The sequence below is a fragment of the Moorena sp. SIO3A2 genome (assembly GCF_010672265.1).
GTDB classification, from domain to species: Bacteria; Cyanobacteriota; Cyanobacteriia; order Cyanobacteriales; family Coleofasciculaceae; genus Moorena; species Moorena producens.
In genome coordinates, this window is sequence record NZ_JAAHHC010000040.1 from 1 (window position 1) to 56241 (window position 56241).

The following is a 56241-nucleotide window of genomic DNA, read 5'->3' on the forward strand; positions in this document are numbered from 1 at the left end:
ATCAGCTATCAGCTATCAGCTATCAGCTATCAGCTATCAGCTATCAGCTATCAGCTATCAGCTATCAGCTATCAGCTATCAGCTATCAGCTATCAGCTATCAGCTATCAGCTATCAGCTATCAGCTAATCGGCCTGTGGCCAAGGGCTGACGGCTGACGGCTGACGGCTGAATGCTTATCTAAATAGTCCTGAGCTTTACTAGCTTGGGTCATTAATACCTCAAAAGCTGGGATATCAGTATCCCATTCAATCAGAGTAGGCACCGGACCAAAGCGCTCTAATGTTGCTTGATACAATTGCCACACTGGAGGATGAACGGGATAACCGTGGGTATCATATAGATAATCTTCCCGTTCTTCATACCCTGCTAAATGAATTTGTTTGACCCTGGTTGCTGGTATTGTATTCAAATAATCAAGGGGGTCAAATCCCTGATTAGTAGCAGTGACATAAAGATTGTTGACATCTAGCAGCAAGTAACAATCTGCTTTTTCTAACAATTGTTGAATAAATACCCATTCTGGCATGGTTGAATCTGTGAAGCTCACATAAGCCGATGGGTTTTCGATCAAAATCCGACAACCTAGAAATTCCTGAGCTTGCAAGATCCGTTGGGCTACATGTTCCATCACTGCTTCGGTATAAGGAAGAGGAATTAAATCGTTAAGATAGTGACCAGAAACGGAAATCCAGGATAGGTGATCGGAAATGTATGCTGGTTCAATCTGCTGGGCTAACTCTTTTAAATTTGTCAAATACTCTAAATCTAAAGGGTCTGTTGACCCCAAAGACATACCAACGCCATGCAAAGTAACGGGATAGTTTTGGCGGACTTTTTCTAAATAGTGGAGTGGTAAACCCTGATAATTTAAATAATTATCTAATAATACCTCAAACCAAGGTATAGTATGTTTATGAGTAAGGATATCTTGATAATGGGCAGAGCGTAAACCGATGCCAGCACCCTTAATTGAAGCTGAAGGAACGTGAGTTGTCATAGCATTATTGTCATGGCATTATTTTCAGGATTTATCCATGGTAGTGGTGAGTTGACTCTAATTCCCCCCTTTCTTAAGGGGGGTTAGGGGGGTTCTGTATACATAACACTACTCAGCTGAATCTAATTCCCCCCTTTCTTAAGGGGGGTTAGGGGGGTTCTGTATACATAACACTACTTAGCTGAATCTAATTCCCCCCTTTCTTAAGGGGGGTTAGGGGGGTTCTGTATACATAACACTACTTAGCTGAATCTAATTCCCCCCTTTCTTAAGGGGGGTTAGGGGGGATCGGTATACATAACACTACTCAACTGAATCTAATTCCCCCCTTTCTTAAGGGGGGTTAGGGGGGATCGGTATACATAACACTACTCAGCTGAATCTAATTCCCCCCTTTATTAAGGGTTCTGTATACATAACACTACTCAGCTGAATCTAATTCCCCCCTTTATTAAGGGTTCTGTATACATAACACTACTCAGCTGAATCTAATTCCCCCCTTTATTAAGGGTTCTGTATACATAACACTACTCAGCTGAATCTAATTCCCCCCTTTATTAAGGGTTCTGTATACATAACACTACTCAGCTGAATCTAATTCCCCCCTTTCTTAAGGGTTCTGTATACATAACACTACTCAACTGAATCTAATTCCCCCCTTTCTTAAGGGGGGTTAGGGGGGATCGGTATACATAACACTACTCAGCTGAATCTAATTCCCCCCTTTCTTAAGGGGGGTTAGGGGGGATCGGTATACATAACACTACTCAGCTGAATCTAATTCCCCCCTTTCTTAAGGGGGGTTAGGGGGGATCGGTATACATAACACTACTTAGCTGAATCTAATTCCCCCCTTTCTTAAGGGGGGTTAGGGGGGATCGGTATACATAACACTACTCAACTGAATCTAATTCCCCCCTTTCTTAAGGGATCTATGTACATAACACTACTCAACTGAATCTAATTCCCCCCTTTATTAAGGGTTCTGTATACATAACACTACTCAGCTGAATCTAATTCCCCCCTTTCTTAAGGGATCGGTATACATAACACTACTCAACTGAATCTAATTCCCCCCTTTCTTAAGGGGGGTTAGGGGGGATCGGTGTACATAACACTACTCAGCCATGATTCATAAGCTGATAGCTGAGTGCGCAGCCTGCTGATAGCTTTGTTTAATTGGCTTGGGCACTCTCAGTTGGCTTTTCAGTTTCCTGGCTGGAGGTTTTTGGTGGTACAATAGTTCCACCAACAATCTTGTCGCAAGTGCCTTCAGGAACGTAGATCCACTCTTCGGGATCGCTATCTACCGTAGCCTGCGCGCTGCAATCATGCTTGCTGGTGCCACAATCGTTCCTACCCGCCTTAACGATACCAGCACATTTTTCCATTCCTTCCTTACCGGCCAAGGCGTTTTCAGATGCTACACCTAAACCTAGAGCCAAGACACTAGTCAAGGCAGCGCTCACCATTACGGTTTTTTTGATATCTTTCATCACAGAACTCTCCCGAATATCAGAACTGACTCGTAAGTCCGTAGACAGAATTAAACTAAAACAGTGTTGGTTTAATTCCACTCTATTTAATTATTATTTAAGGTATTTAATCTAACTTAACTGAGTCTTTGAAAAGGATGAGATAACCCTGAGAAAGTTGTTAAAATGGGATAGGACATTGTCAACATCAGCTATCAGCTATCAGCTATCAGTTTTTTGATGTAAATCTATCACTCCCGGAAGTGTGGGGAGGGTGAATCGACCCAAAGCTAAGACAGAGCTTTGTAGTTAGTCCAGTAAGGGTTCAACCGTAATAATAGTTTCCTAGTAAGCGTGAGGTACATCTGAAGTTTCTGCCCTGCTCCGAAGTCCCTGCTCCGAAGTCCCTGCTCCGAAGTCCCTGCTCCGAAGTCCCTAAAACCCAGAACGAAAGTACAGCAGTCGCCAGGGCAGTTAGGACATGACAAAAGTCTCACACCCTTTGTAAGCGATGCAGAGGTGCGACCCGTGGCGAATTTAATTCGCCAACGGAAAGCGCACCATTACGGTCTTGGGGAGGCAGCGCGGTCTTGGGGGTTCCCCCCATGAGCGACTGCCGTGGTTTCCCCCACTCGCTATTGCATCAAGAAGCGCAAGAGTTTGACTTCTGACTTCTGACTTCTGCTATACCTCACCTAATTTAAAACTGCTATATGTGGCAACCACTAAAACAACAACTATGGGAATGGCGCGGTGTTCTAATTACTACACCGGTGGTGGCTGGAATTGCGATCGCTTTCAGGCTACTCGGCTGGTTACAGCCTTACGAACTAGCTGCTCTCGACCAATACTTTTGTTGGCGTCCGAAGGAACCTACGGATGAACGGATTGTGATTGTGGCTATGACTGAGGCAGATTTAAAGCGTGCTGGACGGTGGCCAATCACTGATCGGATGCTTGCCCAAGTTTTAGAGAAAATCAACGCTCAAAACCCTGCAGCCATTGGTCTTGACCTGTATCGGGATTTTCCGGTTGAACCTGGTCATGCTGACTTACTCAGGGTGTTTGAAACCACACCTAACTTAGTTGCTATCGAATACATCGATCAACAAAACCCTAACAATGCGGTGCCTCCTCCACGGATTCTCAGTGAACGTGGTCTAGTGGGTGCCAATAATGTCGTAAACGATACGGATGGTATCCTGCGGCGCAGCTTACTTTCTCTGAAGGTAAATGATCGCCTACAGCCCTCCTTTAGTATGCTCCTAGCGGGGATTTATCTAGAGTCAAAAAACCTTTTTCCTGAACCATTACAGCAAGATCCCAGAATTTTCCAGTGGGGCAAGGCCATGTTTCGCCCTTTGGCCAGCAATGACGGTGGTTATGTGGGAATCGATCATGGCGGTTACCAGATTTTCTTGAACTATCGCGGACCAGCGGGAACCTTCCGCATGGTAACCATGACCGACGTTTTGGAAGATAACATTCCAGATCACTTGATCAATGATTCCATCGTTTTAATTGGTGCAACTGCGGTTAGTTTAAATGACTTTTTCTACACCCCCTACAGTAATGACACTACCATCCGGGAGTCAACGGCTGGGGTGGAAGTCCAAGCTAACATGGTCAGCCAAATTATTAGTGCTGTAGAAGATGGTCGTCCCTTGCTCAAAACCTGGTCTGAGCCTGTGGAAATCCTGTGGATTGTAGGCTGGTCTATAGTCGGTGCCACTCTAACTTGGAAATGGCGCTATCTTGGGGGTCTCGGAGGGCTGTCATTGAGGAGAATTGCGATTACCGTGGTCGCTACAGGGGCATTATTCGGAAGTACCTATGGAGCATTTTTGGGGGGTTGGTGGCTCCCGGTGATACCGCCATTGTTAGCCTTAAGTGGGTCTGCAGTTGCCATCACAGCTTCTTACGTTGCTAGCACTGCTAAAGAGATTCGTCAAACTTTTGGACGTTACCTAACTGACCAATTGGTGGCGGATTTGCTGGAGAACCCAGACAAACAAAAACTCGGGGGTGAAAGCCGGAAAATCACCATCTTGACCTCTGATTTAAGAGGCTTCACTGCAATTTCAGAACGGTTACATCCCCAAGAGGTAGTCAAAATCCTAAACATCTATTTGGGTCACATGGCGGATGTGATTACTGCTTATCAAGGAACTATCGACGAGTTGATCGGGGATGGGATTTTAGTGCTTTTTGGTGCTCCCACCCTCCAAGAGGATGATGCCCACAGAGCAGTGGCTTGTGCAGTAGCGATGCAGTTAGCCATGACCAGTGTCAATGAAGAAATCGAGCAGTTGGGCTATCCAAAACTGGAAATGGGCATCGGTATCAATACCGGTGTGGTTGTGCTTGGGAATATTGGTTCCGAAAAACGCACCAAATATAGTGTCATTGGCAGCGCTGTCAACCTGACTTACCGGATCGAATCTTATACAACTGGTGGTCAAGTTATGATTTCTCCTTCCACTTTGGAAGAAACTGGCGAATTTTTAAGAATTGACGGTCAAAAACAGGTAAAACCCAAGGGAATTAAACAGCCAATTACTATCTATGAAGTGGGTGGGATTGGGCATAATTATAACCTATTTTTACCCAAACAGCAAGAAACATTTTTCGACGTTAACCAAAAAATTGATCTACAATTTAATTATGCTTTTCTAGATGGAAAGCATATCAGTAATTCGGTCTACACTGGGCGTTTAGTAGAGATTTCAAGTAAGGGAGCTAAGCTTCGTGCTAACAGCAGCGAAATCTCTGCTATCCCTGAGCCACTAAGTAATATTAAGCTCAACTTACTCGATCCAGATAATGTGAACCAACCCAGTGAGGATATCTACGCCAAGGTTTTAGAAAAAACAGCAGAACCGGGAAGTTTTTACATCCGGTTAACTGCTGTCCCTCCGGAGATATCAGCAAAACTAAAATCTCTCTACGAGTCAGTAATCAGGAATTGATCCTAAGTTCTGTGAAGTCTAATTGAGTAACCCTTGAGTTCGGTCAAGGGTTACGGGTATAAAAAGTTACCTTGGTACAGGCAATTTGATCTGATTGAAACTCCGGTTAATCGCTGTTCGAAAGTAAGTATTCAGCTATCAGCTATCAGCTATCAGCTATCAGCTATCAGCTAATAGCTATCAGCTATCAGCTATCAGCTAATGCGCTACCTCTCAGCGTCGTTCGCACAGCGTGGCCATTCGCGTAGCGTGGCCAACGGCCAAGGCCAAAGCCTGTGCCACGCACGCTACTTGAGGTGCTTTTGAATAAAACAAGTAAGCATTGCTTTAATCTCTGTTACGTCAGCTGACGGCTGACGGCACCTCAAGTAGCGTGAGCTAAAAGCTCACGGCTGACGGCTGACGGCTGAATGCTTACGTTCGAAAAACCCTGTATCCATGGCTGCGTAAACCTTTGATTGCGTCCCTCCCACAGGCAAACTAGTCAGCGGGATTTGAGATTAGAAACCCATGGCACCAAAAAATTATAAAAATCCCCCAAAGCCGAAAACCCCCTGTCTAATCACCGGGGATGAAGGCTAACAGCGGCTTGACGCGCCGTAAGAAAAATATTTTTCTATTTCCGGAAATTTTACTTTGTGTAGTGTAGACTACTTTAGTAGTTAAAGGTCGATACTAATGATTGTTTTACAGTTCAAGGCAATTGGCAAACAAAAGCAATATTTAGCAATAGAAGAAGCGATGATAACAGCTAAAATTGTTCGCAATAGCTGTATTCGCTATTGGATGGACAATAAAGGTGTTGGGAAATTAGACCTCAACAAATATTGCACTGTCTTAGCTCATCAGTTCCCGTTTGCCAATGAATTGAACTCTATGGTCCCCCTCGCCAGTGCTGAACGAGCATGGTTAGAAGTTACCGTAAGAATAGTGGAGCCTTATTTCATGAGTTTTAACCATGCATCTGCATAGCCTATCGCCTATAAAGGCTCCACTATTCTAAGGTTTCATCTCCGGTCATCAATTGCCCGTTTATACGAAAACTGTAAGAAAAAAGTTTCCGGAAAGAAAGGTTTTCCTAGATTCAAAAAACATTGTCAATCAGTTGAATAAAAGACTTCTGGATGGAAATTATGTCCAGATAAAAAGTCAATCATTTTTAGTGACAAAAAAGGGATTGGAAAACTCAAACTCAAAGGAACATGGAATTTCTGGCGCTTTGACAAAAAGCTAATTAAGAGGGTTAGGATAGTCCGTCGAGCCGATGGTTACTATAGCGCTACGCGCAAGTCAGAAGTCACAAGTCAGAAGACAAAAGTTTACTACAACAGGTTTTCAGCTTTTAGCCATGTCCTAACTTTAATGGGTAGTGCTATATGTTCAGTTTTGCCTTCAGATCGATATCAATGAGTCTGTTCCAGCAACACCGAATAGCAATACTGTACCCTTACCTAGGTTTTATCGAAAAGGGGAAAAGCGTCTAAAGTTCTATCAACGTCGAGTTTCTCGAAAAAAGAAAGGCTCTGGGGAGCATGTCACCTTTGTAATTAGGTAAATAGATCCCCCCTAGCCCCCCTTAAAAAAGGGGGGAATTAGATTCAAAAGTCCCCCTTATTAAGGGAAACGGGGGATCTAAATCAGGGATTAACAAAACTGACATGCACCCAAGGCTCTGCACTAGTCGAAATTGTTCTAATTGTGGTGAAGTAGTTAAAAAATCTCTATCAACTAGAACCCATGTTTGTCAGTGTGCTTGTTCTCTCGACAGAGACCACAACGCTGCAATCAACATCCTAGAAAGAGCCTTAAGTACGGCAGGGCATGTCGGAACTCTGGTCTTAAACGACCCAAACGCTTGGGGAGATTTGGCCTCTACTGTGGCTGGTGCAAACAAGTCATGGGCAAGTCGAGTCGTTGAACCAATAATCCCCGCGTATGCGCGACCGGGGAGTGTCAAATCTCTGAAAAAATTCAGCTTAAACTCAGGCTTGACTAAGAGGTTGTCTGAGAAGTCTCATTTGCTACATCCAAGCCCCCGTTGGTCCCCCAATTCTGGGGGACTTTTAGAAGCAAATTGACTCTTGTTTCCCCCAAAGTTGGGGGGTCAGGGGGGCAAAATTCAGGATCAAAAAACTTTTCAGATATCCTCTAAGGGTTAAGGCTAATTCTTGTAAATGTCTATTATAGTTTAATAATTTAATAAACTTATGAAAACTACCGCTAACTTTATTAATTTATTGGCACGTACAACATCAATCTTGATTGTACTGCTGTTTTGCGCACTCACCCCTCAACCAAGCTATTCTCAAGGTTTACAATCTGTCAACGGTCACGTTGCCGATTCTAATAATAACTCATCTGAAACCCAAAATAGTTCCCAAAATAGTTCAGCCAACGGCTCACGCTTACGATTTATTCCACCAACCGATAGCGCTCCTCGAAAGAGTAATGGGTCTGGTTCACGAGGCTGGTATGAGCAGTTACCCCGTGAATTGGTGACGCTGTTAATTCCCTCACAGAAAGTAGCTGCACAGACGATATCTGGTCATCCTAGATTTTTATGGTATTTGTCCGAGCCTGTAGACGTACCAATAGTATTTACCTTGGTGGACACAGTAGAAAACCAGACAATATTTGAGAAAAGGATTGACTCAGGTCAGGTAGGGATGATCTCAGTAGAACTTCCGGAAAACAGTCCAGAACTGATTGCAAACCCACCAGGACTAGAGGAAGAAAACAGGAAGATATACATGTGGTCTGTTACCCTAGAATGCGATCGCGAAAACCCGCCTAAGACTTCCTATTATAGGAGCTGGATTGAGCGGGTATCACCACCCCCAGAATTAGAGCAAAAGCTAGCAGCAGTTGCTGCAAATACCAACAGCTCCACCTCTGAGTTACTGCATCAACAAGCAATCATCTATGCCGAAGCAGGGGCTTGGTTTGATGCCCTTGATGCCCTTTACCAGGCTCAAGCTGCTAATCCCAATGACTCCTCGATTCGAGCAGATTTTATCGCTCTGCTGGAGCAAGTGGGATTGGGTCGTGTGGTACAGTAGTGGGTCAGTGGGTCACAGAGTTAACACAGAGTATGGGATGTTGCTGGGTTTGTTGTTTTGCGATTCGGCCAAAGCCCGACGCTGCACGAACGCAATATATCTCTAGGAAATGCGATTGACCTACGGTCACGCTACGCGATCGCATTCCTCAAAGACTTGTGTAAAACTGGAACAAAGTAATCACAGACTAGTAGATCATGATCAATTTGGACACTGAGGATCGTAAGCAACTAATCACTCTACTCCGCTTACTTGATTCTTATCGATCGACCGTTTCTGATTATATTCCTCAATCAATTCGGAAAGATTAGCATTTTTTTCCTTCAGAAGCTGCAGGTACTCTTCTTCCATAGCATTGGTAAGTTCAAGATTTCTCATATCTATCGCTAAATTAATCTTAAACTCAGAAAATTTGTTATTAAACGCTGCTGCATTATCATAGCTTTCCGAAGGGTTAGTTGTGGCACTTATGGTACCGAACAATGTTCCTAATAGACTAATAACAAATATAAAAAAATTGACGATATTTTCGGCTTGTTCATCAGAAACAAATTCTTGAATAAACGAGACCAATAAGTCATTACCTGCCGTAATACCTCCGATAGCCGCTAAAAAAATAGGGATAGTATATTGCAGAACAAAGAAAACGTACAAAAGCAAGTTTGAAAAAGAAATTTGAAAGTCACATCGTCTTTGGATATCCAAGAAAATCTTGTAGTAGTTAGAGGAGAATCTATACTTTTTTTCTTTAGGTTTTTGTACCCACACGGTTTTCAATTTATCTTCTGCTAAGAAGGGTTTTGAAAAGTCCCTGGCTGGTAGAGTTCATGTCAGGTGGGCAGTGTCAGACAGATAAGATAAGCTGGGCTTTTCGCCTTTGTAGACACTGCCCACCCTACGATTAATGACTACAGATTAATCACGTTTTGTCTAAACCCGACCCTAAAAAAACCAAGCATAAAACTTTTCTGGCCATGATCTAATATCAAGTCCGGTTGACTAATCATGATATCCCTTCTGGCGTAACAGGTAATAGATAATTGGTAAGCTATCAGCTATCAGCTATCAGCTATCAGCTATCAGCTATCAGCTATCAGCTATCAGCTATCAGCTATCAGCTATCAGCTATCAGCTATCAGCTATCAGCTATCAGCTAATGCACTACAGATGGTGCTACTTGAGTGGCCATTGGCCAACGGCTGACCACTGACCACTTACCGCTGACCGCTGAAGGCTTACGATTACCGATTACTACCAATCCAGAGACTACTTGGGAGTTGATTAACCGGACTTGATATAACTACTTACATTTACTTGGACTTTAGACAGTAACCGGACACTTAGGGTGAAGATTGATCAAAGTGACAGAAGAGGGATATAACCTTTTGCCTACTTATGAGGTACACAGGATTTTTTCCCTGTTCACTGTTCCCGATTATCTCTTCACTGTTCCCTGTTCCCTGTTCCCTGTTCCCTGTTCCCTAAAATCCCAAAATTATGTACTTCACCCAATTGACACTAGATTCAAACCAATTCACCCATCACCGCTCTGCGCAAAATCTCTGTCACTTCTGTTGCTATTCTGGCATCAAGTTCCACCGCTTCACGATTGACATCTCTTGGTTCAAGCACCTTTGCTCCCCGTAGCGCCATACTGAAGGTAATCAATTTAGCTGGCTTGAGGGAATCGTCAAGACTAGGCTTAACTAATTTAACTAGCGCGACATAAACCGCTTCGGTTCTGTTCCTAATACTGGTAACTCCGTTGCCGAGTTTTGATATAATCACTGTTGAGTCAATCACATTCAACAAACCCAACTCTTTAATAGCTAAATCAACTAACCGAGCTGGATCGTTCCCCATTGCTCTGATGATACTTTCGAGACTATCCCACTTAACTCCCGGTAGCTGGCATGGTTCCGGTATGTAATTATGCCAACCCACCATTGAGATCATCCGATTTAAATCATAAGCCGATATAGTATTACTTTCCCATTGAGGGGGTTCAGGGTCAGCAGTTAGAATTATGCTTTTGGTTGTGCTACCAAACAACTGGGGGTACTCAATAAAGGGTTTTTCCCCATATCGGCCACGGAAAATCAGGCTATCATTGCCTGTAATCTGTTTCAGCCAATTTTCTAAGTCCATTTGGGGAGCAAAGCGCTTTAACATTGCCCCTAAGCAATTAGAACTTGCTGTATTGTAGTCATAACTAATCACATCTGTGATTAAATCACAGACCGGAATATCCCTTTGATTTCCAGCTTGGTCTGTGCCTCGAATTGTACACTTATCAAGATCGTCATTAGGAGATTTGCTATTAAGGCGAGACACTAGATTAATAATCGGTATAATCTTACTACCACTCCATAATTCGTCATTACTTAGGGCATTTCGTCCCAACCATTTTACCTTGAACTCTTCCTCTACAAAACTACCAACACAGATACAAGCTTCTTTGATGTCTTGATGGAGAAACTCTAACCCTTGCTGATCAATATCTGGAAGTTGCCCCAGATTTGGATAAGGACTGAAAGTATGATCCGCTTTAATTCCAGACACGAGATGTTTACCATCGGGTTTATGGTTCAGGTGGGAGGGATAATCTTTAATTTGCTGTTTGTATGGTGAAGTATCAATACCGAGATATAATAGTTTGGGATTATCTTCAACACCTTCGTCAGCAGCTTGGAGATATTTTTGGTAAACGTTATATTGGCTATAGTTATCTACAGTGATCAAGACTTCAGTCTCGTCAATGTCTAAATTCCACAGCACTGAATCTTCGGTGCTTTTGACCAGTTGCTGATCACAAAATACTTTGAAAAAAATGTCTGGTCGTTGGTCAGAGAACAGTTCTTGAAAATAGGATTCATCGAATTCCATCCCAAAGCTGCCATGGTCATCAGTGATGGCGCTACCCACCAAGTTGTTGAAAATAAGGTCTTTATCCCATGCTTCAACCCGTAATCCTGAAACGACGCCACTGGTTTTTGGATCGATTACCCGACCTAATATCCTAAATATTGCCATAGTAAATTCTACGATTAAAGTCAATAACTGTAGCTGATAGCTGATGAGTGAACCAAATAAACAGCTCCTATTTTTTTTATCTACGTATTGATGATATTCCTATATATGATAACACTTAATTTTATTATTTTAAGTTAACACTTAAAAATAATAATAGGTTAATAATATAACCCTTAAAATCGATAAATACCACGGTTACAGTGGTATTTGTGGGTAAATTTGCTATTACTGCTCTTTTGATTAAGGGTAATGATATCGACATGATATAATTTCCTTATAACCTGTGGTCTGGAAGCAGGTTAGCTCAAGCCTATTGACCAAAAAATTTGGGTTTCAAGCCCCGTCCTTCGCTGGATAGAAACCTGTTTATTGTGGAGCCTTATTCAATAAGTTTTAACCATGCATCCGCATAGCCTGCCGACCATAAAGGCTCCACTATCTTACGGTAACTTGGCCGTAGGCCACGCTGCGCGAACAATGGACGGCTTTTTTTTGTGCTACAATATTACGTAGAGTTGTCCAACGTCAAAATGAAAGTCTTAGAGTTCAAGGTCAAAGGGAATAAAACTCAATATGCCGCGATTGATGAGGCGATCCGTACTGGTCAATTTGTCCGCAATAAGTGCATCCGTTACTGGATCGACAATAATGGTATAGGACAAAAAGAACTGTATCGTCATAATACGTGGCTTAGAGCTGAATATCCTTTTGTAAAGGACTTGAACTCTCATGCATGTCAAGCTTCGGTTGAAAGAGCCTATAGCTCAATTGCTAGATTTTACGATAAATGTAAAAAGAAAGTTCCTGGCAAAAAGGGATATCCCAAATTCAAGAAATTTTCCAGATCGGTTGAATACAAAACATCGGGCTGGAAGTTGTCTCCTGATACTAAGTCAATAGATTTCTTAGACAAAAAAGGTATTGGAAAACTAAGACTTAAAGGAACTTGGGAATTATGGCGTTATGATTCGGCAAAGCCGACGCTACGCGAACAGAAGCTAATTAAGCGAGTTAGATTAGTGCGCCGCGCGGATGGTTACTATGTTCAGTTCTGTATAAAAGTTGATGAAAAGGAATCTTTAGAACCAAATCATACTAATATTGGGCTAGACGTAGGACTTAAGGAATTTTATACCGATTCCAAGGGAGGCGTAGAGCCAAATCCTAGGTTTTATCGTAAAGGCGAAAAAAGACTGAAGTTTTACCAGCGTCGGGTTTCTCGCAAAAATAAAGGCTCATCCAACCGTAAGAAAGCCGTTAATAAATTAGGCCGGACACATCTTAAAATAAGTAGGCAGCGTGAAGAGCACGCCAAGAGACTGGTTAGAAGTTACCGTAAGATAGTGGAGCCTTATTACAAAAGATTTAACCCTTTTATGCAAAGCCGAACACCCATAAAGGCTCCACTATCTAAGGTTTCGTCTCCGGCGCGCTGCGTAATCCACTCTAACGATGTGGTTGCTTACGAAGATTTAAGAGTAAGAAATTTAGTTAAAAATCATTGTCTTGCTAAATCTATTAATGATGCAGGTTGGTATCAGTTTAGGAAATGGCTGGAATATTTTGGACAAAAGTTTGGTAGACAAACGATAGCAGTTAATCCCGCTTATACTAGTCAAAATTGTTCCAGCTGTTGTGAAGTTGTCAAGAAATCGCTATCAACTAGGACTCACACCTGTAAGTGTGGATGTGTTTTAGATCGCGATCATAATGCAGCTATCAATATCCTAAAAAGAGCCTTGGGTACGGTGGGGCACACCGGAACCTGGATCATCGATCCCAACGCTTTAGGAGAGGACGCCTCTACTTCTTCTGATTCCGGTCTGGAGAAGCAAGTGACCTCGTTGATCAAAGAATCCCCGTTCTTCTAGGACGGGGAGTGTCAATCAATATCATACATATTAAGGAATCTATGCCCCCAGCTGTTTCCCTCCAGAACATCTACAAAATCTACGATAAGGTCCCTGTCGTGAATGACCTGTCCTTTACCATTGAATCAGGAGAGATATTTGGTTTGCTGGGTCCGAATGGTGCTGGTAAATCCACTACAATTCGGATGCTAACTACCTTAACTGAACCGACCAAGGGTCAAATTAAGGTAGCGGGTTACGACGTTGTAGAAGAAAAAGATCAGGTCAAGGAAAATATTGGTGTGGTCTTGCAGCAAACTAGCGTGGATATTGACCTGACTGTCTGGGAAAACATGGAACTCCACGCACGGCTGCATCACATTGCCAATCCTGGGCGTAAGCGGCTGATTAATCAGTGGTTAGAGTATGTAGAGCTAATAGACCGACGGGATAGTTTAGTGAAAACTCTGTCTGGGGGAATGAAGCGTCGGTTGCAAATTGCTAGAGCGCTGTTACATCAACCGAAGATTCTATTTTTGGATGAGCCTACAGTAGGATTAGACCCCCAAACCCGCCGTCGCCTGTGGGAAATTATTCGGGATTTGAATCGCCAAGGTATGACGATATTGCTAACTACCCACTATATGGAAGAAGTGGAGTTTTTGTGCGATCGCTATGGCGCTGGCAAGCCAGGACGGATCGGTATCATGGATTCTGGTAAACTAATCGAATTAGGTACATTTGAACAGTTGCGCCACCAACATGGGGAAGGATTACTGATCAAACAACTCTCAGAACGCTTTGAATACAAATTTTTTCCGACTCTGGAACTTGCGAGTGGCTATCTCGAAAGTTTACCCGATAAAACTGGTGTGATGGTTCGTCCCTCCAACCTGGAAGATATTTTTGTTGAATTGACAGGACGTCAATTGGATTAGAAGCTAATTAAAACAATGCCTCGTCTAGCTACCCAAATTGAAGCGATTCTATACTTGAAGGGACAGCCCGTCTCTATAGAGGAAATCTCAGAGTATGCCCAATGCGATCGCGAAAAAGTTGCGGATGGCCTGATTGAACTGATGGCAGACTATGCCCACCGGGACAGTGCTTTAGAAGTTGTGGAAACCCCTGCTGGGTATAGCTTACAGTTACGATCCACGTTTAGTGAATTACTGCAAAACTTAATTCCTGCTGAATTGGGCACAGGTGCTTTGAGGACTTTAGCTGCGATCGCTCTTAAAGGTCCGATTACTCAAGCTGACCTAGTCAACCTTCGTGGGAGTGGAGCGTATCAACATATCCAGGAACTGGTCGAGCTCGATTTTGTCCAGAAACGTAGACAAACTGAGGGGCGCTCGTACTGGTTACAAGTTACCGAAAAATTTCATCAACACTTTGAAGTTCAGCAGCTACTGCCACCCCAATAGAAGCTATGCCAAGGGTTACAAAAACTTCAAGATTTCTTTAAGTAAGCTTTTTTACTCAGAATTTATACCCAAAAAACTGAGATTTATCCCCGAAAGCTGATTCAGGTTATCTCACAATCGTTTAGAGTATAGAAAAGTCGAGATGAAGCAGGTCAAACCTAAAATTCCTAATGGTATTCAACCCCGATTTTCTAAGTTCCCCAGGACCAGAGCCTCAACCGAACCAACTGCTGCAATACCTCCAGAATCAACCTTCTGATGTTTTAGCAAGGATTGCTAAGTCTGCTAGCCCTGAAATCCAACAAATCATCTCTCAGAACGTTCAAGGGCTAGTAGGGATGCTGCCATCAGAAAACTTTAATGTTCAAATCACCACTGATCGGGAAAATTTAGCTGGATTGCTGGCTTCAGCCATGATGACTGGTTATTTTCTCCGTCAGATGGAACAGCGTATGGTTCTTGAAGACAACTTAACCAACTCCACTCCCTTAGGTCCTCAGAAGCAGCGCACTGAAAAGCGTAGGGATTCCCCAAACCCAACTGAGCCATAGATGTCCTCTGGTTTAATACCTAGTTTGATACCTACTAAGTTAGGTAGTTAGGTAGAATGGCACTATGTTAATAATTATTAACTTGGCAAAAAAACTAAATGGAATAGGAAAAAGGGATGATACTATTATATAATATTATCCCTTTTTACTTTTTAGACGCAGGTGCAACATTTTGTGCAGGTATAAGAGGTGTATTCCTCTGTTACTCTCACTAACTTGGAACCATAGCGATTACACAAGTGTTCTAGGATTTGAGAGAACTGATAAAAAGCCCAAGTCATCATAGCTCTTTTCGACCTAGGAGACGCTAAGGGAACGAGCACAATAATACATCTATTATAGCAAAAACTTTCAAGGAGACGCAACATTTTCAGTCCCCAATTCCCAAGGGGCTGTGTGGGTCACCTGCGGGAGCACTTTATACCCCCCGTATCCCGCGCTTGTCTTTGGGCTATAACGGGAGTCCCCTTCGAGTTTAGATGGTAATTGTGATTAGCCATTACCGATTACTTATTACCGATTACTTATTACCGATTATCGATTAGACCTAGCAGCCTTAGTAGTTTTATTATACTGTTTGGGTCAATTATTTTGGCCTGAGCCGAAGTTCCCTTGTCCGAAGTTACCGACAACTGCAGCGAAGTTTGTTACCAATTAGTGATTACTATAACCCAAACAAAATCTTCGACGCGGACTGGATGCACATCAGTTTAACGACCCAACCAAATCTTAATCTGGTCAACTAGACTTGTGCCACCAAACCATAGGGCAAACATAATTGAGATGGAGAGGCTTGCTCCGATCAGGCACAGGACTAAACCCGCTAGGCTAATTGCGCCATCATCTTCAGTTAAGCCAAAACCAGTTATAAAAATTCCCGCAGCTGGAATGGTATTTGTCCCTGGAATCGGAATCATCATCGAAATTGACATTAATGCGATCGCACTCCCCATAAATATCCGACCAGGCAAACTTGTACAAATATAGCTTAGGCGAGGACGGGTAACTGCCTCAATCCGCCGCAACCAAGGGAGTCCTATTTTCAGAAAACCCTGCACGGTTTCCAATTTCATTTTCCCATTCATCATCTTCTTAGGTAGCCAGGGGCGTTTGGCACCAACGATGAGCTGAATAGCCAACAAGAAGATCACAATTGCAAAGGGAATCGAATAACCCGGTGCTGGAACTGGCAAAGCTGAAGGTAGAGATAGGATAACGAATAGAAACCCAAAGATACGTTCCCCCGCTAGGGTTAAAATATCTGCCAGCCTTACCTGAGGCTCTCGCTCTTCCTCAAAAAAATAGCGCTGTAGTTCTACAGAGAGTTTAGCCATTCAGTAGTGATTAGTTATAAAAGTTAATATACTAATATATACTAATCTTTCTAGCACTTACCCTGACATTACCCAAAAAAATGGGTTTAAAGCCCCGTCCTTTAAGGACGGCTTTATAATACAACCTTCTTGTATTGACACTTTTCCGAGAGCATGTTATGATAAATGTCTATAATAATAGATTAATAACAATCTAGGTAGATATTATCTAAAAATAAGTAGACAATGTAAAAAACATGTTTTGAGATAAGCATGTTGCATAATTGAGTCTAACGACTTGATCGTCTATGAAAAAATCAGATAAAAAATCTATCTATCTATCTATGTTTTCAATAATTTAGGTACGGTGGGGCACACCGAAACCTGGATCCGCGCTATCCAATACGCTTATAGAGAATTGTCCTCTACCTTTTCTGGTTCAGACCTGAACAGGCAATACAGCTCGTTGAACGCGATCGCGTGGCCTACGGCCAAGTAAGAATCCCCGTTCTTATCGGAGGGGGAGTGTCAATTAAGATTAATTGCTAGCTGTGCAGCAATTGACAAATGGTTTGTTAGCGATCGCTTCTAACCCCACTGATTTGATCAGATCTACCCATGCTTGGGGCTGGGAATCCCGTAACTGGGCGACAGTAGTCACAGTTTCTTGCCAAATCAGAGCATCAGCATATAGTTTGGCTTGTTCTAAGGTATTTTGCTCCTGATCTAGATTAAGCGCTAATTGCGGACTAAGTTCAGTACGCTGGAGTATTCCTTGAACCCAATGATCTCGGCTACGCTCTTGAGGATCGCAAACTAGTACGAAAAACCACTTGTATTCCTTACCCATGGTCAGAGGTACGGTTTTCGGTATGCTCAGTTGCACAATACCGTCTTTCCTGTTATCCAGGGTCAATGTGGTCAGGTACACCTCTTGATCCTGGTCATCAATTAACACAAATTCTGCAACAGTAGCTGTAGTTTTGGGAACATACCAGAACAGTGTAGGATTAGCCGCCACCGTTTTGACCAGATTATTGGTTGGCACGATAGCAGTTAAAGGGATATCACCGTTGTCAGTACAAGAATAGCTACGAGACCCTCCTCCTGCTGTTCTTCTCGGTTTTCCTCGTTCTGGTACTTGTGGTGGAAATTTAATCATATGTGTCCCAGCCCCAAGGGTTCTAGACGGTGACCCTCGCTCTGGTGGTCGTGGGAATTGTGCACCAACTTCATGGTGTGGGTATGACTGTGCCAGTAACTGGGCTGCGGTGAAGTCAGTTACCAGTGCAGCCGAGAGCATAGTAGTCAGCACTGCCAGATAGGTTGGAGATTGTTGCCAAGTCATGATCAATCACCCTACTCATTGAATAGGCCTCTTGCAAAAGTCAATTTTTGCGATCGGGCTATAGTATTTATCATCCTCTTTTTAAAGATTTATGCAAGAGTCCATATAATTTTATAATTTGCCTTTAGCTATAACCTAGATAGTTAACCCATTTAGAAAAATCATCCATAATCTCGAAAAATCATCGATAATTGGCTTTCACAAGTGGTATTTGCCTACTTTCTATTCTTCTTCAGGACTGACGCAGTCACTCCACCCTATAGGTATAGTTTTATAGGTATAGTTGGCTCCCCAGTTTCTGCCAAGTCCTGTTTTTAAAAGGGTTGCAGCTAATCCCACACCTTATTTTACCGCCTAATTGCTAATTCTGAGTAATTACTTTATATCCAACTCAGATATCGATCTTAGGTATCTATATATTTAATCCCAAGTTACCATCAAAGGTATTGGTATTATTTGGCTATTTTATGCAAAGGGAGCAATAATCTCAAGTCGGCTTAATCACTTCCCAAATAGTTACTGAATTCTTGGGTCAGGGTAATCGATAGTCGGGAATAGTCAACTACCAATTACCCATGACCGATGACCAATTACCTGTTACCCATAACCCATTACCCGAGAAGGGAGATTAGGATTATTGAACCGGTATCGTCAACGGATTACCCTCGTTTTAGGTACCAGAAGTCCAAGAGTTCATGTACTCGATTTGCTCTGGGGTTAGGGTGTCAATGTTAATGCCCATTGCTTGTAACTTCAACCGGGCAATTTCCTTATCCACTGCTTCAGGGATGGAGTGTAAACCTGGTTCAATGGATCCTTTGTTCTTGACTAGGTATTCACAGGCCAAAGCTTGGTTAGCAAAGCTCATGTCCATCACCGCACTGGGATGACCTTCAGCTGCTGCCAGGTTAATCAGGCGTCCTTCACCCAGTACCACAACGGATTTACCATTTTTCAAACAGTACTCTTGGGTAAAGTTCCGTACTTCTTTGACTTCTGTTGCCATTTCCCCTAAGGACTTGAGGTCAATTTCAATATCGAAGTGACCAGAGTTGCACACCATTGCTCCATCTTTCATCACCTCGAAATGCTCAGGGCGAATCACGTGCTTGTTCCCAGTAACTGTGATAAACAAGTCACCTAAGGGAGCAGCTTCTGCCATCGGCATTACCCGGAAGCCATCCATTACAGCTTCAATGGCTTTAGTGGGGTCAATTTCAGTAACAATGACATTGGCTCCCAGTCCCCGGGCTCGAAGTGCTGCGCCTTTGCCACACCAGCCATAACCGACCACAACCACGTTTTTACCAGCTAGCAACACGTTGGTGGCGCGGATAATACCATCAAGGGTAGATTGACCAGTACCGTAGCGATTGTCAAAGAAGTGTTTGGTGTCAGCATCATTAACATTCATTGCCGGGAATGTCAACACCCCGTCATTGAACATAGCCCGCAGACGGACAATGCCAGTGGTGGTTTCTTCGGTGGTGCCAATGATATCACCGAGCTGGTGTTGGCGCTCTTTTACCAGAGTGGCGGTAACATCGCTACCATCATCGATTATAATGTTTGGTTTGTGATCCAGGGCAATTTCAACGTGGCGGTGATAGGTTTCGTTATCTTCCCCTTTGATGGCAAATACAGAAATCTCATGATCAACCACTAAGCTAGCCGCTGCATCATCTTGGGTTGACAGAGGGTTGCTGGCAATCAGGACAGCATCAGCACCAGCAGCCTTGAGTGCGATCGCTAAATGGGCAGTTTCGGTGGTTACGTGACAGCAAGCAACTAAACGAATTCCTTCCAAAGGCTTTTCTTGGGCAAAGCGGTCTCGAATTTGCTTGAGCACTGGCATCTCCCGTCCAGCCCATTCAATCCGCTGTTTTCCTTTTGGTGCCAGAGACAGGTCTTTAACTTCGTGTTTAATCCGAGTAGCAGTTGCAATCATCAGGTTTTGTGTTTTCGTTAACGTTTTTTAGTTTAGCTTTGATTAGTTTAACGTGTTGGAGAAAGTGCCACCGGATGGGAAACCTTTATCAAAATTCTGATTAAACTGGCTGAGATTTAAGATAGTTTACAGATTTCTACCATCAACGGGTGATCAGGAACTCAGTTCGATGTCGGAAATTGGCTAGTTTTTTCAGGAGACAGCAGACTCAATGGCAGCAAACCACCATAGGATTGATTACTGACCAGGACTAAAATAGTATATTTGTACTATAATAAATAGAGTGAGTTGACGGTCAGCTGATCTGATATAAACCCCTAATCAAGGTTTTTCCCCATGAAGAAGCACTATATACTGAGCATCAATCCCAATGCCGAGTACCAATGGGAGCAGTGTACGTTAAGAGATCCCATTACCGCAGAACGGCCAGACTTTGCTGGTTTGATTGCCCAAGCTGTGGCAGATCAAACTGGTTCTTATCTAGTGGCAGTTAATATTGAGGTAGAAGTATTAGAGCAAGCAGCACAGCCCCAAGCTCAGAAAGTGCGGGTTGATTTGCCAGTGCTTGCTGTGGAAGTGCAACCATCAGGATTAGTAGCATGATGATTGACATAGTTAACCGAACCCGGTTCTAACACAAATGTAGCTTCAACCCGCATTCAACAACCGCTCTCCTATCGGGTCAGACCTGGGCTTGGTGCGGGCTTAGCTAAAACCAAAAAGCTTAACGAGAAAAACCGTTCCCCCGCCCGATGATGGGATTTTCCACAGCTTCTCGGTACTGTTCAACGGCTTCAGTATAGGCAATGGGCAGAACACACTCGACGTTTTCATGGGGACGAGGAATGATCACCCAGGATTCCAGGGTAGCGCCATGGGCTTTTTCGACGGCTGCAATACCGGCATCCATAGCTGTTTTTACTTCCGAAACATCCCCCCGAATATTGATATTGAAGCGGGCGCTACCAACTCTGATGTAGCCTACTAAGGTAACCCTACCGGCTTTAACCATAGCATCTGCTGCTGCGAGTATACCAGGAAAGCCTTTGGTTTCGAGAGATCCAACCGCCACTGTGGACATAGCCAAACTCCTTAATCTGTTGAATTATTTGAAACTCAGGAACTATTGTACGAATCTTCGCTACCGATTCGGCTTAATACGTAAGCTATCAGCTATCAGCGTGTCGCGTATCAGCTATCAGCTAATGCGCTACAGATGGTGCCACTTGATGTGCTTATGGGCAATTAGGACGCTAGGGAACTTTTGAATCAAACAAGTAAGCAAAATTTTAATCTGAGTTATGGAAAGCTGACGGCTGACCGCTGACGGCTGAATGCTTACCTTAATACTGATTAAGTGTATTAGTTTAAAATGTTCGGAACTCTTCGACTTTGCTGGTGTAGTGGATGGGCAGCACTGTGTCCACATTTTCATTAGGGTTAGGAATGATATAGTGAGCTGTCACCTCCGCACCATAGGTTTTCTCTACGGCTTCTAGCCCAGCTGCTACCGCGACGTTTACCTCTGAAATTTTACCACGGACGCTCACCATAAACCGACCTTTCTCAGATTTATCATAGGATACCAGTGTGACTGCCCCTGCTTTGACCATGGCGTCTGCTGCGGCTAGTACCCCTGGAAAACCTAGGGTCTCAATAGTTCCAACTGCTACTGGCATTGTGTTCTACTCCGGTCAACATGAAAAGTTTGTTAAATCTGATTGTACTGGAGTTATTAGGCAAAATATATCCTAGCTTGCCTAAAACGTTAACATTTAAAATTTAAACTATAAAATATTGAAATTTAACAATAAAAATTAACACTTAATATAAGTTGAGTTTGGTTAGTTTTTTTAGGCTCTTGCGCACCTGTTTTTCTTTCTCCTGGAGTTCAGTAATCATTTTTTGATTATAGGGATCGATAATCTCTGAGTTACTTTCTGACTTTAACCAAAGTTTACGGGCTAGTTGAAAACATAACTGACATCGTTCTAAATTTTTCAAAATTGAAGGAGTAAATTGAGCCAACAATTCTTCATCTTTTTTGGTAAACCCCTTTAGATCAATTCTTTCAGACAAGTTATCGTTTGGATTACTATTGGGTTTTAACTTATTAATTAATTGTACCACAGCAATTAAATTTTTTTGCTGATTCAACACGGGCCAAGCTACCATAGTATAGGTTCGGTAACCGGTAATTTTGTCGATTCTTTTCGCTTCTTCAGAGCGTGGGTCGTCATAGACATCAAAGGGAACATTAATAATACTTAAGGAGGTAGCAGCTGCACCAGCAATTCCTTTATCTGCTGGAATATCAATGACTAGGGAGCCACCTTTCCCGTCATCAGCGTCAATGGAACCGAGGATGTTACTGTGCTCATCCAGTAAAAAAATACTGGTGCGGTCTGCTTTTAGTATATTTCCAGCTTTTCGGGTCAGGCGACGTAACATTTCTTTGAGGGTGTCCACTAACTCCCCTAAAGCGTCATCAACGGTGTTCACCTCTTCGATAGGCTTTGGTTTTGCGTTCGCGTAGCTTGGCCTAGGGCCAATCCCATCACTGGTATCGACGGTATCTACTTCACTAGTATCTACTTCAATCTCTGAGGATTTCACTGGAGTTTCCAGTAAATCTAAACCAGCGATTTCTCGCCAGTTTAACTGCAATGCTTGACAAATTTCTACAAAGAAAAGACCTTTAATGGGCTTTCCGATCAGAAAAAGATTAACAATGGGCAAGTCTAAATCTAATTCATTAGCTAGGTCTATATCTCTTCCCCGACGCTTACGCTTCCAAACTAATTTGACTGTTTCGAGGTACTTAGGGTGTACACTATATAATTTTTCCATTCTTTTTTGATTTGGGGAAAGCTGCTTATCTCAACTCCAAATGATTAGGGAGTAGCAAAAAAATAAAATACCAGGTTTTAGCTTGTCGGATAGGCAAAAAAGTTGGTTTTCAGTTTTATAGATTAAATTAGGTTCCCCACCCTACTTTAATTGGTATTTTTTTTCATGCAAGTCCCGGCTGTCAATCTATTGGTTTTTATGGATATTCCGGATACTTCATGTCACTGCTCTTAGTTTCTAATAGGTTTATCCCATTAGTTAACTAGACTCCCTAGGTAGTTTTACCAAACTAGTTGCTGCTTTCACTAGTGGATTGCGCTAGATGTTGCTAGGCAATTAACCGTGCTTGTTAATAACCTATAAGTTATTGATAACAGTCACAGTATCAGCTACATAGCGTCAGTTACCCTTACCTAAATTACCACTATGGTGAAGATACCATAGTTGGTATACAGCTGTCGCACCTGATCATTGACATCCTCCCCTCCCTAAGCAACTTCCCTATGCTCAGTCACTTTGAGGGAGGGGATTCCTAACTCTCGCGAATTAGGTTTTCTGCTTCGACCCGTGCCAACTAGAGTATCGTGACCGATACTCCCCGTCGCTTCCAGTCCACAGACATTTTCTACTACCGTCTGCCCGACGGCATTTAACCCTCTATTTCTAAGAACCTGACTAGCTGCTACATCTCTTGTGGTTCTGTATCCACACTCATCGCAGTGGTGAAAGCGAATATCTAGAGTTTTTTTGCCAGTGTGTGCCTTCGGACAGGCTTCGCCAACAACAAATATCATGCCAGCACCATCACACAAATGATGAGCTAGTTTAAAGTGCCAATCTTTACGAGTGTCAGATATGCGCTGATGTAGTCTAGCTATTTTCTGGTTTAGCTTGTATCTATTATTTGACCCTTTTTGCTTATTCTTTAGCCTACGTTGCAGCAATTTCAGCTTGCGCTGTAGGGTGATCAGAAATCGAGGTCGCTTAATCTCTTCACCATCACTGGTAGCTACAAACTTGAGGACGCGATTTCCGAGGTTGCCTCGGAAATTAAAGCCGTCCGTGTCAAACCCCAAGTCCAAACCTCTAGGATGACCGTGAGGCATGGGACTAGAGACATTGACATTTAGCTGTAGTGACAGCATCACAAAATAACCAGATGCTTTTCTAACTATCCTCGCTTGCTTGACTTGAAACCCAAAGGGAATAGGCCTTGACTGTCGCCATTTCACCCATCCCAGTTTTGGGAACTTAATCCCATCATCTCTAATTGGGTCTTTTCCTAACTGTGGAAAGACAAACGACCGCATCCGATACTTATTCTTAAAGCGAGGCCAACCAAAACCTCTGGCTTTCATATCGTCCCAAGCTCTATCTAAAGTTCTTAGGGTTTGTTGTAGTACTTGAGAGTGAACTGTTTTCAGATGAGGATAGAGTTTCTTGGCTTGAGTTAATTGCTTGGCTTGCTTATGGTAATTCGGAAATGGTTCGTCGGCAGAAATGATGTACTCGGATTGAATCGAACAAGCATTAATAGGTGACTTACGAGATGCACACCAATCTTTACGCTGCCTAAGGGCAAAATTCCAGACAGAACGACAAATATCTAGGGTTTGCTCGATAGATTCAATCTGTTCGGCAGTTGGTTCTAGTTTGTACTCGTAGGTCATGGTTAGCATGGCCAAATTATAGCTTACATGGGCTATAATGTTGTGTAAATATTTAAGAAATTTGCCAATTATCGGGGCATCTAACCCCTCAATTGGCTTGAGGGAGTCCATGTATCCCCGCCCTATGACATCGTGTTCGTCAGCTAACACTCGTCATGTCCGACGGGGTTTTATAGTTCCCTCAAACTCCCTCGTTTCGATAATAATGCTTTTTGCGAAAAAGGTAAAGTCCTTTCCAGGAAATGTAAGCAGTCAGCTAATACGCTACGCCCATGGTACAGAAACTGCTTCTGAGAGGTTGTCTGAGAAGTCTCATTTGCTACATCCAAGCCCCCGTTGGTCCCCCAATTCTGGGGGACTTTTAGAAGCAAATTGACTCTTGTTCCCCCCAAAGTTGGGGGGTCAGGGGGGCAAAATTCAGTATCAAAAAACTTGGGAGATATCCTCTGAGCAGTAAGCTAAACCATCCAGGAAAAGTTGGACATTTTGCTGAGGGGCGCGAGTAGATCAGTTATCCTGGACAACCCCGTCAAGATGTTGATAGCTATCAGTTATCAGGTAATGCGCTACAGATGGTGCTACTTGAGGTGCTATCAGCTAATGGGCAAGCTACTTGAGGTGCTTTTGAATAAAAGAGGAAGGTGCGAACAGCTTTTGAAGAAAATAAGCTGACAGCTGACAGCTGACGGCTGACGGCTGACAGCTGACGGCTGACAGCTGACTACGGATTTTGGATGGTTTGGTTAATACGTTTTAAGATCCTCATAACAGTGTAAAAATCATCTTTGTTCTCAAGAGCGAATGTATAGGATTGAGCATATTTAGGTGGCTTTTGAGTTGTCATCTTTAGGAATTTAAACTCATTTCCATTGGTGATAAACCCCAGGACAGGTTGCTCTGGATTAGGATTAGCCAACATATACGCTAAGACTTGAGGAATTCCAGCTGCTAAGGCATATTTTGTTCCTTTTGCTTCAATTACAGTAACCCAGAATTCTGGTTTAAAAATCAGAATATCAATACGTCCAGTAACAATCATACCCTCATCTTCGGAGGTGATTTTAACTTCTTTCTCTGCTGTGATTTCAAAGGGATGACGATCAAATCCTGCTAGTCTCAGTAATGGCGATATTATCACCATTTTTAAGATCACTTCCAATAACGGAGACTCGGATAAGTACAGATACTCTTCTTTAACTTGCCCTAGCAATTGCTTCTCAAAATCCGTCAGTTCTGGTAAATCGTCTTGCCATTCTCTGAAAAAATTTTCATCATCAGTTCGTTCTAGATGGAATCTGTGTCTTAATTGACGTAAGGTAATCTCTTTTGCAGTAATTGTTGGAACCATGGGTAGTTTTAAATTTATAATTTATAGTTTAAGTAATCGGACGTAAGTGATTACACAGTACCTGATTTATTGATAGCAATTCTCATTACTATGAGAACCGCAATATAGCGGTTTTAAATTAGGTGAGGTACAAGTTTTTTGGTTTTAGGCAACAGGCAACAGGGAGCAGGGAGCAGGGAGCAGGGAACAGATGGACTTTTAGTAACTTTACACAAGTTAATACAGCTACGAGGTTCATTTTTGTCCAGCTACTTATCAGCTGTCAGCTATTAGCACTATTCTCACCCTCAGCACTGAGCCACTTAGCACTGAATTGCGACAATCCAATAGTCTTAGATAACTATTTTACCCCACTACCGTCACTAATCCCACTAATCCCAGTTGACCCCATTGCTTGAGATTGTGACAATGCAATAGTTTGTTTGAGCACCCTCTTTTCTTTATTACCCTATTTAACCCATTAAACCTATTACTCCTTTAAATTGCGGTAATGCAATAGTTTTTGTTAGCACCCTTTTATATCACTAATCCCATTAATCTCACTAATCCCAATTGACCCTATGACTTTAAATTATGCTAATGCAATAGTTTTACTATATCCTTGCCTTTTCAGAACAAGTGTGTTAAAGTAATAATATCGTAAAAGCAATGGTTTACTCCCTATGATGATTTCCACCGCACAAGCCGCTGAATTACTTGGTGTTTCTGCCACTCGCGTCCGTTACCTTCTGGGCAAAGGCAGAGTTAAAGGCGCTTATAAGGTGGGTAGAACTTGGGTGATTCCTTTGTTTGATGGTATGCCGGTGGTCACCCCTGGCACTCGCGGACCAAAACGGAACTGGTCAAAGCGTACAGAGTACACTAAGACAGTGATTCATGTTAACCAGAGGGTGATTCGCAACAATCTCAAGACGGGGGACCGGAATCCTGTGATTACGGTCAAGCGAGGCACTAAAAATGTTTACGGTCATACGGTGGAGGTCAATGGCCCCTGTCGGGTGATGTATCGTCCAGATGATCCCCTCAAGTGTGGAGCACGGGTATGGATTGAGACGATTTCTGATTTTGAAGTGATTTCAGCGTGATGGAAAGCTGTTCAGTATTTAGATTGGGATACCTAAATTGCTCAAAGGGAACAGGGAATAGGGAACAGGGAACAGAGATACAATCCTGTGTATCTCATTAGGGTTGTGTTACGGTAAAAACCCCTATATTAGCAAAAATCTCCCTATCTCCCTATCTCCCTACCCGTGAAATTCTAGTCCGACCCAAGAAACAGCCCTGGGGGTTAGGGGGGCGAAACCAAGTCAACTTAGTATCTCCTATTAATTAGAACCCCTCAAACACTGGTATGCCATCATTTGACGATTCTGCCGGTGCAGGTGGTGGAATTTCAGGGCTAGTGCCAGGAAAACGTTCACCACTAGTCTTGGGTTGGGCTTGTGGTTTGGTAAAAATATATTCCCTGCTGGGAGTAGGTGGTGAGGGTTGAGGGCTACTCGTCCACTGTGGCGCTACAGTATTAGCGATCGCACCATAGGTAAGATAGATGTGACCTAGTTGTTTGCCTTGATAGACACGTTTGGTAAATCGCCAACCGGGATCGAGAAAGATTTTGAGAAAGCCATTAGCCAAACCTCTGGTGCGGCCAAGCTCAATGTCTGGGGCATTGCGGTCAATGCGGTGACTCCCTACTAATACCAATTCTCCATTGCGTTTAACCACTCTGAGCATATAGTCTAGGCCGAAGTCTTGACTATCGACGCGGATAGAATAGCCGTTGCTGTCTGTACTGCGCCCACAAATTCCTGTAAAGTCAAAGTCGAGCAGCAGAGGATCTACAATAACTGGGTTACTGCCACGTTCACGCCAGCACGCTTGCCAGTTTGCAATCTGCTCGATGATTAGTAATTGATACTGGTTGTAACCAAAAGGGGCAGCTACTGCAATAAAATTGTTTGAGTTAACTTCGATGTTGCCAAAGGTATTCGCTGCTGCTGGATTGATAGCGCCTAAGGTAAGGCAGGAAGCTGTAGTGATTGCAGTAGCTGCTAGCCAGGGTAATCTGTTCATGGGTTTTCCCTTTCCTAAGTTAGAACATTCCCAGTAGACGCTACGAGTAAAGCATTTGCTCCTCTAGTGATACTGTCAAATTATATCAACTCTGCTTGATTAAGAATATCTTAGGGAAACAGAAAACGTAAGCAATCAGCGGTCAGTCGTCAGCCTTCAGCGGTCAGCGGTCAGTAAAACAAATACCAATTAAAGTAGGGTGGGCAAAGTTCTATTATCTAGAATACTCACCCATAACTAAACTTTTTTTGCCCACCCTACAAGGGGTTATTCGTTAATGGTCACTTTCACCATTTGAACAGGGGTTTTGGGACGATCACCCCGAGCAGTAGGAGTGGTTTGAATCTTGTTCACCACATCCATACCTTCAGTCACTTTACCAAAAACCGGGTGCTTCGAGGGGCCTGGAGAAAACCAATCGAGATAGGAATTATCCCGTGTATTGATGAAAAACTGACAACTACCGCTATTGGGAGCACCGGTATTTGCCATAGATAACGTACCTGGCTGATTGGAAATTTTGGCATTGTCCGGGTGCTCATCCTGGATGCAGCCATCAGGGCCATTGCCGGTACCCGCGCGAGGACTATTGGGATCCTTGCTATGGGGACAGCCAAACTGAATCATAAAGTCATTAATCACCCGGTGGAAATGAAGACCATCGTAGAAACCAGACTGGGCTAGTTTAATGAAATTACCGGCTGTCTCTGGCATCACATCGGTGAACAATTCCACGGTAATTGTGCCTAAAGAGGTTTCTAAGGTTGCGGTTGGGTTTGCCATCTATGTTTCTCAGTTTTATTAATCAGAGTTTTAGTTAACACTAAACCAGGATACAGCAGGGAGTCGGGAATCGGGAGTCGGGAATCGGTAATCGGGAGATCAGCTATCAGCTATCAGCTATCAGCTATCAGCTTTCAGCTTTCAGCTTTCAGCAATCAGTTATCAGCTATCAGCTATCAGTGGTCAGTAATCAGCTCAAGCGCTACGCGCACGCTACTTGAGGTGCTTTGAGTGATCAGCTTTCAGCTTATGCGCTACGCGCACGCGATCGCGTTCAGTCTTCAGCTTTGAGTGATCAGCTTTCAGTTATCAGCTATAAGTAATCAGCTATCAGCGGTCAGCTATTAGTTATCAGCTATCAGTCTATGGGCATTCGCGCACGCGATCGCGTTCAGCTTTTGAATAAAACAGGTAAGTATTGCTTGAATCTTTGTTACGTCTGCTGTTCGCGTAGCGTGGCCATTCGCGTAGCGTGGCCATAGGCCAAGGCCAAGGCTGAAGGCTGACCGCTGACCGCTGACCGCTGACCGCTGACCGCTGACGGCTTACCTACTCCCTACCTAACAATTTCACTAAACGACCTCTTACCGATCCTCTGAGGTGATGGTTTAATGTCAGAAGGAACAGATTGCACCACTCCCCATTTAGTTACTAATTCTTTCAGCAGCATCTCTTGCTGAGTCCGGTATTTGGTATAGTCTCCCCCTGAATTCATGACAGCAAACCAAACAGTGCCATAGGTTTGAGTTGGTAAGGCTCCGGCTAAGGTACTAACATAATTCAAACTACCGGATTTAACTACTGCTAAGTTAGGCAATGGACGTTCATTTAAAATACCTTTGTCTTGTCCTACGATGGCAAATACATCAGCAACGGTCATGTTGTATTGCTGAAGATAGCGCTCAATGGCGAGAAATACACCAGTGACAGCCCGAGGAGACATGCGATTTTCTTCACCTAAACCAGAGCCATTGATTAAGCTAATTTCTGATTGGGGTACTCCCGCTGCTTCTGCTGCTTTGCGGGCTACCACTTTGGCACCACCAGCTGTATTGGCTAGCATTTCGGCCATTTTATTATTACTGTAGCGATTCATTTTCTTCAGCAGTTCCGCCAGGGGAAAGGAATACTGGCGCACTAGGGGCTGTAGATTGTCAGGGGGTGAAGCTACCACTTGCACAGAGCCTGCGATCGCAATTTCCGGTCTAGGGGTACCTGGGGGTAAGGTCTGATACTGAGTTTCTGCTGCTGGTGGCCAACTCTTACCATTCAAGCCTTGCTTGAGCAGAGTGCCAGCTTTGAGGGGTAAGGTCTCAAAATTCATATAAAACTTACCCACAATCACCAAATTACCGGTTACTTGCTTGATTCCTAACTGATTTAACTGGTTGCCTACTGCTATGGCTTCTTCCCACACAAAAAACGGGTCTTCTGACCCTTGAACCACTAGGTCTCCCTGTAGCACCCCGTTCTCAATCGGTCCGGTGGCGCTAAATTGGGTAATGAATTGGTGATCAGGACCAAAGGTAGAAAGAGCGGCTAGGGTAGTTGCTGCTTTGGTAAGGGATGCTGCTGGTAAGGGAATAGTGCCTTGATGATTAGCTAACAGGGTATCTCCTGATTCCATCCATATCCCTTGATTGGTCTTAGTCATCCCTTTGGCGGATAATCCTTTTAGGTATTGGTCAACACTCTGTTGGGTTCCTGGATTAGGATTCGTTGCCGCAACGGTTAGCGGTTGATCAGGCTTTTGGATCACCTTTAGTGCATTCTCTGGTTCTGAGGACTTGGAAGACTCTGGATCAGGAGATGGCGATACACCCTTAGGGGAATCCGCCCCATTACATCCAATTACTAGTGTTAGGAGTAGTGTAGATAGTGTAGCAGTTACATAAGTCTTCGTTTTGAGCATTATTATATTAGGTGATATCTTTCCAAATCCTCTAGAATTATCTACTATAATCGAGCCTGATCCAATCCTCGATTATAATGCTATATTCTAAACTGAAAATACTATAGCTTTTGGTAAGCTATCAGCTATCAGCTTATGCTTAGATAGGCTTTCACCCAGACTTTAAATTCTCATTAATCTCTCAATCTTAAATTTTCAAATAGGTTTATTTTAAGCTGACAGCTGACGGCTGACGGCTGACGGCTGACAGCTTATATCTTTTCTTCTAACTGTTTAAGTTTCAAATTTACTTCCAAATCATCCCGTCCCACAATAGTTTCTAAGTTACCGAGGCGTTCTTCCATCTGTTGTACTTGATTAGGAAGAAGGGTTTTATCGGACTTGTTATGAGAGTGCCACACAAAAGCGGTGCTAGTTGCTGCGCCTCCGATCACAATCATCGGTATGGCTAACTTATATCTGCCTGGGGCAAAAATCATACAAATGGCTAACATTCCAGTAGCATAAGACCAAATTTGTTTAGTGGTCATCGCACGGATATTAAGAGATTTCTCGAATTCGGATTGTTGTTGATAGGTCATAGTTTAATAAAGGAATCGGGAATCGGGAGTAGGGAGTAGGGAGTAGGGAGTAGGGAGTAGGGAATAGGGAATAGGGAATAGGGAATAGGGAATAGGGAGTAGGGAACAGTTGCGTATGGTTTTGTCCTGGAAATGCGATTGACCGTAGGCCACGCTACGCTCCGGAAGCGTTCGCAAAGCGTGGCCTACGGCCTCAGCTTCCGCGCTTGTGCGATCGCATTCACTATCCCATGGTAAGCATTGAGCTTTTATAGCAGAAGTCAGAAGTCAGAAGTCAGAAGTCAGAAGTAAAACTCTTGCGCTTACAAAGGGTGTGAGACTTTTGTCATGTCCTAACTGCCCTGGCGACTGCTATAGCCATTGGCCTAGTTCAGCTTCTCCCAAACCTAAGCCTTAAGCTGATACGCGACACGCTGATAGCTGACCGCTGACCGCTGACCGCTGACCGCTGACCACTGACCGCTGATAGCTTACATCCCATCACCTATTGCTCATCTTTCAAGAGTTCTGATCCATGGTCAGTAAAATTTTCAATACTCCCCGCTGCTGGGCATGGTTAAAGGCGGTTAACCCTTCCTCAATTGGGTAATGACTTTGGATTAGGTAGTTGACATTTACTTTATCTTGTGCTAGTAAATTGATGGCTGGTTTAAAGGGACCGCAACGGGAACCGATTAGGGTAATTTCGTCTACTACTAGAGACGATGCATCAAAGGTTAAGTTGCCAGCGTAGGTACTTTTTAATACCAGGGTACCTCGTGGGCGCAAGGCTCCCCGGGCAAGGGCAAAGCCTTCGGGGTTGCCAGTACACTCCACTGAGATATCGAAAGGACCGTTAGTGATGGCATCGGCAAAACCTACCTTTATTCCTCTGGCTTCTAAATTGGCCAATTTCTCTTGATGACGGCCAATCACTAGCAAATTGCAGCCCGTTAGGGCTAGGGTTTGTGCCACCAGTTGTCCCAGCTTACCGTCTCCCACTACTAACACCTGGTGATCGGGACGCACCCTGACTTGTTCCTGAATTTCCAGAGCCGCAGCCAAAGGCTCAGTAAAGGTGGCGGCATCAGTAGAAATATTATCGGGTAAGGGATGTAAGTTTTTTACCGGCAAGGTCAGATAGTCAGCAAAGGCTCCGTTACGGTTAACAATACCTAAGACAGTACGGTTTTGGCAGTGAGTCGGTTGTCCACTTCTACAAAATCGACACTCACCACAGGCGGCATTAATTTCTCCCACCACCCGCTGGTTGACTAAATTCTTTGGTCCATCTTCCACAACACCAACAAATTCATGACCTAATATACCTTTGTAAGGGTAATAGCCTCGGATTAGTTCCAAGTCAGTGTTGCATATCCCCGCACGCAACACCCGCACTAAAGCTTCATCAGAGGGTGGTGATGGCACAGGTAGGTCAGTGCGCAGTTGCAGTTGCTGGTTTTCGAGCCAGAGTCCTTTCATTGCTGATTGTTGTGACAAGATTCTAGAAATTGGTTCCTATTTCTTATCTTAGCGATCAGCAGTCAGCCTTCAGCCTTCAGCCTTCAGCCTTCAGCCTTCAGCCTTCAGCCTTCAGCCTTCAGCCTTCAGCCTTGGCCTTGGCCTATGGCCACGCTACGCGAATGGCCACGCTACTTGAGGTGCGGTCAGTGGTCAGTGGTCAGCTAAGGTAACTCAGATTAAACTAATGCTTACCTACTTTTATTAAAAAACTGATTTCAGCTGTCAGCTGTCAGCAGTCAGTGGTCAGCAGTCAGTGGTCAGCGATCAGCTGTCAGTGGTCAGCGGTCAGCCGTCAGTAGTCAGTAGTCAGCGGTCAGTAGTCAGCCGTCAGCCTTTAGCCTTTAGGTAAAAACTGAAAACTGATAGCTAATAGCTGATAGCTGATAGCTGAAACCTGATAGCTGAAACCTGATAGCTGATAGCTGATAGCTGAAAGCTGAAAACTGAAAACTGAAAGCTGATAGCTGACCGCTGAAAGCTGATAGCTGAAAACTGAAAGCTGAAACCTGAAAGCTGATAGCTGAAACCTGAAAGCTGATAGCTGATAGGAGCATTCAATATTGAGAGATTTTAAAAAATTGAAAGTTTGGGAAAAAGCCCATCACCTGACGTTATCTGTTTATAAGGCAACCCAAGTATTTCCGAAGGAAGAACTTTATGGGTTGACAAGCCAAATCCGTCGCTCTTCCGCTTCAATCCCTGCCAATATTGCTGAGGGATGTGGTAGAAACGGAAAAGCCGAACTAGCCCGTTTTCTTCACATTGCTATGGGTTCAGCAAGTGAACTTGAATATCATCTGTTACTGGCTTACAATCTTAACTTACTCAAAGCCAAAGACTATGAATTCCTGGCAGCAGAAGTAACAGATATTAAACGCATGCTTACCTCTTTTATTCAAAAGCTGAAAACTGAAAGCTGATAGCTGTCAGCCGTCAGCCGTCAGCCTTTAGCCTTTAGCCTTTAGCTGAAAACTGAAAGCTGAAAGCTGAAAGCTGATAGCTGAAAGCTGAAAACTGATAGCTGATAGCTGTCAGCCGTCAGCCGTCAGCCGTCAGCCGTCAGCCTTTAACTGATAGCTGATAGCTGATAGCTGAAAACTGAAAGCTGAAAGCTGATTACTGAAAGCTGATAGCTGATAGCTGAAGACTGAAAGCTGATAGCTGACTAAACTTATGTCCATCCGTCGATTGTAGCCATCAAAATGTTAACCAAAGGATGGTCTATAGCTTCCTTGAAGGCTTCTACTCCTCCTGCTTTCAGGGCATTGATTACCTTAGCTTTTAAGGTTGGGTTAGTCTCAATTTGGTCAATAACTTCACCTACAACTATCATCTTATCTTTGTTGGTTGTAGTGGGATTAGTCTGGGATAGTTGGTTGAGGAGTTGCTGGATTTCTGCTGCTGCTTCGGCTAAGCTTTGTTTTTGCTCTGATCTGAAATTATTCGTGTTAACTTGTCTAGCATTGTCGTTGAAAACATTAAAATTATTAGGATTATTAGCTTGGCTTTGGTCTATATCTAGATTATCTATATTAAAATTACGTGAATTATCTGACATATCACTCTTGGCTTTAGCTGTATTTGTAAAATTAAGTATAGGATTGGATGACTGATTGCTGGTAAAAGCGGCTCTAACAAATTCCTTCATATCCTGATTATGACTTCTTTCCGCCTCTAGCAGAGCAGTTTGTTTTGCTGCTTCCAACCTAGCTTCGTAAACTGCTAAAAAATGTTTTTCAAAGTTACCTTTATCTGTGGCTTCTGGAACTTCCAAGGTAAGTAAAACATCATTGCCTTTCTTCTCAATGGCTTGAATCGAATCACTAGTAATTGCAGGATTTTCCGCCATTATTTTTTGAAAGGCTTGACGAAATGCTTCTTGATTAACACCATTGCGCAGCAGAATCTGTACCGTATTCATAATCTTATTATAGAGCTTTTCAAAATCCCCTGGTTGGAAAACTCTGTCAGGGTCATGGGGATGACGCTCTCGACTTCCTTGAGAATTGGGATTCTCTAATAAAAAGACATACTGACAATCAACGTTAGTTAAGGTAGTTGTTGAGTCAATATTCCACGCTTCTAAACAAGCTCCGGTAAAATAAGCATGAGTAAAATCAGTACCAATTGCTTGAGCTTCAGTTAAATTAGTCCATTCTAAATTAGCCTCCTCTAAAGCGGCTTCGCTAATATCAGCTAGTTTTAGATTAGCCTTATTTAAATTAGCTCCTTTTAAATTAGCCCCTCTAAGATTGGCATTACTATAATTAGTATTATAACCATTACCACTAACCAATAATTGTCTGACAACAGTATCAGCTAAGATAGTTTTACCTGGTCTAGCTCGGTCAAGTTTAATAGTATTTCGCCAACAAGTACGAGTTAGAGTAGCCTCTCTTAAATCTGTACTTTTGAGCGTAGCTCCCGTAAAATCAGCATCAGTTAAATCAGCTTTGTAAAAACTGGTACCTCCTGTAGCAGCAAAGGCAATAGCGATAGTGTGAATCCAGGCATCTCGGGGGTCTCCTTTTAGAGCACGCCAGCCCAGGTAAGCACCAAGTAATACTAAGGCTATGGCTATGGCTAAGGCTAAGGCTATGTCTACGGGTCCCGTTAAGCTGAAGTTGCTGGCAATGGCGCTGGGGAAGGCGCTGGGGAAGACGAAGGCGCTGGCGATAGCGCTGGCGATAGCAATGGCAAATGTGAGGGCGCTGACCCTGGCGATGGCGAAGACGAAGGTTATGGTGATGGCGAAGGCGAAGGCGCTGGATCTTGCGAAGATGAAGGCGAAGGCGCTGGGGAAGGCGCTGGCGATGGCGAAGGCGCTGGCAATGGCGCTGGCGCTGGCGACTCCTGCTCCGAGCCCTTGACGCAGGATAACACTATATAATATTATTAGTATAATCAAGGCTATCCAACCGAACACTTGGTTTTCTAAGTTGTTATCAAAGATTAACCCTACTACCCCCCCAGCAAGTAGCGAGGCAATTCCTGATACTCCTGAAACTATCAATGAAACCAACAGAATAACAGTTACCCACCGTTTTTGTAATCCAGCTTTGGCCTTACAAAACTTAGTTCTAGTTAGATTAGCTTTCTTAAAGTTTGTTCCCCTAATATCAGTTTCACTAAAATCTGCCCCTAAAAGGTTTTCCCCCTTAAATGACTGACCTCTGAGATTTACCCTGCGGAAATCCCTTTCTCCATTCTTATATCTGGTTAGAACTTCATTAGCTTTCATTGAGTGATAGTCATTAGTCATTAAAGCAGGGTAAACCAGTCTGATGTTGAAACGCCTACTGGATATTAGATTTATAATCTAAGTATTTATCCTTAGATTATTTTTGCTTATTCATTTAGATGCATTAACCCTGACTTAGCGATTATACTCCCGACGAAGGAAAACCGGAGGAAGAGAGTATTGATTATAAACTGATTCTATGTAATAAATTGGTATTGTATCACAAATCCTAATTGATTACATGACAATTTCTCAGGGAAAATACTTAAAATCCTGAGCAAAAACACTTAAAAAATAAAAAACTATAGCGCTATATCAAGGGGATAGGGAAAGAGAGGGAAGTGTGGGGAGTAGTGTCAAGATTATTATCAGCTAACCGCCGACGGCTGACCACTGACGGCTGACGGCTGAATACTTACGTTTGATCTCGTCTAGCCAGGTCAAGTTCACTAGTATTATCCAAACAAATACCAGTAAGATTAGCCTTTCTTAAATCTGTACTTTTGAGGGTAGCTCCGGTAAAGTCAGCATCGGTTAGGTCAGCGTTGTAAAAACTAGTACCCCCTGTAGCTGCAAATGCGATCGCAATAGTGCGAATCCAGGCATGTTTAGGGTCTTGGTTGAGAGCTTCCCAGCCCAGGTAAGAACCAAGTAAAGACAACAGGAAAGCTAAGGTTCCACCTATGGCAGAGGCGACCTCGAAGCCCAAGGCTCCTGTTCTGGAAAAGGTCAAGGCTGACTGCTGTACAGCAAAGACTCCAGCTACAGCTGCACCTACCGCTACCAACAAGCCTAAGACTCCTACTAAGACACCATCCAAGACTCCCGATCCCGCTCCAGTTGTAGCTACGGCTAGGGCTATGACCAAGGGTAAGCCTAAAGCAAAGGCTAGGGCGAAGGGGAAGGCTAAGCCAAAGGCTCCAGCGACAGCAACAGCTACGGCAAAGGCAAAGACCAAGCCTACGACTAAGCCTTGGACTGTTTGAATACCTTGACCAAGGATAACAACAAATAAAACAATTATTGCCACCAACGCTATCCAGCCAAAGATTAGGTTTGCTCCCTGGACATCGTTAACGATGAATGCTGCATAACACCCACCATAAAATGATACAATTGCTGATAGTATTAACGCTATCGATGAAACCAATAGAATAACAATTGACCAGGATCTTTGTAATCCAGCCTTGGCCTGACGGAACTTAGTTCCGGTTAGAATAGTATTCTTAAAGTTAGCTCCTCTAATATCAGCTTTACTAAAATCCGCTCCAGAGAGGTCTCTCCCTTGGAATGACTGACCCCTGAGATTTTCCCTGCGGAAATCCCTTTCTCCTTGGGCATATCTTGCCAGAATTGTTTGAGCTTTCATTAGCATTTATAGGAGTTATTAATTGGGTGAGCTATAAATTAGGGAGTCGGGAGTCGGGAGTCGGGAGTCGGGAGTCGGGAATAAATCTTGCTTGTAGATTTTAATTACTATGATAAGGGCTATAGTCATTAGTTACTAGACCAGGATAAATCAGTATTATTTTTAAATCCCTACTGGATATAAGATTCATCCTCTAACTATTGATACTTATAGCAATCGCTTTAGCAATTGTGATAATTTTTACTCCCTACTTCCTACTCCCTGTTGCCTTTGATATAGAGGATTTTTGCTTATTAATTAAGATGGGTTTGCTATGCCTTTGCGGTCAGAATCCCTAAGGAAAACCGCAGGAGGGCAGTTTCAATCAGACACCGGTTCGCTATAGGTGATTAAGATTTTGTTACTAACGACTACCAAGACGGTATCACAAATCCTGACCAACAAAACTTAATATAATCTAAAATTATAGCCCCACCCTGCGCCCCCGCCCTATACCTCCCACAATCGCCATACCTCCCACAATCACCATACCTCCCACACTTCCCACACCTCCCACACTCCCGATTCCGGACTCCCTAACAAGTTTGTTACAAATTTTTTCAAAATATGCTATAATATAATATTTTTTGTGGTAAACTAAAAGTGTGGAGAATAAATTCCACGGAAGAGCCAGCCCGGACATGTTCAAGCGGGTCGGGCTGGCTCTTGATCCCCATTTACAGGAGACAACTTATATTATGTGCTATAGTCAACGCCTATACGGATGGGTCATGATTCGGCTATTGCCACCGATGCCACCACTAGTTTTCGCTCGGTTTGACAATCTTTCCGATGCCAAAAGCTATTCTCAGGCTATGAAACAGTTGATGCCCGATGGGAAATTTTTGATTTTTTTTGATGTCAGTCTGCCAATAGACCAAGACGAATCTGAATCTTAGGGGTTTGTGCTCAGGGGAATCGGGAGTGTGGGGAGATGGGGAGATAGGGAGATGGGGAGATGGGGTAAACCTGTTAAAGTTAACTGCTTTTCCACTATTCCCGATTCCCGATTCCCGATTCCCGATTCCCGATTCCCTGTTCCCGACAACTGCCGCGAAGTCTACTATTTTTTGTTAGGCCACCAGAACTTAATTTTAATTGGATTGGATGACTGTTTAATCGGATTAGATGACTGCTTACTGGGAAAACCAGTGGTAATAAATCTAATCAGTTCACTAAGATTCTCAACCAGGGGAGTTTCAGCTGCTAATTTACCCTCTATAAGAGCAGCTTGTTTCCCTGCTTCCAACTTAGCTTGATAACGTTCTAAAAATTGTTTTTCCACCTTACCTTTATCAGTTGCTTCTGGAACTACTAAGGTAAGTAAAATATCATTACCTTGATGTTCAACTGCTTGAATCGAATCACCAGTAATTTCATGATTTTCCGCCATTAGGTCTTGAAAAGCTTGACGAAATGCTTCTAGATTAATACGATTATGCAGAATAACATTAAAAGCATTAATACTTTTGTTATGTAGCAATTCTAAATTAATTGTATTAATGTTTGTTCCCTGCTCCCTACTCCCGTCTTGATGCAGTCGCTCATGAGGGGAACCCACAAGACCGCGCTGCATCGCTACTCCCTGTTCCCTGTTCCCTGCTCCCTGCTCCCTGTTCCCTTTGCTATCGAGCTTTTTAAGCTGACAATCAACATTAAAAAAGACATACTTACAATCAACATTAGTTAACCTAGTTGTTGAGTCAATATACCATGCTTTTAAACAAGCTCCAGTCAAATAAGCATCAGTAAAATCAGTACCAGTTGCGTGAGCTTTAGCTAAATTAGCCCATTCTAAATTAGCGCCTCGCAACGTAGCTTGATTAAGATTAGCCTCTTTGAGATTAGCGTAATTTAGATTAGCTCCTCTGAGATTACAATTCCGATAAGACTTATTTTCACCATTACCAGTAACTAATAATTCTCTAACAGCCGGATTAGCTAAGATAGTCCAGTCGAGTCTAGCTTGATCAAGTTGAATCGTATTTCGCCAACAGGTACGAGTGAGATTAGCCTTTCTTAAGTCTGTACTTTTGAGGATAGCTCCGGTAAAAGCAGCATCGGTTAGGTCAGCATTGTAAAAACTTGTACCTCCTGTAGCAGCAAATGCGATCGCTTTATTGCGAATCCAGCTATCTTTGAGGTTTCCTTTGAAAGCACGCCAGCCCAGGTAAGCACCAAGTAAGGTGAAGACTCCGCCTAAAGCTACGGCCAAGGCTCCCGCTCCGGATAAGGCTATGGCTGCGCAGTAGACCACTACAACAAAGCCTAACGCTACGTTCAACCCTAGCTGTCCGGCCAAGGCTCCTGCCAAGGCCAAGGGCAAGGCCAAGGGCAAGGCCAAGGGCAAGGCCAAGGTATTGCTTAATAATGGAATGATTTTAAGAGTTGTGTGGAATCGGGTTCTTTCCCCTTCCTGATCTTTGGCGGTGGCCATGCTGCTCACCCCACTCCTGTTCATTCCTTGATTCAGCAATGACACAAAGATTAAGACAAAGGCGAAGGGCAAAGCAAAGAGCAAATATTCATCACTAGATGCTGCTGCGAGTACGATACTAGTTGCTTGGCAGAAGGTTGTTGTGATCTCTTGAGGAAGAATAAGAATAAATAAAATAAATATAGCTATAGCAAGAAAGATAAGTATTTCAGATTTATTGAAAGACTCAAATAGTAATGCTAATAACACTCCACTATATAGATAGGCAGTTCCTGATAGTCCTGACGCTATCCATGAAACAAAAACCAGAACAATTTCCCACCGTTTTTTTAATCCAGCCTTGACATGACAGAACTTAGTTCCGGTTAGAATGGCATTCTTAAAGTTTGCGCTTGTAATATCAGCGTCACTAAAATCTGCCCCGGAAAGGTCTATCCCTTGGAAACACTGACCTCTGAGATTTTTCCTGCGGAAATCTCTTTCTCCTTGGGCATATTTTCTGATAACTTCTTGAGCTTTCATTAATTTGATAGCAGTTATTAAAGGGAATAGGGAATAGGGAATAGGGAGTAGGGAGTAGGGAGTAGGGAATAGAGAAAAATATTGTGTACCTTAATTACTATGAGAACGGCTATAGTCATTAGTTGCTATAGCAGGGGAAACCAGTCTGATTTTGCAATCTCTACTGCCTCTAAGATTTATCCTCTCAATATTCATACTGAGAGGATTGATACTGAGAATATTTTTGGTGATTAATTTAGATGCATTGACCCTGGCTTCGGGATCAGACTTGCGGAGGAAAACCAAAACAGGAGAGTTTCGATTAGAAGCCGGTTTGATACACTTGTCTATTATTCTATCACAAATTGTCTGGCCAATATCACAATTGGTGACCGATAAAACTTAATAAAATATAAAATTATAGCGGTTGTCATCCTAATGAGGTACACATAATTTTTGCCCTGTTTCCTCTTCTCTCTTCCCTATTCCCTATTCCCTATTCCCTATTCCCTGTTCCCTAAAACCAGAAACTCTGTACCTCACAAAATTGAAAACCGCTATATACCGCAGCGCTATAAAAAATAATTAGTGGTCAGCAGCCAGTTGCTAATGAAATTACCACCAACAACTAACTACTAACCACTAACTTAAACTTTCAATTCCTTTAGTAATCTAGGAATTCTAAATAGGTTGTGAATTATTACTTAGACAGAATCCCTTAACTACAAATGTTTTGGGTTGATTGATTTTTACAAATCGTTTATAAACCCGATTGTATCAATCTACTGCCAACCATTGTCAGCTTGATACAACACATAATCAGCAAGGGCTGTAATCACATCCGGTTTTAGGCGACCTTTGAAGGCTGGCATGGGGGGCTTACCATTGGTGATCTGGTAAACGATCTTGTCCTTAGAGTACATGCCATACTTCTCAAGGGCATCCTTTTTCAGAGTTTTTTGGGCATTGATTAAATTCTTGCCACCCGCATGACAACTGGCACAGTTACCTGCGAAGACTTGTGCTGATTTAGCTAGGGCTGCTGGATCTATGGCTGCAGCTACTTCGACAGGTTCAGCAGGAGTAGTTTCTTCCTCTGCTACTGCTTCTGGTTCAGCGGGAGCAACAGGCTCAGGTGCTACAGCTACCTCAGTAGTTTCAGCAGGAGTAGTTTCTTCCTCTGCTACTTCGGTAGGTTCAGCAGGAGTAGTTTCTTCCTCTGCTACCTCAGTAGGTTCAGCAGGAGTAGTTTCTTCCTCTGCTACCTCAGTAGGTTCAGCAGGAGTAGTTTCTTCCTCAGCCACCTCAGTGGGTTCCGCTGGGGATTCCACGGTTTCGGTAACTGCAGCAGTTGGGGCAGGTGTGGTTTCTGGAGGAACAGTAGCTGTAGTTGCGCCACCGCAACCATAGGTCAAGGTCAACACACAGACCGTTACCACAACCAGTGATAATAGCTTTTTCAATGCAATTTGTCTCATGAGATTAAAAAAAACAAGTGGGCTAGTCCATACAGGATTGTCAGATCATGTTTTTCTTTCCGTCAAAAGACAAGCTGTCAAACTTCTTTATTCCTGACTTGAAGCGCAGTAAGGGCGCACACTGTGCGCCCTTACGTCATACCCTAGGGTTATAGTTGCTGGGTAAGTCTTGATTTAAGTTAACTAAACTACCACGATTTGCGATCGCTTAAGTCTTAGAATGGTTAATCTTCTGGTAGTTAGTAGCAAAAACTAGTAACTACTAATTTTCCGACGGGTGTTACTGGATCGTCTATTAGGTTACGCCCATTGGAGCCACACAGCAAAAGCTGTGTGGTTTTCACATTGCTGGAAGTCTCGATCAACAGCCCTAGTCCTAGTGCTACTATGATCCAGCTTCAACAATGATTTCGCCTGTCATGCCAGCACCACGGTGGGGGGCACAGTAGTAGGAGTATTTACCAGGCTCATCAAAGGTAGATGTATAGGAAGAACCCTTAGCCATCAACATGTTTTTGTGAGTCAGAGATGGGGCGTCCTCAAAAACAACATTATGAGGACCAATGTTGTTCATCACCCACTTGACAGTTTCCCCCGCTTTGATGGTAAGAGAACTTGGTTCAAATTTTAGTTGCCCACTGTCTGTACCCATTTTTACAGTGTGAGTTTCTGGACCAGCTGCAGCAGCAGGCTCAGGTGCTTCAGCGACCTCGGTGGGTTCAGCGGTCGTGGGTTCTTCTTCAGCCACCTCAGTAGCTTCGGCTGGGGCGGGTTCTTCTTCAGCCACCTCAGTAGCTTCGGCTGGGGCGGGTTCTTCTTCAGCCACCTCAGTAGCTTCGGCTGGGGCGGGTTCTTCTTCAGCCACCTCAGTGGTTTCCGCTGGGGATTCGGCCTCTTGGGCAACTTCAGCAGCTGGGGCAGGTGTGGTTTCTGGAGGAACAGTAGCTGTAGTTGCGCCACCGCAACCATAGGTAAAGGTTAAGATACAGACCGTTACCACCAGGAGTGATAGTAGCTTTTTCAATGCTATGTTTTTCATAAAAAAATTGAACCATGACTGTCAACGGTTCAATTATATGACAAGCTGTCATATTACAAACGGTAAAACTTATGATCAAACTGATGATGATCAGATCCCATAGAAGCCCTACAGGTAAAGGGAAAGGCGGCTGGCACAGACATAGCGCGAGGCAGCAATTAAGTAATCTGCTAGTATGCCCAGGTAGTATGCCCAGGTAGTATGCCCTGGGCATACTACCTGCAAGTGATCATCCGTGGAAATGGTTAAGGAAGCTTATTTACCGGCACAAGGATTCTTTTTACTTGCACAAGGATTCTTTTTGCCAGCACAAGGATTCTTTTTACCCGCACAAGGATTCTTTTTACCCGCACAAGGATTGCCTTGCTCTGTAGTACTCTCACCAGGAGCAGTATTGGTTGCGGGACCACCACCACAGGATGTTACCAGTCCTAGAGTGACAATTGAGGCAGCAGCGATAGTAGCAAAATACTTAATCTTCATGGCAATTCCCTCCTTTGCTGTAATGAAGGTTAATTTTTATCTGCATTGTACATGAGTAATAATTGAAATGGCTTAAAATGAATTGCTTGAAACTGAATGAAACCTGAGAGATGACTGAGGAAGAGCTGAGAAATGACTAGTAGCGATTTAGCTGCTTTCCCAGCAGTCAAATTTCAGTCAGACTTTAAAACAGCCCTGTCTCCTGAAGCAAGGGTAATTTTGTGATTGCTTTTTTTCGTAAATTCAAATGTAAATTGAAATGTAACTTAAAAACATCGTCAGCTTATGTGCATAAGCTGAGAGCTGAGAGCTGAGAGCTGAGAGCTGAGAGCTGAGAGCTGAGAGCTGAGAGCTGAAACCTAAAACCTGAAACCTAAAACCTAAAACCTGATAGCTGATAGCTAAATGCTTACAAAATATCTCTCGAAAACCTCGCTTAGGTAAACTGTATGGAAAGTAGTGATTGGTTAGTGACGAATCAAGGCAACTGTGAAGCTTGTGAAATACCTAGTGACTGGGAATGGTCAACCAAACCCTATCGACTCTATCGGTTTCTGACTGACCTAGAGGATAGTCTCGATCAGATTAACGATGAGCGCCAACTGCTCCAAGTCATTCGTCCCTTGGTACGTCGTTTACTCACTAGTTCCTACTGGCTACAGGGTGAATATCTTGAACCTAACCCTGACCCAGGCTGGTCGGTGCAAATGATTTATGATGAAATCAATTATCCCTTAACTGTCCAAAATGTAGTCTGGCTACCTGGAAAAGTTTCTCCGATTCACAACCATGGTACATGGGGAGTAGTAGCGGTGATCAGTGGGCAAGAAAAAAACACCTTTTGGCGGCGTACTGATGACCCAGACTTTCGCGATCGCATCGAACAAGTTGGGGAAAAAATCTTATTCCCTGGAGATATTATTAGTTTTACCTCTGATGCAATCCATAGTGTGGAAGCAATGGGAGATGAACCAACAATTACCTTTAATATTTATGGAGAAACCAACTACGACCAGCGATTTGAGTTTGATCCACTAACCCATACGGCAAAGATATTTTGAATTAAGAATTGAGAATGTAGAATTAATAATTCAGAATTAAGAATTAAAAAAATATAACATGTTGAAGTTTGTCTGTCATAATTGCTAAGTTAGCACCTAGGGGAGTAGCCAAAAAATAAAATACCAGATTTTAGCTTGTAGGGTGGGCAAAAATATTTTGGTTCAAATGAGTCTTCTAGATAAGAGAACTTTGCCCACCCTACTTTAATTGGTATTTTTTTTACATGCAAGTCCCTAAACTTCTCCATTCTCAATTTTTAATTCTAAATTCTACATTTTTAATTCTACATTCTTAATTCTACTATTCCCTTTACTATCTATTCCAAGCAATCGGAATACTGGGATGGGAAACTGGGATATTGGCATCCTGGTCAGATTTAGTTTCTAGATCCAGTACCCTCACAACCTGGTTATATATTTCTTCTGCTTGTTGGGGAGAATCTCCAATGCTAGTTAACCCTAGTTTGCCAAATTCAGAGAGTGTGCCTATTAAGTGAAATACAGTGCCAGTTTTGGTGCTGCTATCAAAATGGAGTTGATGGTAGGCAATAATATCCATCAAGTCATTGGGCATTAACCCTTTGTAACTATCTTTTTGTAAATTGTCCGTGGCAATATAGTGCTTTGGTTGACCCTCTTGAGAGCAAAAAAGACCAGTGGAGAGGTCATAGCGACCATTGGTCATGAATTTCAGGGTCATAAAGGGATGGGTTGTACCGCCTTTGCGCAGGTTGATTTCAATGGCTTGTAAGTCCCAGGTATCCCGATCGGGCTGATGAACCGCAACAAAATCTACACCGTAACGCTCTATTGCTCCTTTTTTCGCTAAGGTCTGACCGACTCGTAGTCCCAAATCTTGCAATTGTAGGCGATAACCTGGATCAGCGGGAAATCGACAACCTAAATAAATCTGACCGTCTGGTCCGCCGAGAATTTGATCGTGAGTCGAGAGAATCTTGACCTCGCCATGGGGGGTAATATAAGCCTGAACGCTAGGCGATCGCTTTTTTTCTCCGTCAATAAAGGCTTCGGCAATTGCCCCTAACTGCGGTATCCGACTGCTATAACTCTCCCAGGTTTCCCCACTAGCTTGAAATCTCAAATTTACGATCTTTTCTTTCAAAGCCGCTACTGTTTGAGTATGGGAAACATTTCCCGGACCTACCTCCGATAGTGGTTTCAAGTCCAAGATAGCATTGCCCTCCCCAGAAAACCCTTCGTTGAGTTTAATCACAATCTTGTTCAGTTGCGGTTGCCTGTGCCATAACTGCGCTGTTGCTTCGACTAAATCATCAACGGTCCAGACTAACTCACTGCCGTCGGGATGGGGGACACCACTGTCAGCAAAAATTTGCCGACTACCGCTCTTGGTACCCCAATAAAGCAAATCTGGGTCTGGGGCAAGTAGGGGTAAGTTCAATTTTAAGGATATCTCGCGCTCTAGATTAGTAGAGTTGTAACAAGACATGTAAGACTTTCCTGGACGTAAGGCTTGACGAATCCGCTTCATCAAGCGGGGACGTTCTAGAATCTTTTGGCTAAGTGGCTTGAGGGAAGCATCATAGGTGGAAAACAGCAGTAAGCGATCGCGTGCATGGGAAAAGGGAATTCCTGGCAGAAGCTGCAAGTAGTAATCAATCACAATCGGTGGCAACGGCACAGCGGTAACATAAATTAACCGTGTGTAAGGGTTGCGCAGACGAATTAGGGAAAATAATAACCGTTCTTCGTAGTGGAAAAAACCCTCAACTTTCAGCAGTTCCCGTTGGTCAACACTGACAGAAGGTACTACCAGAATATCGTGGTCGTCTTGGTCAAATTGATCACTACTCTGCCAGCGATCGCGTAATTGGTGCTGTAGTTGCTGAAACTTTGACTCTTGCCGAGATAAAGAATCATTCACATTGTCCATTGTTTTTTAAAATGGTAGCTATAGCGCTGCACCCAGGGAATCGGGAATCGGGAATCGGGAATCGGGAATCGGGAATCGGGAATCGGGAATCGGGAACAGGGAATCGGGAATCGGGAATCGGGAATCGGGAATCGGGAATGAAAAAGCTTGTAATCGCTTAAGTCTCTAGCTCCTCTACGGATTTGGGCACACCAGCAGTCAAGACTTCATTCCCTGACTCAGTCACTAACACATCATCCTCAATCCGAATCCCAATCCCGCGCCAGCGCTGATCAATAGCTGGCTGACCTTCCAAAGGCTCAGTATCAGGACCAATATAAAGTCCTGGTTCTACTGTTACTACATTACCGGGCTGAAAAATATGCCAGTTCTCCCCCTGTTTGTACCCTCCACTGTCATGGACATCCAATCCCAGCCAGTGACCGGTGCGGTGCATATATAGATGTTTATATTTCTTCTCTTTAATAATTTCCTCACTATCACCGGCCAGGAGTCCCAAATCGATTAACCCTTCCACCAGGATTTTCACAGCCGTGTCATGAAACTGATTAAAGGGATTCCCTGGTTTAACTTGTGCGATCGCATTCAACTGTGCCTTCAAGACCAGCTCATACAGAATTTTCTGCTCTGGGGTAAACTTACCACCCACTGGAAATGTCCGAGTAATATCAGCGTTATAATACCCATAAGAACAACCAGCATCAATCAGTAGTAAATCCCCGTCTTGCATCTGTCGATTGTTCTCGGTATAGTGTAGGACGCAGCTATTGGCCCCAGATGCTACTATGCTCGGGTAAGCCGGTCCGATGGCACCTCGTCGCCGAAAATCATGTTCTAGCTCTGCCTGCACTTCATATTCATAACGTCCAGGTTGAGTAAATGCTCTAGCATGGTTATGGGCGTCCACAGAGATTTCTATAGCTTGACGCATCAACTTCAATTCCGTAGTACTCTTAACCCGGCGCATCCCATAGAGAATTAAGTTAGTCGATTCGAGAGCCATCGGTCCGGTTCCGTTTTTGGGATAAAGTCCCATCAACCTTTGCCAGTGTTTCAGGATGGTATCATTGAAAGGTTTATCCCGTCCCAAGTGGTAATAAATTCGATCGGCCTTTTTTAAATACTGAGGTAACTTCTCATTCAACTCAGTAATCGGATAGGTCTCATCCGCTCCAAATTGTTCTTTTGCTGCTTCCACACCTGTCCGATAGCCTGTCCAGACTTCTTTCTCTGGTTCTTTCGGTTGCACAAACAGGACAAATCGGTGTTCTTCGTGATGGGGCGCTAGTACAATTACTGCTTCTGGTTCATTGAAACCGGTCAAGTAAAAAAAATCGCTATCCTGTCGGAAATTGTATTCCACAGTATTATGCATAATGGCAACCGGGGCGCTCCGAAAGATTGCGGTCCCGTTGCCAATCTTACTCATCAACTGTTCACGACGCTCTTTATATTCGGTTTGTGGAATCATCCTTAGTTATTGGTTAGTTGTTTGCTATATTTCTTTTTAGCCCAAGCCCACCTATATAGAACTGGTTAATGGCAATTTTACCGTATAGGTTGTACCAACTCCGACTTGACTAGTTAAGGTAATTTGACCACGATGCAAATCCACAAACTTGCGGATCATGCCTAGCCCCATTCCTGAAGAATACATAGAACCAATATTACTAGCTCGGAAGAACGCTTCAAATAATTGTCCCTGACCTTCGGGCACAATCCCACTGCCTTGGTCTTTTACCTGGAACACAATTTGGTTATCTTCACAAAAAATTTCCAAAGCAATCATACTACCCTTCAAGGAGTAATGAGTTGCTAAGGTCAGCAAATTGCTCAAAATTTGCCGTAGGATTTGTTCATCCAGCTCAACTAGGCCAGGGTAATCCTGAGCAAATAACTCAATAGTATAGCGCTTTCCCACAATGATTTGCTGCTCTTCGACTAAACTGCGGCAGAATTCAACCACATCTACGGGCACACAGTTGAGCTGGAGTTCACCGGATTCAGCCTTGCTTAAGGTCAGAACATCCTCCATAATTCGAGTCATTCGCATCACTGATGATTGAATCCGATACAAGTTTCTTTCTTTTTTGTGCGGTGACAACTTGGAACCGTATTTTTGCAGGACTTCAGCAGCAGTTAGGATAATCGATAGGGGAGTGCGAAACTCATGGGAAATCCTAGCGATTAGGTCAGATTTCAGTTCCCCTAGTTCTTGTACTGCAGACAATATTTGACCCACTTGAGCTTCAGCTTGTCGGCTAGCGGCAGCTTTGGCTGGCAATTTTGATCTTTCTACTGCCAATAATTCTGGTTGTTGCTGTTCCCTGATATTCCACAGCACAAGAACTACACCCTTGATGGTACCATCTTCTTCTGTAATCGGGGAAGCACTATCTCCCACGGAGATCTTGCTACCGTCTTTGGCAATCAAACCTATGCCCTGATCCACAAAAATGACCCTTTCTTCCTGAAGCACTTCCATGACTGGGTTCTGGAGTGGGGTATCAGTGAGTTCGTCTACAATTTGAATCACATCTGTAATGCTTTGCCCAGAAGCTTCTGCTACTGTCCAGCCAGTGAGGGTTGCAGCTGCTGGGTTCATGTAGGTGATTGCTCCTGTTTCATTGGTAGCGATCACAGCATCATTAGTGGAGCTGAGTATTGTGGCTAGCAGATCCTGCTGTTTGACTAACTCTTTTTCCAGCTGGTGCCTATAGAGGGCCGTTTCAATCGCTACCCGCAATTCCCGTTCGTTAAATGGTTTGATCAGATACCCGAACGGTGCTGTCCTCTTAGCTCGGGCTATGGTACTCTCATCAGAGTGGGCTGTCAAATAGACTACTGGAATCTGGAATTGCTCTCGGATGCGCTGAGCAGCAGTTATGCCATCTATATCGTTTGGATCTAAGGTAATATCCATCAGGACTAAATCAGGCTGGTTATTGGCAGTGCTGCTGATAGCGCCCGTACCAGAGGTGACGCTATCGGTTACTGTGTATCCCAACTGTATGAGCTGTTCAGCAATAACTTCAGCTGTGATCGCTTCATCTTCAACCACTAAGATGTTTATTTGTGACATTTCCTAGTTATGGAATTGCTTTTTAAGTTACCTTGGGTTGTCCCTTGTCTTAACTTTGAAGCAAGCCAGTGTGTTCTCCCTACTTAATAATTTTTGCTTTGGTTCTGTGCTGCCAGTTAGTTAACTGCCTCACAACCTGATAGTTCTATATCACAATTCGAGGGTGGGTCTTGAAAAATTTCCTAATGCTTTAAGCTTGTTTAAACTTGTTTAAACTTTATGAAAATTTAATTTTAAACATAACACCATGACTTGTATCTAACTCAAGCTCACCTTTGAGTTGCTTAGTGGCTAGGGTATGGACTAAGCGTAGCCCTAGGGTCTTGGGGTTTGCTAAATCTATACCTTCTCGGATGCCAAGACCATTGTCACTGACCATCAGTTCAAAATAGTTATCCTCACGGCACTTAAAGTCAACAATAATTTCACCGCCATCTACTTCTGGAAAAGCGTGTTTGAGGGCATTGGAGACTAATTCATTAATAATTAAACCACAGGGAATGGCCCTGTCGATGTCCAGAAATTTCTTAACAAAATTAACCTTAATCCTAGGGGGATGATTACTACAGGTGTAAGATCTTAATAAGTCCTTAGTCAGAGATTGAATATAATCTTCGAAGTCAAGCTGGCTCAGGTTCTTAGAGCCATACAATTTCTCATGGATTAAGGCCATGACTTGGAGACGGTTGCGGCTTTCACAGATGATCTCCAGGATACTTTCATCATCTATATATCGAGATTGGAGGTAAAGGATTCCTGAGACAATTTGTAAATTGTTCTTGACCCGATGGTGAATCTCTTTAAGCAGTATGTCCTTGTTTTGGGCCTCTAGAGTTGCTGCTTCTGCTCTGATGCGATCGCTAATATCTCGACCTTCTAGGATTAACAACACTATATTTCCGTTCTCATCCCGCAACGGTTTCACGGAAAACTCCATCGTGAGCACTTGACCCTGTAACCCTAGCACCGACCCTTGATAACGGACAAACTCACCGGTGGCTGCTCTCGCGATCGCATTTTTTAAAGGATTTTCGATTTGAGTAGACTTTGTCCACCATTGGATTTGCCAGAAGGGCTTACCCACAATCTCTGACGGAGTTAATCCGCTAAAGTCAAGGGCGGTTTGGTTGGCTTCGAGCAAGGTACCATCTGGTTGCAGCAGCCAAGTAAATTGGCTGGTCTGGTCAAAGATGGCTTGGAATTTTCGCTGACTCTCTCCCAAAGCTTTCTCGACTTGCTTGGCTTTGGTAATGTCAGTGACAATACCATCAATGCGTATGGGGATACCATGGGCATCGGTGTGAATTTGGACGTGATCACGAATCCAGCGCACCTGCCCATCAGAGCGCACGATGCGATATTCTAAGTCAATACCGTCAATTGCCAGGAGTGATTGGGGTGACAACGGCAATGATTTATTGTTGATAAAATTTCGCTTCTGCTGAACTCGTTCTCGGTCTTCTGGGTGGATTACCTCTAGCCAAATATTTGAGTTAGCTAAAAAATCGGATATGCTATAACCATAAAGATTGTCAACAGCGGAGTTGAGGTAAAGCAGTTTGGAAGTTTGGGGGCGCACGGACCAAACCACATCCTCTAGGGAACTCAAAATACTTTCGATACTTTCGAGTCGATTGTGGCTTAACTGTAATGCCAATTCGTTTTTTCCGAGTGCCTCTTGAGCCAGAATGCGTCCGCGAATCTCCTTGGCTAGTCTAGAATTAGCAGTTAAGAGTTCAGCAGTGCGTTGTTCAATCCGTCGTTCTAGCTCAAGGCTGGCTTGTCGCAACTTTTTGATCAGCTTCTGGTTCTGGTCTTTGATCCAGCCGAGCCGCACAGCCAGTAAGACCACCACTAGAATCCCCAAACTGACCTCTACTGAACCCCCGGTTAAACTCGGTGGACCAAAGTGAACAGCAGAGGCATAGATCAGGTAAATTGCCCATACTGTGGCACTGGTAACTCCAGCAAGTAATCCGTCGATACTGGCAGTTAGGGCAACAGCAAAGATAAGAAGTATAAACGGAGTTGGAACAATAAACCCAAACTGCCGTAGGGTTTCAATCCAGAAAATCATGGCTACAAGCGCCACTCCACCAGTCCAGAAAGGCGGTTGCAGTCTGGGTAAGGGGCTAGGCAAGGGCATTTAGAAGTTGTAGTTGTAACTCATTAGTTGAATCACTGACCCATCCTGGGATAAATCCCCTGAGCTAATCCTAATGGTATCGTTTTTGGCACGGCGTATGGGTGTGTCCTTCATCAATGTTAAGAACTCCTCCACTGGTAAAATATCACACTGTTCGGCATCAGCCGCCTTGGTTCGGAAATGAGTAGGAATCATTATCTTTGCCTTAAGGAAATCAAATGCCTGTTTAGCTTCTTGAGGGTTGTAGGCTTTCGGTCCCCCTCCCACTGGAATTAACGCTAAATCAGGACGCCCGATCAGAATTTTCTGCTCAATATCTAGAGGGGCTGCTGCTCCTCCCAGATGTAGAATATTGATACCGTTTTGAGTCCATTTCCAAGCAACATTATTACCAAAGCGACGTCCACCGACTCGGTCGTGAGGAATACTAATTCCCTCGAATTTTAGCCCATTTGCTTGAAAAATACCCGGTTCAAAGAGGAGCCGGGGACTGCCCGGTATGCCTTCCGCTGCTCCTTCATCTAGTAGTAGGCTACTGATTAGGACTAAATCTGCCTCTACTTTTGGTGAGTTGTATTTAGCGGTACACCCAATGGTTTGGAATGGGTTGACTAAAACTCGCACACCACCCCCAGTAAATAAAAAGCAGGTATGACCAAGCCACTTTACTGTCAATACATTGCGTGATGGCTGTGCTTGGTAAGAACTGAGTCCAGAAGCTAAGCCGGTTGAAAGAGTTGTGAGTACACCCGCACTGACATAGCGCATCAACTGTCGCCGTTTCATGGTTTGTTGGAAACAAGTTTATTTTCAGGGAGATATAGAGAGAGTAGCAGATGCTGGCAGCGATTCTAAGAAGTTTTTTAGAAGTTGCTTACCAGAAGAGGTCAAAATACTCTCTGGATGAAATTGGACGCCTTCGAGCTGGGGATAGTTCCGATGTCTAACTCCCATAATTGTGCCATCATCTACCCAAGCCGTAATTTCCAAGACATCAGGACAGCAGCTACGGTCAATCACTAAGCTATGGTATCGAGTCGCTATGAAAGGATTGGGTAATCCCCGAAAAACCCCAACCCCAGTGTGATGAATTTCTGAGGTTTTGCCATGCATCAATACTGGTGCCGAAACAATTTTCCCGCCAAATACCTGACCCAAGGCTTGATGACCCAAGCAAACCCCTAGAATGGGTAGAGTTGACCCCAAATTGCTGTAGATAGCACTTGATATCCCAGCATCTTCAGGGCGTCCTGGCCCTGGAGAAATCACGACCCCATCTGGGTTGAGGTCGCGGATTTTCTGTATATCAATTTTATCATTGCGATAGACCTGAATCTCTGATCCCACAGGTAATTGGGTACCCAATTCTCCTAGGTATTGGACTAAGTTGTAGGTAAAGCTGTCGTAGTTGTCAATGACAATAATCATTATCCGTTACTCCCGATTGACCATAGGTTGCAGGTTATAGATTATAGGTTACCGCTTATTTGAAGTCTGGTCTGGTTTTAAGCTCAGTATTCCAATCAAAATGGAGAATATTTCTTCTGTATCTCTAGGAATAGTCTGACTTTGAATAGTTTTGGCAATGTGCTTCCGTTTCCTATCAAGGGTTCCAAATTTCCAAATATCCCCCAGAGTCACAGCACCATAAATAATTTCAATAGATTCGCTATCTTCGTACTTATCTAAAGCAATTAGTTCGGCTGCTAACTGGTTGAAGCCACTATCAATATCTTTCTTTTTTGCTTCTATAATAATCAGATTTTGGCTAGTTTTTAATAAGTAGTCTAGCGCTCCCCCTAGCTGATCGTTAATGTCTAGGGGATACTCAACATTGACTTTAACTGGGAGCAGCTTTGCAATTTCTAGGATTAGTGGGGCAATCAGAAATTCCCGTTTAGCAATTTCCGAGGTAAGGCTGATTTTAGGAATAATGGTGTAGTAAGTATGGTTGAGCTGTTGAATGATATCTAGGTCATAGTTGCTAGACTTAGGCAGGTCAATTAATTCAATGCCAAAGGAGTAACCAAACTCACCAACAATTTCCTCAGTGGGATTGGTCATCGCAAAATAGTCACTAAATGTATACTTGCGGTTTTCTTTGAATATCGATTTTTTCATAAGTTAATTTGTAAGCTATTAGCTATCAGCTATCAGTTATCAGCTATCAGTTATCAGTTATAATTTACCAGTTATAACCAGTCAGCTATCAGCGGTCAGCCTATGGGCTACGCGCATAAGCTGACTGCTGACTGGTGAATGCTTACGGTTAAATTGTAGTCAAATCTTGATTTTCGGTAATTGGTAAGTATTTATACTTATTATTGACCGTTAAGAGCGATCGCACTTTATACTTCGTAAGTGCTATGACAGTCAGCGAATAATCGCCGTCTTAAGAGGTTGTCTGAGAAGTCTCATTTGCTACATCCAAGCCCCCGTTGGTCCCCCAATTTTGGGGGACTTTTAGAAGCAAATTGACTCTTGTTCCCCCCAAAGTTGGGGGGCTAGGGGGGCAAAATTCAGTATCAAAAAACTTTTCAGATATCCTCTAAGATATACTTTATAATTTTCTTTATCAACAGTCTCTTAGCTAAGCCGCACATCTGTTCCAATCTCAAAACGAAATAGTTTGGTCTCTAAAATATAATTAGACGCAATCAGGAGACTGATTAACTATGGCATTCAGTGACTTTAAAACTATAGCTGATGTACAGAAACACTATCAAATTAAATACGAAGAGGGAACTTTTATCGTTTCTCAAGACACTGACCCACCCGAAATTTTCTTGAAAGACCTAGAGTTTTATAAAGAAACAATAGATGTATTCAGCTCGGAAGCCTCCCGGAGTGAAATTATCATTTCACCATTGTTGCGAGAACTCTATAAAAAATACTATAAAATCTATTCTTTCTGGATTCAAAAAAGCATCTTCTATGACCAAGTTCTATCAGGGACTCCTGACTATATATTTTCGACAAAATCGGAATTAGGGAAAACGGTTTTAGAAAAGCCACTGCTTATTATTCTTGATGCAGTCGCTCATGGGGGAAACCCCCAAGACCGCGCTGCATCGCTTATCGAAGCAAAGAAAAATGATTTTCAACAAGGTTGGGGGCAATGCCTTGCCGAGTTGGTAGCTTCCCAAAAAATCAATCAAGATGTTCAACGTCCTGTTTATGGCATAGTTACTGATGGTAATTTATGGCAGTTTGGACGATTACAAAGGGACATTTTTACTCAAAATATCGAGAATTTTACGATTGATAAATTGTCCCGATTATATGGAGCATTAGACTATCTTATCCTATTAACGGAAAACTATACTAATAACGAGTAATATTGGTATTATCTTGAGGTAATATAATTATTATAATATAATTCCTATCCCCCATTAATCTCACACTTCCCGATCGGGTGAGACGGTGAGACGTGAGGCAACTGCTTGAGGTGCGCTTTCCGTAAGCGAATTAAATTCGCCACGGGTCGCACCTGTTCAATGCTAAACGTCCCTCAAAGCCTTGCTAGTCAATCAATTGACTCCAAGTTTGTGCTCCAACAATACCATCAGCCGTTAAACCTTGTTGTTTCTGAAATCTGATCACAGCACTTGCGGTGCCTGAACCAAAAATACCATCTGCCTGAGTTCCCACCCGACGTTGGAGATATTTTACTGTGGTACCTCCAGCATGATTAGGTCTAAGTATGGGTTGCTCAAGAATCTGATTAATAGTCTTCCATGTGGTCGAGTCACCAATTCCAGTTTGGTTAATTCCTACAATAGCTTGAAATGTTTTTATTGCTGCTATAGTCGCCTGATCAAGGGAGCCATTTTCTACTAATGGCTTACCAGCAGGACTTTTAATTTTTAAGCGATTGAGAGCTTTTTGTAATTCTAGAACATTATCTTCGGAGGAAGATTTAGTAGTTGGTGGCTCTTCTCCAGTTAATCCTTTAACAATTGCATTAGCCAATGCTTCTGGATCGTAGAGTGCCATATCTTTTTGGGAATCACAAAAGCAGCTTTCGATCAGAATTGCTGGCATATTGGTATATCGGAGGACATATAAATGAGAGCCATTTTTAACCTTTCTATTGAAGTAACCCAACTCGACTATTTTTTCTAAAACTGGCTGGGCAATTTTTTTGGCAGTATTACTAATCGCAAATACTTCTGTTCCATTAGCTTGGCCATTAAACCCATTAAAATGAATTGAAACAAACTGATCAACTCGATTAGCATTGGCAATATTGCACCGTTGCCGCAGCGAGCTGCCTAAAGTACTCGCACTTTTAGGCTTGCATTCAACTACCTGATGTCCCAAGTCTCTCAATTTTGAAATTACTCTCGTTCCGACGTCCCTAGTCATTTCATCTTCTACTCTGATACCTTGAGCTCCTGTATCAGCGGGCAAGTTGTGACCAATATCAATTCCGTATTTCATGATACTTTCTGAATTTCTCTAATTAGCCATTTTCTCTAATTCTGTTCTATGTTAGTGGATTTAAGCCAATAGTGCTTAACAAAATTTAATAAACTGCTCCTAAATCGAAAACTCAGACCCAACTCCTGGTTCTTTTTCTAAATTGATCTGGATCAAGAAACGTTAAAAAATAACGTAAGCATTCAGCTATTAGCTATCAGCTATCAGCTATCAGCTATCAGCTATCAGCTATCAGCTATCAGCTATCAGCTATCAGCTATCAGCTATCAGCTATCAGCTATCAGCTATCAGCTATCAGCTATCAGCTATCAGCTATCA

The 56241-nt window shown here is 43.2% G+C and carries 51 protein-coding genes and 3 pseudogenes; 19 read left to right on the forward strand and 35 right to left on the reverse strand.

Annotation, left to right across the window (positions count from 1 at the left end; genetic code table 11):
* Nucleotides 1-120 precede the first annotated feature (120 nt).
* Nucleotides 121-999, reverse strand: a complete 879-nt coding sequence (gene bufB / locus F6K64_RS29285) for an MNIO family bufferin maturase (RefSeq protein WP_287267194.1) — start codon at nucleotides 997-999, stop codon at nucleotides 121-123.
* Between the two features lie 1175 nt (nucleotides 1000-2174).
* On the reverse strand, nucleotides 2175-2576 hold the full coding sequence (locus F6K64_RS29290) for a BufA1 family periplasmic bufferin-type metallophore (protein ID WP_008181410.1): 402 nt from the start codon (nucleotides 2574-2576) through the stop codon (nucleotides 2175-2177).
* Between the two features lie 611 nt (nucleotides 2577-3187).
* Between F6K64_RS29290 and F6K64_RS29295 the strand changes: the two genes are divergently transcribed.
* The 6 genes and pseudogenes from F6K64_RS29295 to F6K64_RS29325 all read left to right on the forward strand — a co-directional run bounded on the left by F6K64_RS29295 (nucleotide 3188) and on the right by F6K64_RS29325 (nucleotide 8682).
* Nucleotides 3188-5443 carry a CHASE2 domain-containing protein gene (locus tag F6K64_RS29295; protein ID WP_008181409.1) on the forward strand — a complete coding sequence of 752 codons (2256 nt, stop codon included), beginning with the start codon at nucleotides 3188-3190 and terminating at the stop codon, nucleotides 5441-5443.
* A gap of 678 nt (nucleotides 5444-6121) precedes the next feature.
* Nucleotides 6122-6352: pseudogene (locus tag F6K64_RS29300) on the forward strand (transposase); the annotation flags it as partial.
* A 108-nt stretch (nucleotides 6353-6460) separates the two neighbouring features.
* Nucleotides 6461-6715, forward strand: a pseudogene (locus F6K64_RS29305) (RNA-guided endonuclease InsQ/TnpB family protein); the annotation flags it as partial.
* Between the two features lie 166 nt (nucleotides 6716-6881).
* A pseudogene (locus F6K64_RS39155) lies at nucleotides 6882-7521 on the forward strand (zinc ribbon domain-containing protein); the annotation flags it as partial.
* A 129-nt stretch (nucleotides 7522-7650) separates the two neighbouring features.
* Nucleotides 7651-8502 carry a DUF928 domain-containing protein gene (locus tag F6K64_RS29320; protein WP_008181405.1) on the forward strand — a complete coding sequence of 284 codons (852 nt, stop codon included), beginning with the start codon at nucleotides 7651-7653 and terminating at the stop codon, nucleotides 8500-8502.
* 57 nt (nucleotides 8503-8559) lie between these two features.
* The gene (locus tag F6K64_RS29325) at nucleotides 8560-8682 is read left to right on the forward strand and encodes a hypothetical protein (protein ID WP_267871999.1); all 123 of its coding nucleotides are present in this window, start codon (nucleotides 8560-8562) and stop codon (nucleotides 8680-8682) included.
* A 54-nt stretch (nucleotides 8683-8736) separates the two neighbouring features.
* Here F6K64_RS29325 and F6K64_RS29330 read toward each other — a convergent pair whose 3' ends face one another.
* Nucleotides 8737-9279 carry a hypothetical protein gene (locus F6K64_RS29330; protein ID WP_044492420.1) on the reverse strand — a complete coding sequence of 181 codons (543 nt, stop codon included), beginning with the start codon at nucleotides 9277-9279 and terminating at the stop codon, nucleotides 8737-8739.
* Nucleotides 9280-10026: 747 nt separating this feature from the next.
* On the reverse strand, nucleotides 10027-11535 hold the full coding sequence (locus F6K64_RS29335) for a hypothetical protein (RefSeq protein ID WP_008181399.1): 1509 nt from the start codon (nucleotides 11533-11535) through the stop codon (nucleotides 10027-10029).
* A gap of 530 nt (nucleotides 11536-12065) precedes the next feature.
* On the opposite strand from F6K64_RS29335, the gene F6K64_RS29340 reads away from it, so the two are divergent.
* The 4 genes from F6K64_RS29340 to F6K64_RS29355 all read left to right on the forward strand — a co-directional run bounded on the left by F6K64_RS29340 (nucleotide 12066) and on the right by F6K64_RS29355 (nucleotide 15363).
* On the forward strand, nucleotides 12066-13406 hold the full coding sequence (locus F6K64_RS29340) for an RNA-guided endonuclease InsQ/TnpB family protein (RefSeq protein ID WP_008181397.1): 1341 nt from the start codon (nucleotides 12066-12068) through the stop codon (nucleotides 13404-13406).
* Between the two features lie 41 nt (nucleotides 13407-13447).
* On the forward strand, nucleotides 13448-14323 hold the full coding sequence (locus F6K64_RS29345; RefSeq protein ID WP_008181394.1) for an ABC transporter ATP-binding protein: 876 nt from the start codon (nucleotides 13448-13450) through the stop codon (nucleotides 14321-14323).
* Between the two features lie 15 nt (nucleotides 14324-14338).
* Complete coding sequence (gene scpB, locus F6K64_RS29350; RefSeq protein WP_008181392.1) at nucleotides 14339-14812, forward strand: SMC-Scp complex subunit ScpB; 474 nt, start codon at nucleotides 14339-14341, stop codon at nucleotides 14810-14812.
* 170 nt (nucleotides 14813-14982) lie between these two features.
* The gene (locus F6K64_RS29355) at nucleotides 14983-15363 is read left to right on the forward strand and encodes a DUF760 domain-containing protein (protein WP_008181391.1); all 381 of its coding nucleotides are present in this window, start codon (nucleotides 14983-14985) and stop codon (nucleotides 15361-15363) included.
* Nucleotides 15364-15515: 152 nt separating this feature from the next.
* Here F6K64_RS29355 and F6K64_RS39160 read toward each other — a convergent pair whose 3' ends face one another.
* The 4 genes from F6K64_RS39160 to ahcY all read right to left on the reverse strand — a co-directional run bounded on the left by F6K64_RS39160 (nucleotide 15516) and on the right by ahcY (nucleotide 19972).
* Nucleotides 15516-15731: a zinc ribbon domain-containing protein gene (locus F6K64_RS39160; protein ID WP_502707973.1), complete on the reverse strand. Its 216-nt coding sequence runs from the start codon at nucleotides 15729-15731 to the stop codon at nucleotides 15516-15518.
* Nucleotides 15732-16073: 342 nt separating this feature from the next.
* A complete protein-coding gene (locus F6K64_RS29360) occupies nucleotides 16074-16697 on the reverse strand; it encodes an exopolysaccharide biosynthesis protein (protein WP_008181389.1) in 624 nt (207 codons plus the stop codon).
* A gap of 517 nt (nucleotides 16698-17214) precedes the next feature.
* A complete protein-coding gene (locus F6K64_RS29365; protein ID WP_008181387.1) occupies nucleotides 17215-18024 on the reverse strand; it encodes a DUF928 domain-containing protein in 810 nt (269 codons plus the stop codon).
* A 670-nt stretch (nucleotides 18025-18694) separates the two neighbouring features.
* A complete protein-coding gene (gene ahcY / locus F6K64_RS29370) occupies nucleotides 18695-19972 on the reverse strand; it encodes an adenosylhomocysteinase (RefSeq protein WP_008181386.1) in 1278 nt (425 codons plus the stop codon).
* Nucleotides 19973-20308: 336 nt separating this feature from the next.
* On the opposite strand from ahcY, the gene F6K64_RS29375 reads away from it, so the two are divergent.
* Complete coding sequence (locus F6K64_RS29375) at nucleotides 20309-20575, forward strand: hypothetical protein (protein ID WP_008181385.1); 267 nt, start codon at nucleotides 20309-20311, stop codon at nucleotides 20573-20575.
* 121 nt (nucleotides 20576-20696) lie between these two features.
* On the opposite strand, the gene F6K64_RS29380 is transcribed toward F6K64_RS29375, so the two are convergent.
* The 5 genes from F6K64_RS29380 to F6K64_RS29400 all read right to left on the reverse strand — a co-directional run bounded on the left by F6K64_RS29380 (nucleotide 20697) and on the right by F6K64_RS29400 (nucleotide 25840).
* Complete coding sequence (locus F6K64_RS29380; protein WP_008181384.1) at nucleotides 20697-21053, reverse strand: carbon dioxide-concentrating mechanism protein CcmK; 357 nt, start codon at nucleotides 21051-21053, stop codon at nucleotides 20697-20699.
* 286 nt (nucleotides 21054-21339) lie between these two features.
* Entirely contained in the window at nucleotides 21340-21651 is a 312-nt protein-coding gene (locus tag F6K64_RS29385) for a carbon dioxide-concentrating mechanism protein CcmK (RefSeq protein ID WP_008181383.1), read from the reverse strand.
* A 145-nt stretch (nucleotides 21652-21796) separates the two neighbouring features.
* A complete protein-coding gene (locus F6K64_RS29390) occupies nucleotides 21797-22822 on the reverse strand; it encodes a GAF domain-containing protein (RefSeq protein WP_008181382.1) in 1026 nt (341 codons plus the stop codon).
* A 488-nt stretch (nucleotides 22823-23310) separates the two neighbouring features.
* Entirely contained in the window at nucleotides 23311-24501 is a 1191-nt protein-coding gene (locus tag F6K64_RS29395; protein WP_044492492.1) for an RNA-guided endonuclease InsQ/TnpB family protein, read from the reverse strand.
* A gap of 712 nt (nucleotides 24502-25213) precedes the next feature.
* On the reverse strand, nucleotides 25214-25840 hold the full coding sequence (locus tag F6K64_RS29400) for a type I restriction endonuclease (protein WP_287253467.1): 627 nt from the start codon (nucleotides 25838-25840) through the stop codon (nucleotides 25214-25216).
* Nucleotides 25841-26502: 662 nt separating this feature from the next.
* Between F6K64_RS29400 and F6K64_RS29405 the strand changes: the two genes are divergently transcribed.
* On the forward strand, nucleotides 26503-26925 hold the full coding sequence (locus tag F6K64_RS29405; RefSeq protein WP_008181378.1) for a helix-turn-helix domain-containing protein: 423 nt from the start codon (nucleotides 26503-26505) through the stop codon (nucleotides 26923-26925).
* Between the two features lie 244 nt (nucleotides 26926-27169).
* Here the strand turns inward: F6K64_RS29405 and F6K64_RS29410 are convergent, their stop codons facing one another.
* The 6 genes from F6K64_RS29410 to F6K64_RS29435 all read right to left on the reverse strand — a co-directional run bounded on the left by F6K64_RS29410 (nucleotide 27170) and on the right by F6K64_RS29435 (nucleotide 32650).
* A complete protein-coding gene (locus F6K64_RS29410) occupies nucleotides 27170-27913 on the reverse strand; it encodes a DUF3747 domain-containing protein (RefSeq protein ID WP_287253469.1) in 744 nt (247 codons plus the stop codon).
* 267 nt (nucleotides 27914-28180) lie between these two features.
* Nucleotides 28181-28696 carry a peptidylprolyl isomerase gene (locus F6K64_RS29415; RefSeq protein ID WP_287253471.1) on the reverse strand — a complete coding sequence of 172 codons (516 nt, stop codon included), beginning with the start codon at nucleotides 28694-28696 and terminating at the stop codon, nucleotides 28181-28183.
* 556 nt (nucleotides 28697-29252) lie between these two features.
* Complete coding sequence (locus F6K64_RS29420; RefSeq protein WP_287267197.1) at nucleotides 29253-30608, reverse strand: D-alanyl-D-alanine carboxypeptidase; 1356 nt, start codon at nucleotides 30606-30608, stop codon at nucleotides 29253-29255.
* A gap of 251 nt (nucleotides 30609-30859) precedes the next feature.
* The gene (locus F6K64_RS29425; RefSeq protein ID WP_287253475.1) at nucleotides 30860-31189 is read right to left on the reverse strand and encodes a hypothetical protein; all 330 of its coding nucleotides are present in this window, start codon (nucleotides 31187-31189) and stop codon (nucleotides 30860-30862) included.
* Between the two features lie 3 nt (nucleotides 31190-31192).
* The gene (locus F6K64_RS29430) at nucleotides 31193-31342 is read right to left on the reverse strand and encodes a hypothetical protein (protein WP_287253477.1); all 150 of its coding nucleotides are present in this window, start codon (nucleotides 31340-31342) and stop codon (nucleotides 31193-31195) included.
* A gap of 345 nt (nucleotides 31343-31687) precedes the next feature.
* On the reverse strand, nucleotides 31688-32650 hold the full coding sequence (locus F6K64_RS29435; protein WP_287267218.1) for an MDR/zinc-dependent alcohol dehydrogenase-like family protein: 963 nt from the start codon (nucleotides 32648-32650) through the stop codon (nucleotides 31688-31690).
* 29 nt (nucleotides 32651-32679) lie between these two features.
* On the opposite strand from F6K64_RS29435, the gene F6K64_RS29440 reads away from it, so the two are divergent.
* Nucleotides 32680-32862: a hypothetical protein gene (locus tag F6K64_RS29440; protein WP_131827011.1), complete on the forward strand. Its 183-nt coding sequence runs from the start codon at nucleotides 32680-32682 to the stop codon at nucleotides 32860-32862.
* A gap of 171 nt (nucleotides 32863-33033) precedes the next feature.
* On the opposite strand, the gene F6K64_RS29445 is transcribed toward F6K64_RS29440, so the two are convergent.
* The gene (locus F6K64_RS29445; protein ID WP_008181367.1) at nucleotides 33034-33246 is read right to left on the reverse strand and encodes a hypothetical protein; all 213 of its coding nucleotides are present in this window, start codon (nucleotides 33244-33246) and stop codon (nucleotides 33034-33036) included.
* 6 nt (nucleotides 33247-33252) lie between these two features.
* Between F6K64_RS29445 and F6K64_RS29450 the strand changes: the two genes are divergently transcribed.
* Nucleotides 33253-33612 (forward strand): four helix bundle protein, encoded by a 360-nt coding sequence (locus F6K64_RS29450; RefSeq protein ID WP_008181366.1) that lies wholly within the window; start codon nucleotides 33253-33255, stop codon nucleotides 33610-33612.
* 132 nt (nucleotides 33613-33744) lie between these two features.
* Here the strand turns inward: F6K64_RS29450 and F6K64_RS29455 are convergent, their stop codons facing one another.
* The 3 genes from F6K64_RS29455 to F6K64_RS29465 all read right to left on the reverse strand — a co-directional run bounded on the left by F6K64_RS29455 (nucleotide 33745) and on the right by F6K64_RS29465 (nucleotide 37302).
* Nucleotides 33745-33873, reverse strand: coding sequence for a hypothetical protein (locus F6K64_RS29455; RefSeq protein WP_008181364.1), 129 nt, complete (start codon nucleotides 33871-33873; stop codon nucleotides 33745-33747).
* Nucleotides 33864-35933: a pentapeptide repeat-containing protein gene (locus tag F6K64_RS29460; RefSeq protein ID WP_044492490.1), complete on the reverse strand. Its 2070-nt coding sequence runs from the start codon at nucleotides 35931-35933 to the stop codon at nucleotides 33864-33866. Before F6K64_RS29460 ends, F6K64_RS29455 begins: the two co-directional genes overlap by 10 nt.
* A gap of 415 nt (nucleotides 35934-36348) precedes the next feature.
* A complete protein-coding gene (locus F6K64_RS29465) occupies nucleotides 36349-37302 on the reverse strand; it encodes a pentapeptide repeat-containing protein (protein WP_287267201.1) in 954 nt (317 codons plus the stop codon).
* A gap of 737 nt (nucleotides 37303-38039) precedes the next feature.
* On the opposite strand from F6K64_RS29465, the gene F6K64_RS29470 reads away from it, so the two are divergent.
* Both F6K64_RS29470 and F6K64_RS29475 read left to right on the forward strand, forming a co-directional pair.
* On the forward strand, nucleotides 38040-38240 hold the full coding sequence (locus tag F6K64_RS29470) for a hypothetical protein (protein WP_287267204.1): 201 nt from the start codon (nucleotides 38040-38042) through the stop codon (nucleotides 38238-38240).
* Nucleotides 38241-38265: 25 nt separating this feature from the next.
* Complete coding sequence (locus F6K64_RS29475) at nucleotides 38266-38418, forward strand: hypothetical protein (RefSeq protein WP_229419883.1); 153 nt, start codon at nucleotides 38266-38268, stop codon at nucleotides 38416-38418.
* Here the strand turns inward: F6K64_RS29475 and F6K64_RS29480 are convergent.
* The 4 genes from F6K64_RS29480 to F6K64_RS29495 form a co-directional block, all read right to left on the reverse strand.
* Entirely contained in the window at nucleotides 38405-40300 is a 1896-nt protein-coding gene (locus F6K64_RS29480; protein WP_287267206.1) for a pentapeptide repeat-containing protein, read from the reverse strand. The genes F6K64_RS29475 and F6K64_RS29480 overlap by 14 nt on opposite strands.
* Nucleotides 40301-41061: 761 nt before the next feature.
* The gene (locus F6K64_RS39165) at nucleotides 41062-41331 is read right to left on the reverse strand and encodes a c-type cytochrome (RefSeq protein WP_502708083.1); all 270 of its coding nucleotides are present in this window, start codon (nucleotides 41329-41331) and stop codon (nucleotides 41062-41064) included.
* 811 nt (nucleotides 41332-42142) lie between these two features.
* Complete coding sequence (gene petE, locus F6K64_RS39170) at nucleotides 42143-42505, reverse strand: plastocyanin (protein ID WP_044492486.1); 363 nt, start codon at nucleotides 42503-42505, stop codon at nucleotides 42143-42145.
* A gap of 546 nt (nucleotides 42506-43051) precedes the next feature.
* Nucleotides 43052-43279: a hypothetical protein gene (locus F6K64_RS29495; protein WP_071103663.1), complete on the reverse strand. Its 228-nt coding sequence runs from the start codon at nucleotides 43277-43279 to the stop codon at nucleotides 43052-43054.
* 449 nt (nucleotides 43280-43728) lie between these two features.
* Here F6K64_RS29495 and F6K64_RS29500 point away from each other — a divergent pair, with 449 nt between their 5' ends.
* Nucleotides 43729-44340: a cysteine dioxygenase family protein gene (locus F6K64_RS29500; RefSeq protein WP_287267209.1), complete on the forward strand. Its 612-nt coding sequence runs from the start codon at nucleotides 43729-43731 to the stop codon at nucleotides 44338-44340.
* A gap of 313 nt (nucleotides 44341-44653) precedes the next feature.
* Here the strand turns inward: F6K64_RS29500 and F6K64_RS29505 are convergent, their stop codons facing one another.
* Entirely contained in the window at nucleotides 44654-46252 is a 1599-nt protein-coding gene (locus F6K64_RS29505) for a peptide ligase PGM1-related protein (protein ID WP_287267210.1), read from the reverse strand.
* A gap of 11 nt (nucleotides 46253-46263) precedes the next feature.
* Here F6K64_RS29505 and F6K64_RS29510 point away from each other — a divergent pair, with 11 nt between their 5' ends.
* Nucleotides 46264-46413, forward strand: a complete 150-nt coding sequence (locus F6K64_RS29510; RefSeq protein WP_287250859.1) for a hypothetical protein — start codon at nucleotides 46264-46266, stop codon at nucleotides 46411-46413.
* On the opposite strand, the gene F6K64_RS29515 is transcribed toward F6K64_RS29510, so the two are convergent.
* The 6 genes from F6K64_RS29515 to F6K64_RS29540 all read right to left on the reverse strand — a co-directional run bounded on the left by F6K64_RS29515 (nucleotide 46410) and on the right by F6K64_RS29540 (nucleotide 53601).
* Entirely contained in the window at nucleotides 46410-47723 is a 1314-nt protein-coding gene (locus F6K64_RS29515) for an aminopeptidase P N-terminal domain-containing protein (protein ID WP_287267213.1), read from the reverse strand. The two genes, F6K64_RS29510 and F6K64_RS29515, sit on opposite strands and share 4 nt — an antisense overlap.
* Nucleotides 47724-47774: 51 nt before the next feature.
* Nucleotides 47775-49334 carry a hybrid sensor histidine kinase/response regulator gene (locus F6K64_RS29520; protein ID WP_287267215.1) on the reverse strand — a complete coding sequence of 520 codons (1560 nt, stop codon included), beginning with the start codon at nucleotides 49332-49334 and terminating at the stop codon, nucleotides 47775-47777.
* A 217-nt stretch (nucleotides 49335-49551) separates the two neighbouring features.
* Nucleotides 49552-51480 carry a sensor histidine kinase gene (locus tag F6K64_RS29525; protein WP_287267216.1) on the reverse strand — a complete coding sequence of 643 codons (1929 nt, stop codon included), beginning with the start codon at nucleotides 51478-51480 and terminating at the stop codon, nucleotides 49552-49554.
* Nucleotides 51481-52266: an MBL fold metallo-hydrolase gene (locus F6K64_RS29530; protein ID WP_008181344.1), complete on the reverse strand. Its 786-nt coding sequence runs from the start codon at nucleotides 52264-52266 to the stop codon at nucleotides 51481-51483.
* Nucleotides 52267-52290: 24 nt separating this feature from the next.
* Nucleotides 52291-52908, reverse strand: a complete 618-nt coding sequence (locus F6K64_RS29535) for an anthranilate synthase component II (RefSeq protein WP_008181343.1) — start codon at nucleotides 52906-52908, stop codon at nucleotides 52291-52293.
* Nucleotides 52909-52956: 48 nt separating this feature from the next.
* Entirely contained in the window at nucleotides 52957-53601 is a 645-nt protein-coding gene (locus F6K64_RS29540) for a hypothetical protein (RefSeq protein WP_008181341.1), read from the reverse strand.
* Between the two features lie 554 nt (nucleotides 53602-54155).
* On the opposite strand from F6K64_RS29540, the gene F6K64_RS29545 reads away from it, so the two are divergent.
* Entirely contained in the window at nucleotides 54156-54818 is a 663-nt protein-coding gene (locus F6K64_RS29545) for a hypothetical protein (RefSeq protein WP_008181339.1), read from the forward strand.
* Nucleotides 54819-55002: 184 nt separating this feature from the next.
* Here the strand turns inward: F6K64_RS29545 and F6K64_RS29550 are convergent, their stop codons facing one another.
* Nucleotides 55003-55923, reverse strand: coding sequence for an N-acetylmuramoyl-L-alanine amidase (locus F6K64_RS29550; protein ID WP_008181337.1), 921 nt, complete (start codon nucleotides 55921-55923; stop codon nucleotides 55003-55005).
* Nucleotides 55924-56241: the final 318 nt, after the last annotated feature.

Excerpts from the sequence above, each read along its gene's own strand:
- scpB (WP_008181392.1), top strand. The coding sequence starts at position 14,339 with ATGCCTCGTCTAGCTACCCAAATTGAAGCGATTCTATACTTGAAGGGA.
- ahcY (WP_008181386.1), bottom strand. The coding sequence starts at position 19,972 with ATGATTGCAACTGCTACTCGGATTAAACACGAAGTTAAAGACCTGTCT.
- F6K64_RS29375 (WP_008181385.1), top strand. The coding sequence starts at position 20,309 with ATGAAGAAGCACTATATACTGAGCATCAATCCCAATGCCGAGTACCAA.
- F6K64_RS29500 (WP_287267209.1), top strand. The coding sequence starts at position 43,729 with ATGGAAAGTAGTGATTGGTTAGTGACGAATCAAGGCAACTGTGAAGCT.
- F6K64_RS29425 (WP_287253475.1), bottom strand. The coding sequence starts at position 31,189 with ATGACCTATCAACAACAATCCGAATTCGAGAAATCTCTTAATATCCGT.
- bufB (WP_287267194.1), bottom strand. The coding sequence starts at position 999 with ATGACAACTCACGTTCCTTCAGCTTCAATTAAGGGTGCTGGCATCGGT.
- F6K64_RS29380 (WP_008181384.1), bottom strand. The coding sequence starts at position 21,053 with ATGTCCACAGTGGCGGTTGGATCTCTCGAAACCAAAGGCTTTCCTGGT.
- F6K64_RS29435 (WP_287267218.1), bottom strand. The coding sequence starts at position 32,650 with ATGAAAGGACTCTGGCTCGAAAACCAGCAACTGCAACTGCGCACTGAC.
- F6K64_RS29420 (WP_287267197.1), bottom strand. The coding sequence starts at position 30,608 with ATGCTCAAAACGAAGACTTATGTAACTGCTACACTATCTACACTACTC.
- F6K64_RS29515 (WP_287267213.1), bottom strand. The coding sequence starts at position 47,723 with ATGATTCCACAAACCGAATATAAAGAGCGTCGTGAACAGTTGATGAGT.
- F6K64_RS29365 (WP_008181387.1), bottom strand. The coding sequence starts at position 18,024 with ATGACTTGGCAACAATCTCCAACCTATCTGGCAGTGCTGACTACTATG.
- F6K64_RS29520 (WP_287267215.1), bottom strand. The coding sequence starts at position 49,334 with ATGTCACAAATAAACATCTTAGTGGTTGAAGATGAAGCGATCACAGCT.
- F6K64_RS29455 (WP_008181364.1), bottom strand. The coding sequence starts at position 33,873 with ATGGACATAAGTTTAGTCAGCTATCAGCTTTCAGTCTTCAGCTATCAG.
- F6K64_RS29495 (WP_071103663.1), bottom strand. The coding sequence starts at position 43,279 with ATGAAGATTAAGTATTTTGCTACTATCGCTGCTGCCTCAATTGTCACT.
- F6K64_RS29550 (WP_008181337.1), bottom strand. The coding sequence starts at position 55,923 with ATGAAATACGGAATTGATATTGGTCACAACTTGCCCGCTGATACAGGA.
- F6K64_RS29410 (WP_287253469.1), bottom strand. The coding sequence starts at position 27,913 with ATGAACAGATTACCCTGGCTAGCAGCTACTGCAATCACTACAGCTTCC.
- F6K64_RS29465 (WP_287267201.1), bottom strand. The coding sequence starts at position 37,302 with ATGAAAGCTCAAACAATTCTGGCAAGATATGCCCAAGGAGAAAGGGAT.
- F6K64_RS29400 (WP_287253467.1), bottom strand. The coding sequence starts at position 25,840 with ATGGTTCCAACAATTACTGCAAAAGAGATTACCTTACGTCAATTAAGA.
- F6K64_RS29545 (WP_008181339.1), top strand. The coding sequence starts at position 54,156 with ATGGCATTCAGTGACTTTAAAACTATAGCTGATGTACAGAAACACTAT.
- F6K64_RS29340 (WP_008181397.1), top strand. The coding sequence starts at position 12,066 with ATGAAAGTCTTAGAGTTCAAGGTCAAAGGGAATAAAACTCAATATGCC.
- F6K64_RS29395 (WP_044492492.1), bottom strand. The coding sequence starts at position 24,501 with ATGCTAACCATGACCTACGAGTACAAACTAGAACCAACTGCCGAACAG.
- F6K64_RS29385 (WP_008181383.1), bottom strand. The coding sequence starts at position 21,651 with ATGCCAGTAGCAGTTGGAACTATTGAGACCCTAGGTTTTCCAGGGGTA.
- F6K64_RS29505 (WP_287267210.1), bottom strand. The coding sequence starts at position 46,252 with ATGGACAATGTGAATGATTCTTTATCTCGGCAAGAGTCAAAGTTTCAG.
- F6K64_RS29510 (WP_287250859.1), top strand. The coding sequence starts at position 46,264 with ATGGTAGCTATAGCGCTGCACCCAGGGAATCGGGAATCGGGAATCGGG.
- F6K64_RS29295 (WP_008181409.1), top strand. The coding sequence starts at position 3,188 with ATGTGGCAACCACTAAAACAACAACTATGGGAATGGCGCGGTGTTCTA.
- F6K64_RS29415 (WP_287253471.1), bottom strand. The coding sequence starts at position 28,696 with ATGGCAAACCCAACCGCAACCTTAGAAACCTCTTTAGGCACAATTACC.
- F6K64_RS29480 (WP_287267206.1), bottom strand. The coding sequence starts at position 40,300 with ATGAAAGCTCAAGAAGTTATCAGAAAATATGCCCAAGGAGAAAGAGAT.
- F6K64_RS29345 (WP_008181394.1), top strand. The coding sequence starts at position 13,448 with ATGCCCCCAGCTGTTTCCCTCCAGAACATCTACAAAATCTACGATAAG.
- F6K64_RS29530 (WP_008181344.1), bottom strand. The coding sequence starts at position 52,266 with ATGAAACGGCGACAGTTGATGCGCTATGTCAGTGCGGGTGTACTCACA.
- F6K64_RS29320 (WP_008181405.1), top strand. The coding sequence starts at position 7,651 with ATGAAAACTACCGCTAACTTTATTAATTTATTGGCACGTACAACATCA.
- F6K64_RS29470 (WP_287267204.1), top strand. The coding sequence starts at position 38,040 with ATGTGCTATAGTCAACGCCTATACGGATGGGTCATGATTCGGCTATTG.
- F6K64_RS29355 (WP_008181391.1), top strand. The coding sequence starts at position 14,983 with ATGGTATTCAACCCCGATTTTCTAAGTTCCCCAGGACCAGAGCCTCAA.
- F6K64_RS29360 (WP_008181389.1), bottom strand. The coding sequence starts at position 16,697 with ATGGCTAAACTCTCTGTAGAACTACAGCGCTATTTTTTTGAGGAAGAG.
- F6K64_RS29525 (WP_287267216.1), bottom strand. The coding sequence starts at position 51,480 with ATGCCCTTGCCTAGCCCCTTACCCAGACTGCAACCGCCTTTCTGGACT.
- F6K64_RS29390 (WP_008181382.1), bottom strand. The coding sequence starts at position 22,822 with ATGGAAAAATTATATAGTGTACACCCTAAGTACCTCGAAACAGTCAAA.
- F6K64_RS29445 (WP_008181367.1), bottom strand. The coding sequence starts at position 33,246 with ATGCTCCTATCAGCTATCAGCTTTCAGGTTTCAGCTATCAGCTTTCAG.
- F6K64_RS29460 (WP_044492490.1), bottom strand. The coding sequence starts at position 35,933 with ATGAAAGCTAATGAAGTTCTAACCAGATATAAGAATGGAGAAAGGGAT.
- F6K64_RS29335 (WP_008181399.1), bottom strand. The coding sequence starts at position 11,535 with ATGGCAATATTTAGGATATTAGGTCGGGTAATCGATCCAAAAACCAGT.
- F6K64_RS29540 (WP_008181341.1), bottom strand. The coding sequence starts at position 53,601 with ATGAAAAAATCGATATTCAAAGAAAACCGCAAGTATACATTTAGTGAC.
- F6K64_RS29535 (WP_008181343.1), bottom strand. The coding sequence starts at position 52,908 with ATGATTATTGTCATTGACAACTACGACAGCTTTACCTACAACTTAGTC.
- F6K64_RS29405 (WP_008181378.1), top strand. The coding sequence starts at position 26,503 with ATGATGATTTCCACCGCACAAGCCGCTGAATTACTTGGTGTTTCTGCC.
- F6K64_RS39160 (WP_502707973.1), bottom strand. The coding sequence starts at position 15,731 with ATGTTGCGTCTCCTTGAAAGTTTTTGCTATAATAGATGTATTATTGTG.